Genomic DNA, 44,878 nt, shown 5'->3' on the forward strand with positions numbered 1-44,878 from the left:
GCGTCCTCGGCCTGGTAGTCGGTGGCCGCCCGGGCGCCGGCCCCGGTGAGGCCGACGAGCGGCACGGCGAGGGCCAGGGGGAGGCCCCACGCCACGGTTCTGGACGCCACAGTTCTGGTGGGTCGCTTCATGAATGGATTCCCCTCAGCCCGTGTACCGGGTGAAGTCCGCCTTCTGGGAGTCGACCAGCTTCACGCGGATCAGCCGGGTCTCGCCGGGCCGCAGGGTCGCGCTGTAGGAGTCGGCGATCACACCCTTGTGGGAGCCGGACCACAGGTCGGTGACGTCACCGGAGCCGGTGAAGCCGACCTTCGACCAGTCCACGGAGACCGTGGTGTTGCCGGACGTACCGGTGTTGAACAGGGCCACCACGTACTGTCCGTCGCTCTCCTTCTTGCTCCAGACCTGCTTGACCCCGCTGCTCACGATCCGCTTGGCGGCGACGCCGTCCTGGTTGACCCCGATGAGCCGGTCGTTGGTCAGCATCGCCTTGTCGACCGGGTCGAGATCGGTCAGGTCGGTGCCGAGCAGCAGCGGCGAGGCCGCCATCGCCCAGAGGGTGAAGTGGGACCGGCGCTGGTCGGCGGTGAGGCCCACCCGGTCGCCGTTGCCGACCTCCAGGGAGTCGAGGTCGTTCCAGCCGCCCGGACCGGCGTGCGGCTGCCAGGAGGCCGCCGAGTTGAAGCGGGAGGAGATGTGCGACCAGTCGGTGAGCGGGTAGCCGCTGCCGTTGGCGCCGGGACCGCAATAGCACTCCACGTCGCCCTGCGTGCGCCAGCTGTTCGCGTGTTTGCGCCAGGTGGCGGCGTCCGCGATGGCGAGGTTGTTGGACAGCGCGTAGTTGATGGGCCGTCCGGTGGCGCGCAGCGCCTTGTCCCAGGCCTGGACGTCGGGGATGTCGTGGCTGCCCACTCCGTCGATCTTGAGGTAGTCGACTCCCCAGGAGGCGAACTGCCGCGCCCAGGAGTTCACGAACTCCTGCGCGCCCGGCTTCTGGTAGTCGATGTAGTACATGTTCTTGCAGTTGTAGTTCTTCTCCGTCTTCGACGTGTCCGCGATGTCCTTCGCGTGGTACGAGGTCCCCTCGATCGGCGTGTTCCTGGTGACGGCGTTCTTGGCGATGCCGGGCGTCACGTAGAAGCCGAACTTCAGGCCCTTGGAGTGGATGTAGTCGGCCAGCGCCTTGATGCCGCCGGGGAACTTGGCCGTGTCCACGGACCAGCGGCCGTAGGAGTCGACGACGAAGCCGTTGTCGTCGCACTTCTGCCAGAAGTCGTCGAGGTTGACGTAGACGAAGCCGTGGTTCTTGAGGCCGCTGGAGACCAGCGCGTCGGCCTGGGCCTTGATCTTCGCCTCGGTCGGCCAGCGGCGTGTGAAGCTCCAGCTGCTCCAGCCCATGGCGGGCCGGATGGACTGGCCGTTGTCGGAGGCGGCCGCCGGGCGGGCGGTGGCCAGCAGTGGGACCGCCGAGGCGATCAGCGGTCCGACCAGGGCCACGACCAGTGATCTGACGCGGGTGACGCGGGTGATGCCTGTCATGACTGTCCCCTCTTCGCGGGAGTCGCGTACGAGGTGCCGATCCACGCCTCGTCGATCCTCAGCCGCTGGTAGCGGGTCGTGTCGGTGGACGCGGCCCAGGTGGAGTCGACCTGGAGGCGGACGTAGCGGGCGTTCGCGGCGGTCAGGTCGATGCCCTGCATGCCGCGGCGGCTCGGCAGCTGGCCGGTCTTCACCGGGCTGCCCCAGGTCGAGCCGTCGGCGCTCAGATACACCTTGTAGTCCTTGATCCGCGCCGACTGCTCGGTGTCCGAGCGGGCGTAGGCGACGGAGTCCTCGCGCTGGTTGAGCCCGAGGTACTGGACCTTCTTCGAGCTGCCGAGGTCGAAGGTGAGGTTGACCGGGAGGGTCTTGTTGTTGTCCCAGTAGGTGCGGTAGTCGCCGTCACCGGCGGCTGAGCCCGCGTGAGAGGTCGCCGAGGCGCTCGCGCTCACCTTGACTCCGGAGAGGATCCCCTGGCGGCCGGCCGTCGTGACCTTGAACACCGTGTCGTACGGGTCCCAGTTCCCGAGCCCGGTGAGGGTGAGGACGCCGCCCGACTGCGACCACGAAACAGCGGCGCCCGTGCGGAGGTTGGTGACCGAGGCGACGCGGTAGCCGTTGTCGCGGACGCGCAGGGTGCTGGTGCTGGGCGGGGTCAGGACGTGGATGTACTGACGGTCGGGGTTGCTCCTGCTGATCGTGGTCACGCCGTGCGCGCCGTCGTTCCAGAAGCCCGGCTTGAGACCGCCGTACATGTAACCGCCGCCCTCGGTGCCGTGCAGGGACTCCCAGATGGGGTCGAGGTAGGAGTTCGCGAAGTTGTTGAAGTCGGCCTGGTTCGCCGGGAACTTGCCGTTGACCTGGGCGGTCTCGGCCATCAGTGCCTTCACGGACGAGCCGGCGTTGGTGACGAGGCGGCCGAGGGTGAGCATCTTGTCGACGGCCGGGTCGGTGCCGCCGTACCACCAGGAACCCGTGGCGGGCAGCTTGAAGTCGGCCTCGGTGAGGCGGGGCTGGGCCGTGTAGACCGCCTGCGGGTAGTCGTACGCCGGCGTCATTCCGGTCTTCTGCTCATTGCTGATCATGTCCATGATCGGCGTGTCTTCGTTGTTGTTGCTGATCGTGTAGTTCGGGCGCTTCTGGTAGACCTGCGCGTAGAGGTTGTTGCTCTCCCAGTACGCGTTGTCGTTGTCGATCCAGAAGCCGCCGAGGTCGGGGTAGCGGTCCATGACCTCGAAGAAGTTGTCGTAGCTGAACTGCCCGAAGCCGTTCCGGGTGGTCAGGTCGACGTCCTTGCCCTTGTACGAGGAGTACGCCGCCGAGTCGAGCCACTCATGGCCGCCCTCGGCGTGCCACTGCGGGTCGTCGGTCATGTAGAGGATGACCTTCAGCCCCTTGGACTTCGCGGCGGTGACCAGCTCGCCGAGGAAGTCCCGCTCGGTGGAGCAGGAGCCGGGGATCTTCGACGGCCAGGCGCGGGCGTAGCCGAGGCGGCTGTGGAAGGAGGCGAGGACGATGTACTGCGTGTGCAGCTTCTGGGCCTCCTTCACCCAGTAGTCGGCTTTCCAGCCGCCGTTCGTGACGTCGTTCTCCCAGTCGGTGCAACTGGTGTGGGCGGGCGCGGTGCGCAGGCCCCAGTGCAGGAAGAGGCCGCCGACGGAGTCGCGCAGGAACTCCTGGCGGGGGTTCTCCAGGTCGAGCGGCTTCGCCGGCGCGGCGGCGGGAGCGGCGGGAGCGGCGGGTTGGGTGAGCCCGAGGATCACGGCGAAGGCGAGGAGAACGATCGCCGCGACCCGGTGCCCGGGAACGCTGGGGTGTCTCATGGGGCGTCGCTCCTCATCCGAGCTGGTAGCCGCGGAGCTTGGTGAGCAGGAGGTAGGTGTTCTGAAGCGATCCGGAGGTGTCGCCGAGGGAGCGGTAGATGCCCCACTTCGGGCGCACGCGGTCGGCGAGGAAGGTGTCGACGCCGGTCTTCGACGCGTCGATGACGGTCGAGCCGCCGCTCTTGAGGATCCAGCGGACCGAACCCGCCGACCCGTTGCCGACCTTGATCTGGAAGTCGACGTCTGTCCATGTGTCGTGCAGGGGATCCAGGTCGGTGCGGCCGATGAGGATGTCGTCGATGGCGAGCTTCAGCTCGATCGTCTGCTTGCCGTTGACCCGGCGCAGGGACTGCACGACGATCGGCGAGGTGCCGCTGCCCGGCTGCTTCATCTGCATGATGTGCGTGAAGGTGGTGGTCGCCTTCAGTGAGCTCGGGATGTACATGGAGTACGTGACCCGCCAGGTCTGGCCCTGGGTCCACTTGAGGTAGCTGCTGCCGCTGGTGCGCAGTCCGGTGACCTCCTGCCGCTGCCGGTCGGTCGACGTGTCGCGGTCGACCGTGTGCATGGTGAAGCGCCAGTTGTCGCCGGTGGCGTAGATGTGCGGCTGTCCGGCGGTGTGCGAGTCGGCGCGGTCGTCCTCGATCGTCTCGAAGGCGCCCAGGCCGTCCTCGCTCGCGGACGGCGCCCACTTCTGCTGCCAGGAGGCGGCGTGCGCCGTGGTCGCGGCCGGAAGACCGACCGCTGCTCCCGCCGCGCCGCCGAGGGCGGCACCCAGCAGCCTCCTTCTGGATGTGCTCATGACACTAATCACCTCGCAGCTGTTCGTTCATGATCAGGAAGGCGCCCAGCCCGTGGAAGTCGTTGGTGGCCCGGGTGCGGGCGATGTAGTACGCGTAGTCGCCGACGTTCGTGCCCTCGGAGATGTCGGCGAGTCGGGTGCGGCCGTCCGTGCCGACCGAGAGCTTCGCCAGGACGCCCTGGTAGCCGCGGCGGGCGACAGCCGTGTAGTGCGGGTCGAGGTAGCCCCGTCGGGCGCCGCGGTCGAGGGCGTAGGTGAACATGCTGGAGCAGGACGTCTCGGTCCAGTTGCCGCTGCTGCCGCCCTTGTCGATCACCTGGAACCAGCGCCCGGTGGCCGGGTCCTGGTACTTCTCCAGACCCGCCGCCAACTTCCGGAAGATCTTCAGGAGTCGGGCCCGGCGGGGGTGGTCGGCGGGGATCGCGTCGAGCACATTGGTGATCGCCATGGAGTACCAGCCGACCGCCCGGCACCAGTGCTCGGGGGCGAGCCCGGTCCGCGGGTCCGCCCAGCTCACGCTCTTCGACTCGTCGTAGGCGTGCTTCAGCAGGCCGCCGGCGACCTGTAGGTGGCTGCCGTAGAGGGAGAGCTGCTTGGCCGCCTCGTCGTCGGCGTACGCCCGGTCGCCGAACTCCTTGCCGTACTCGACGAGGAACGGGTTCACCATGTAGACGCCGTCCGCCCAGAGTTGGTTGGCTCGGCTGGCGGTGTCGGCGTGCCAGAAGCCGCCGTCGGAGGTGCGCGGAAAGGTGTCCAGGCGGTCACGGATCTTCTTCGCCGCCTTGCGGTAGCGGTCGTCGCCCGTCTCGTGGTGCAGGATCACCAGCAGGCGGCCGGCCTGCATGCTGTCCAGGCTGTTGAAGGGCTGGTCCATGGAGCCGTCGCTCTTCACGAAGCGGTCGACGTACTCCTTGATGTAGGTGAGGTAGCGGGCTTCGTGCGTGCGCCGGTAGGTGAGGTACTGGCCGTAGAGGTAGAGGCCCACCGGGTAGGACCAGTTGCCGATGGTGCTCGGGGTGTAGCGGGTCATGGTGGAGTCGACGAGGGCCACGGACCAGTCGGGGGCGGCGGCCGGGCGGCTCGCCGGCCGCGCGCCCGCGGCGACGGCCGGGGACGGGCCGGCCGCCGGCGGAGCGGCCAGGGTGACGGCGGCCAGGGCGACGGTCGTCAGCGCCGTGGACATGCGTCGGCGTGTCATCTTCCTCCCTTTCGAATGAGGCCTTGCGGTGGGGGCCTGTACGGCAGAAGGCATGGCGTGCCGGACCCTTTCATCCGATGTCTGGCGAACGGGAGCCTCCGTCTACGCGGTTGGCGTCGTGGTCTTGCTCATGGAGGCGACCTGCTTTCCGGGAGGTGGGGGGCATGGAAAGTCCAGGACAGCGCGGCGTTCACATGGGTGTACTGAGTTCAGCGACTCGTTCGACAGCGCCATTCAGAGTTGCGGCACGAGGCCACGGGGTCAATGGTCCGGACCGAAGACATCGGATGCATTTCCGGCCAATCTCCGGCCGATCCCGCACCGATGACCACAGCGCCCGGCCTGTGAACGGAAGTCGCGACCGACCGCCGCCCGAGGGATTGACGCGACCATGCCGAGAGGGCACCTTGGGTGCCGCAAGGTAAGGAAACTTTCCTAACAGAAGGGTCCCACCGTGCGTATGCGACCACTGACCCTCGTCGTGACCTGCTCGGCCGCCCTGCTCACCGCCGGAGTGCTCCCCGCGGCCGCCACCGGCGCCCCCTCACCGACATCCGCACAGGAGGGCACGGTCAGCGCGGCCGACCTGCTCGCCAAGGTGACGGGCTGCTCGCAGCTCTCCAACGGCAAGTACCGGACGGACGAGGAGACTTCGGCCACGATCCCCGTGTGCGGCAAGAACGGCGCGGTGTTCTGGAAGGCCGACATGGACATCGACTGCGACGGCCAACGCACCTCGAAGTGCAACGAGGACACCGACCCCTGGTACCAGGACGACACGGCGTTCCACCAGTCCGACGGCAAGCCGCTGAAGGCCGATTCACTGCCGTACGTCGTGGTGCCCAGTTCCAGCGGCATCTGGAACTACTCCGGCGCCGGTATCAAGGGCGGCGGCGTGGTCGCCGTGATCTACGACAACAAGGTCGAGTACGCCGTGGTCGGCGACACCGGCCCCACGAAGATCATCGGCGAGGCCTCGTACGCCACCGCGAAGGCACTCGGCATCGACCCGGACCCGGAGTCCGGCGGAACCGACTCCGGGGTGACCTACATCCTGTTCAAGAACTCCCAGGTCTCCCCCCTCGAGAACCACAACGCGGCGGTCACCCTCGGCGACCGCCTCGCGCGCCAGTTCCTGCGGGACAACTGACCGCCGGAGCCCGGGAGGACGTGTTGGATGAAGGCACGGCCCACGCGTGCCCGTTCCCGGCGAGCTTCCAGATCTGGCCCAGGGCGCCCCGGGTCACCGGCGTCATGGTCCAGGGGCCGGGGCCGAGCGCATAGACCTCCGCTGTCCGGTCCGCCGTGTCACGCATGAGTCGTCCTCTTCTCGCGGGGCCAGTTCTGAAGCAGTACGTGCAGGGCGTCGATCGCCCGGTCCCAGGACGCCTGTACGTCACGGGGTGCGCCGAAGGCGCCGGTGGACTCCAGGGCGCAGTAGCCGTGGAAGGTGCTGCGCAGCAGTCGTACGGCGTCGGTGAGGTCGGGTTCCTCCAGGCCGTAGGCGCGCAGCATGCCGTAGGTGACGTCGGCCGTGCGGCGCATCGCGGGGGAGTCGGTGACGAGCGCCTGGTCCACGGGGAGCTGGGTCGCCGCGTACCGCCCGGGGTGCTCCAGGGCGTAGGCCCGATAGGCCCCGGCGAAGGCGGCCAGGGTTTCCTTGCCGGCCTCCCGTCCTTCGACGGCCGCCGCGATCCTGTCGATCATCTCGCCGCCCGCGAGGAGGGCCAGGCGGGTGCGCAGGTCCTGGAGGTTCCTGACGTGCGAGTAGAGACTCGCGTCCTTCACCCCGAAGCGGCGTGCCAGGGCGGACAGGGTGACATGCTCAAAACCGGCCTCGTCGGCGAGGTCGGCTGCGGCGGCGACGAGGCGGTCGGGGGAGAGGCCGGCTCTGGGCATGGGGGCTGGGGGTCACCTCTCGGACGGGGTCATGCCGCCTGCGAGGCAGAGGACGGGCCCCCGAGCGGAGGCCCACAGGCGCGCCGTGTGATCGTAGACCGCCCGCCGCCGCTTCCGGCCACCCTGTGAGCAGCTCCGCTTCGAAGCCCTCCTCGACGTCGGGTTCCTCCCGTCGTACGAGCCTCAGCGGATCGGCGCGTACACCACCCCCAGCTTGTCGATCTCGTCGCCGGCGCGGCCCGTGAACCCGGCGATCTGCCGGCCGGCCGGGGCCGTGAAGGTCTTCGCGTCGGAGGTGGCCGTACCGGTGGACAGCGTGCGCCCCTTGTCGGTGGTGAACGTCGCCGAGAACAGCCGGGTGCGGCCGTCCTTCTGGCCCTGTGTCAGCTTGACCGAGGTCAGGTGCTCGCCCGTCGCCAGGGTGAGGGACGCCGCCGTGCCTCCCGTGCCGCCGTGGGTCAGGACCGTGCCGCCGTCGTGGGTCAGGGAGACCGCGTCCAGCCGGGCGCCGCCGCGCAGGGTCAGGGTGCGGGGAGCCGGGGCCGACGGCAGGTCGTCGGCGTCGTTGAAGGCCGTGCCGTGCGGGCCGCCGAAGAAGTCGCTCGCCCGCAGCGAGGAGTCGAGGGTGTAGGAGAAGTCGACCGTGTGCGGGAAGTGGTCGGACAGGTTGCCGCCCGCGGAGTCCAGGAAGGACGCCCAGTCGTCGTGGTACCGCGTCGCGTTCAGCTTCACCAGCGTGCTGCCCCGGTAGAGGATCTTGTCCACGACCTCGCAGTCGTCCGTGGGGGCCGTGGTGGGGCAGACGAGAGGGGCACTGCCCTGGGCCGGGGGCGTTCCGCCCCTCACCCGCTGGACCCACGCGTCGGTGAGGCCGTTCTCGCTCAGCAGCGTGCGGATGTTGTCACCGGTCCGCGTGTACCGCGTGTTCGTGTCGCCCATGACGATGACCGCGTTGCCCGCGGAGTTCGCCTGGATGAAGTCGGAGAGCTGCTCGACGTTGGCCCGGCGGGCGGCGAGCGCGTCGTCGGTGTCGTCGGCGTTCGTGTGCACGTTGTAGAGGTCCACGAAGACGCCCTCGGCCAGCCGTACCCGGGCCAGCGAGAAGCCCTTCGGGGTGAGGCAGTTGGTGCCGGTGCAGGTGTTCCACTTCACCCGCTGGAAGTCCTCGAAGGGATGGTCCGAGAGGGTGTTGAGGCCGTCCCCGAAGGGGACGCCGCCGCTGGTCGCGGTGCGGTGGGCGTGGTCGTCGCCCGCGTACAGGGCGGCGTGGTAGTTGAAGTCCTCCTGCACGTTGACGATGTCGTACGCCCCGAGGCGCGGGGAGATCAGCGGGGTGTTCTTCTCCGGATGGCCGGAGCTCAGGCCCTCGGGCAGGCCCGCGACGTTGTAGGTGAGGACGCTGAGGGAGCCGGAGTCCGCCGTGGCGGCGGGTGCGGCGGCGGTGGCGGTGGCGGCGAGGCCCGTGCAGGCCAGGGCGGTGGCCACGAGGGTGCCGATCAGTCTCTTCATGGGGGGTGTCTTCCGGTCGGGGGGGCGAACGGACGGAAAGTTGAACGGTGCTCAGGTTCGGGCCAACGCCGTTGAGACGCAAGGGGGTTCGGGCGAACAGTGGGAGACGCCCCGGCGTCAGGGGCGTCGGTGGCGATCAGGGCGTGATGGGTGTCAGGGGTGACGCAGCAGGTTCAGGTCCGTGCCCCAGGAGGCGAGGACCTCGTGGTGCCCGGCCGCCCGTGCCGCCTCCTCGATGCCGGCGAAGAGCGCGCGCTGGGTGTGCGGGTCCCCGTCGGCCAGCAGGCGGCGCACGACGGGCAGCAGCCGCTCCGCGTCCCACCGCCTCTCGCCCAGCGGGTTCCGCTCCAGCTCCCACTGGAGGTACTTGTTGTACGGCCGGACGCGGCGGTGCAGCGCGAAGAGCACCTCCAGGGCGTACGGGACGGACTCGGCGGCGTCCAGGTGGCCCATGGCGGGGCGGCCGTCGCGGTAGCTCTTCAGGGAGCGGTAGGTCTGGTTGACGTAGGCGTCGAGCCAGCCGTCGACGGCGGCCCGGGCCTCCTCGGCGCCCAGCGTCCGCTTCTCGTCGAGGATCCGGGCGACGGTCCCGTCGAGGCGGTCGAGCAGCAGCTCGGCGTGGACGTAGGAGTACCGCGCGAAGCTGTCGGGGCGGCCGGGCATGCCGCGGGTGCGGAACTCCGCCAGCGTGATCACCACGAGGTCGAGGTGGGCCGAGCGGAAGCGGTCCAGCTCGGTGAGGGCGGCGGGGGTCTCGTCCCTGAGGATGACGTGCAGGTCGTAGTCGGAGTGGACGGTCGGCATGCCCGCGTGGACACGGGAGCCGCTGAGGACCAGCCCGGCGACGCCGGGGTCCGCGGCCGCCCGAGCGGTGAAGGCGGCCAGGGTGTCCTCGGGGGTGTCGCCCAGGACGATGTGCATGGTGATCTCTCCCTGCGGAAACGTCACGGAAAGCGGGTTCGTTTCGCGTCTGCGGCACGCCCGGGGCGCCGCGGGAGAGATCACCTCACCCGCGTGAAGCTACCGTCTCCGCGCGCCCGCCGGTAGCGCTTTTCCCGCGCACCGCACGGCAGTTGCCGGCCTGCCCCGGCCGACACGTCCGCTCGCCACGGGGAGTCGTAAAGTTGCCGGGAAACCGGGAAGCGGGGGAGGGCGCATGGCGGATCGCCGGACGGCGAGGACGGTATGACGCACGAGGCGGCGCGGCGCGAGGACGGCACCGGCGGCGGCACCCCGGCGGACGCGGCCGACGACGGCTTACGCGGCACCCGACCGCTCTGGCGGCAACGGGACTTCGGGATCTTCTGGGCCGCGCAGACGCTCTCCGTGCTCGGCGACTCCTTCGCGCTGATCGCCCTGCCCCTGCTGGTCCTGGAGGCCACGGGCTCGGTCGCGCGGATGGGGCTGCTGACGGCGGTGGGCGGCGCGGCGTCGGTCGTGGCGGCGGTGTTCGCCGGGGCGGTGGTGGACCGGGTGGACCGGCGCCGGCTGCTCATCGTGTGCGACCTGGTGCGCATGGGCCTGTACGGGGCGATCCCGTTGGTGTGGCTGTTCGGCCCGCAGCTCTGGCTGCTCTACGTGGTGCTGCCGCTGTGCGAGGCCGTGGGCATGCTGTTCGCGGTGGGCTACGTGACCGTCGTGCGCGGCCTGGTCGGCACCGAGCGGCTCACCGAGGCCAACGGGCGGCTCGGCGCCACCGCCGCGGCGGCGGGCGTCCTCGGGCCGCTGTGCGCGGGGCTGGTCGCCGCCTGGTCCGGCCCGGCCGCGGCCGTGGGCGTCGACGCGGCCAGCTTCGGGGTGTCGGCCACGTGCCTGCTCTTCGTACGGCTCCGGACGCGTACGGCGGGCGCCGAGCGGACGGGCGAGCGCCAGGGACTCCGGCAGGACCTGCGCACCGGCGTCGCCTTCCTCCGCGGCCATCCGGTGCTGCGCTCGCTGACCGTCCTGCTGTTCGTGTTCAGCTTCCTCACGCTCGGCCTGAACGACCTGGTCATCTACCACCTCAAGCACGACCTCGGCCACGACGACGGCACGGTCGGCACCGTCATGGCGTTCGGCGCGCTGGGCACCATCACCGGTGCGCTGCTGGTGGCCCGGATCCGCCGCCGGCTCGGCTTCGGGCCGACGTGGACCGGGGCGGTCGCGGTGTGCGGACTGGCCTTCGCCGGTCTCGGCTGGGCCCGTGACGTGCCGGTCGTCGCCGCCCTGAGCGCCGCCTTCCTGGCCTGCGTCGGCGTGGCGGGCACCTGTTCGATGTCACTGCGCCAGGAGGTCACCCCGGAACATCTCCTCGGCCGGGTCACCTCCGCCTTCTGGACCCTGCACTACGCGGCCGCCCCCGTCGGCGCGGCCCTCCTCACCTGGGCCGCCGAGGAACAGGGCACGGCCCCGGTCGCCCTGGCCGCCGGAGCGACCTGTGTCCTGCTCGCCGTGACCGCCCTGTTCACCCCGATCCGCGGGTCCGGCCGCGGCCGGAAACCGGTCTGACCAGGCCACCGCGCACTATCGTGAGGCAGAGGAGGCGCCCACCCGGTGCGTCCGCGGGAACCGGTCGGAGGAGACGATGAGCGGGGAACGGCCCGGGCGGTCCGAGCAGCACCTGCCCAAGCTGCGGCTGGACGAGCTGCTGGACGAACTCCAGGCGCGGATCGACGCGGCGCGGGGCGCCCAGGGCCGGGTGCACAGCCTGCTGGAGGCGGTGCTGTCGGTCGGCCGGGAGCTGGATCTCGCCCAGGTCCTGCGGCGTATCGTCGAGGCGGCCGTGGTGCTCGTGGACGCCGAGTACGGGGCCCTGGGCGTCATCGGCGACGACCGGATGCTCTCCGAGTTCCACACCGTCGGCGTCAGCGAGGAGCAGCGGGCCCGGATCGGGGACCTGCCCAGCGGGCACGGCATCCTGGGCGAGCTGATCCGGCACCCGGAGCCGCTGCGCCTGGCGGAGATCTCCGAGCACTCCGCCTCGTACGGCTTCCCGTCCCACCACCCGCCGATGCACTCGTTCCTGGGCGTGCCCATCCGGGCGCGCGACCGGGTGTTCGGCAACCTCTACCTCACCGAGAAACGCGGCGCGGCGGAGTTCGACGCCGAGGACGAGTCGGTGCTGTCCACCCTCGCGGTGGCGGCGGGCGTGGCGATCGAGAACGCCCGCATGTACGAGGAGACGCGGCTGCGTGAGCGGTGGCTGGAGGCGAGTTCCGAGGTCACGCGCGCCCTGCTGTCGGGTGCTCCGGGTACCGACGTCCTGGAACTGATCGTGGAGCGGGCGCGGCAGATCACCGACGCGGACGCCGGGATGATCGCCGAGCGGGTGCCGGAGGAGAACGCGCTGCGGCCGCTGCTCGCCGTCGGAGAGGGCGCGGAGCGGCGCAGTGGCCTGGTGATGTCCGGGCAGGACGGGTTCGTCAACGCCGTGCTGACGACGGCGGAGCCGGTGGTGAGCACCGACGTCCGCGAGGACCCGCGGACCAGCCGGGACGCCCCGCAGTGGGCCGGGCTCGGGCCTGTCGTGGGAGTGCCGCTGGAGGCCGGCGGCAAGGCCGGCGGGGTGTTGCTGCTGGGGCGCGCGGCGGGCCGTACGCCGTTCACCGACTCCGACACGCGCCCCCTGCTGGGGTTCGCCGGGCAGGCGGCGCTGGCGCTGGAGCTGGCCGAACGGCGCCGGGACGCCGAGCAGATCGCGCTGCTGCGGGACCGTGACCGGATCGCGCGCGACCTGCACGACCTGGCCATCCAGCGACTGTTCGCGGCGGGGATGACGCTGCAGAGCACCCAGCGTTTCGTCGAGCATCCGGAGGGCGTGAAGCGGCTCTCGCGGACCGTGGACGACCTGGACGAGACCATCAAGATCATCCGTTCCACGATCTTCGGACTGCGGATGCAGGGCGGCCGCACGGGGGAGGGCGGCGGCCTGCGCGCCCGGGTGTCGGACACGGTCACGGCGGCCACCTCGTCCCTGGGATTCGCTCCCGCGGTACGGATCGAGGGCCTGGTCGACACGGACGTGCCGGGCGAGGTCGCCGACCACGCGCTCGCGGTGCTCGGCGAGGCGCTGAGCAACACGGCCCGGCACGCCGGGGCGCGCTCCGTCGACGTGTACCTGCGGTACGCGCAGGGCGAGTTGACACTGACCGTGACCGATGACGGACGCGGAATCCCGGCGGGCGCCGCGCGCAGCGGGCTGAAGAACATGGAGGAACGGGCCGTGGCCCTCGGCGGTGACCTCCAGCTCGGTGAGCGCCCGGAGGGCGGCGGCACGCGGGTGGTGTGGCGGGTGCCGGTGCGGTCGGGGAAGGGGTGAGGGTTGCCCTTTCCGGCGGTTGGGACTCAGCGGGCTGGGCGCTGAGGTTGTCCGCGTGTGGGCGGTGGCTTGGACGCGGGGTTGTGTGCTGAGCGGAGGGTGGCGGGACGCGGGTGGTGTGGTGGGTGCCGGTGCGGTCGGGGAAGGGGTGAGGGTTGCCCTTTCCGGCGGTTGGGGCTCAGCGGATCGGGCGTTCGGTCGGGCCGGGGCGCTCCAGCTGGGACGCGAGGACCGCGGCCTGGACGCGGCGCTGCACGCCGAGCTTGGCCAGCAGTCGCGAGATGTGGTTCTTGACCGTCTTCTCGGACAGGAACAGCTTCTTGCCGATCTCGCGGTTGGTCAGGCCGTCCCCGATCAGGGCGAGAATCTCCCGCTCGCGCGGGGACAGGCCCGCCAGCTCCGGGGCGAGGCCCGGCTCCTCGGCCGGGTCGGCGCGCAGCGAGCGCATCAGCCGGGCCGTGGTCTCCGGGTCGAGCATGGACCGCCCGGAGGCGACGGTGCGCACCGCCGAGACCAGGTCGGAGCCCCTGATCTGTTTGAGCACGTACCCCGAGGCCCCGGCCATGATCGCGTCGAGCAGGGCCTCCTCGTCGTCGAAGGAGGTCAGCATCAGACAGGCCAGCTCGGGCATCCGGCTGCGCAGCTCCCGGCAGACGGTGATTCCGTCCCCGTCCGGCAGGCGTACGTCGAGCACGGCGACGTCGGGGCGGAGCGCGGGGCCCCGGGCGAGCGCGTGCTCGACGTTCTCGGCGTCCCCGACCACCGAGATGTCGGGCTCGGCGTCCAGCAGATCGGCCAGACCGCGGCGCACCACCTCGTGGTCGTCGAGCAGGAAGACCCGGATCGGGTGCTCCTCGGTGAAGGCACGCGGTTCGGTCATCTCGATCCCTCGTTCCCCGGAACGCCTGAAGGACGGACGGCGGACCGCCCGTGACCACGATCATCACGCGCGGTGAGCGGATGTACTAGGGCCGATCGGTCCAGTCCTGCCGACGGAGCAACTCCCGCGCCCCGACCCGCATGACCTGAAGACGCGCTCCCCGCGCCGCGCACCGCTTCCGCCCGGCCCCCGGAGGCCGACTTCGACTGGTCCTCGCGACACCGGGCACGGTCACCGTACCGGCTGCGCCCACCCGTGCCGCCCCTAGCCCTAGCGGCACGCATGCCCGCAGCTGGGTACGTGCGTAAGGGGACGTGTCGGGGGGTGTCCGCCCGCAGTGGGCGGCGCGTGTGACGCCAGTTAGTCGGTCACCGACTTGGTCGCGCCGTTCCGAGGACGGATACCCCCCGGCGCGGCCCCGACCCACCCCACGGCGGCCCCGTGTCCGCCTGCCGCCGCGCCGGCCCTGGGGGAGAGCCGAAAAGGGCGGGGACTGGCGAAAGGGGCGGGGACTTCCGCGATCGGCAACCTCGAGCGGATCGAGGCGTGGGCGGCCGGGGGCGGCCAGGGCCGGGCACGAGTCGGCCACCGTGCGACGCGGTCAGACCGGCGCCCCGTCCGCGGTGTTCGCGGTCGGCGCGGTCGGGGTGCCGGCCACCCCCTCCGGCATGCCGGGAAGCACCTCGAAGACCCCGGCCAGACCGGCGTGCCGCAGGACGCGCCGGAGGAAAGTGCTGTCGGTGACCAGCCGCAGCCGACCGCGCCGGGCCAGCACGCGGTTGCGCGCCCGGCACAGGACGCCCAGCCCGGCGCAGTCGATGAAGGACACCGGGCGCAGGTCCAGCACCAGGTCGGGGCGGGGTCCTGCGGTCAGCAGGTCGAGGCGCGCCCGCAGGGCCGGTGCCGTGAGCAGGTCGATCTCGTCGCGCAGCATCACCACGCGTGCCGTGCGTTCCGTTGGCCGCGAGGCGGATCCGCCGGGGGAGTACATGCCCCCCAGCAAAGCGCGGAGAGCGGGCGGCGCGGTAGGGCCGAACGGCCCCGGTGCGGCGGGCGGCGAGGGTGTGCGAGGTGCGGTGCCCGGCCCGCGAGGCCCTGTCCGGCGTGCGGATGGGGCCGACCGGCCCAAGCGCGGGACACCGGTCCGCGCCAAGCTGGAACCGCAGTGCAAACCGGGCACATCGCCCCCGCGAGGAAGGTGGGAACGCCATGAGGGGCTACGTCTTCCACGGCCCCGGACAGTCCGCCTGGGAGGACGTCCCGGATCCCGGCACCAAGGAGGCGACCGACGCGATCGTGCGGGTCGACGCCGTCACCATCTGCGGAACGGACCTGCACATCCTCAAGGGGGACGTGCCCGAGGTACGCCCGGGCACCGTGCTGGGCCACGAGGCGGTCGGCGAGATCGTCGACGTCGGCGGCGACGTGCACACGGTGCGGCCGGGGGACCGGGTGCTGGTCTCCTGCATCACCGCCTGCGGCCGCTGCCACTACTGCCGCGAGGGCATGTACGGCCAGTGCCGGGGCGGCGGGGGCTGGATCCTCGGCCATCTGATCGACGGCACCCAGGCCGAGTACGTTCGCGTGCCGTACGCCGACCTCTCCGTGCACGTGCTGCCCAGCGTCCTGGACAGCGCGGACGCCGTGCTGCTGGCCGACATCTTCCCTACCTCCTACGAGGTCGGTGTGCTCAACGGGCAGGTACGGCCCGGCGACACCGTCGCCGTCGTCGGCGCCGGGCCCATCGGACTCGCGGCCATCGCCACGGCCCGGCTGTTCGCACCGGAGCGGATCGTCGCCGTGGACCTCGCCGCGCCCCGGCTGGACGCGGCCAGGCAGCTCGGCGCGGACGCGGTGGCGGACGCCCGGGAGGCCCCCGAGCAGCTGATCGCGGACCTCACCGACGGGCTCGGTGCCGACGTGGTCGTCGAGGCGGTCGGCGTCCCGGAGACCTTCGAACTCTGCACGCGCATGGTGCGGCCCGGCGGGCACGTGGCCAACATCGGCGTGCACGGCAAGCCCGCGACCCTGCACCTGGAAGACCTGTGGACCAGGAACGTCACCATCACCACGGGCCTGGTGGACACCTACTCCACCCCCACGCTGCTCCGGATGGCGGCCACGGGCCGCCTGCCCACCGGGCGGCTGGTCACCCACACCTTCCCGCTGACCGACATGGAGGAGGCGTACGACGTCTTCGCCCGCGCCGCCGACACCGGCGCGCTCAAGGTCGTGCTCGGCGGAGAGCGGCACGAGGAGGTCGTCCCCTTCCGGGCGGCCTGACGAAGGAGAAGAGGTGACGTGCCATGACCGAACAGGCTCCGTCGCACGCCGTGGAGGGGCGCCCGGCGGGCGACCTGGGGCGCCGGATCACCCAGCGGCGTACGGAACTCGGCCTGACCAGGAAGGAGACGGCGGCGCGCGCGGGCATGGCGACGGCATACCTCCAGTACCTGGAGGAGCAGCCGACCGCGGCCCCGGGCACCGGCTCCCTCCTCAAGCTGGCCGGGGCGCTGAGGACCACGGTGTGGCATCTCACCGGCGGTGACACCGAGCTGCCCGCCGGCCTCGGACGGGCCGCCCGCACCCCCCGGTTCACGGAGCTGACCGAAGCGGAGTGCCGCTCCCTGCTCGCGACGCACGGAGTGGGGCGGCTGGCCGTGATCACGGACTCCGGGCCGGTCGTCGTGCCGGTCAACTACACCGTCGTCGAGGGCGCGATCGTCTTCCGTACCGACTCCGGCAGCACCCCCGCGGAGGCGGCCGGCCGCCAGGTGGCCTTCGAGGTCGACCGCATCGACGAGGCGTTCAGCGAGGGCTGGAGCGTGCTGGCGCGCGGTCCGGCGAGGGCTGTGACGGATCCGGAAGAGAGCACCCGGCTCGACATGGAGGCGTACAGCACCCCGTGGGTGGGAGGCCGGCGCGAACTGTGGCTGAGCATCGAGCCCGTGGCCGTCACCGGACGCCGGATCAGGGTCTGACCGCCCGCGGTCCGGGGGTCCGGGGCCGGGGTCTTCGCGCTGCCCGGCGCGAGGGGCACGCTGCGAGAGGCGAGCCGGGGCAGTGGCGGCGCAGACTGGAAGCACGCCCGTGAGGGGTGAAACGCGATGACGGAGACGCGCCGAAGGAACGTGGGCAGGGTGCGGCTGTGGCGGTGGCGGAACAATCCGCTGCGGCGGCGCAGCGACCGCATCGAGGCCTGGATCGTGCTCGTCGCCCGCGTCCTCGCCGTGCTGGGCGGGGTGCTGGTGGGGCTGGCCGCCGCCGGGGCCACGGACGGCGCCCTCGCCGCACAGCGCGCTCACGCGCATGCCGTCCCGGCCGTGCTGACCCAGCAGGCGCCGAAGACCCCGCAGGTGTCGACGGACGGCTCCGACGGCGACACGGTGTGGGCCACGGTGCGCTGGACCGGTCCGGGTGGCGGCACGCACACCGGACGGACCCAGGTCGAACCGGCCGCCGCGGCCGGAACCCGGGTGACGGTGTGGACGGACCGCACCGGCGCGCTGGTCGACGAGCCCCTCACGCCGACGGAGTCGGCGTTCCAGGCGGCTGCCACCGGCTTGCTGGCCGGATCCGGCACCGCGGTCGCGGTCTGGGCCGGCGGACGACTCGCCCGCGCGCGACTGGACCGGCGGCGGCTGGCGGCGTGGGACGCGGAGTGGGAGCGCGTCGGGCCGCAGTGGAGGAAGCGGATGACGGGCTGAACGGAACGCCCCGCCCGTGCCGGCGACCGCACGTCACTCAATGGGACCGGCGGTCGCCGTAACAGGACCGGCGGTTGCCTGAACGGGACCGCCGGTCACCTGAAACGGAACGGCCGGGCGCCTGAACCGGACCGCTGGTCACCTGAATCAGAACCGCCTGGCTCCTGAACCGGACCGACGGTTGCCTGGAACGAGGTCGGCGGTCGCCGGGAACGGACCCGCCGGGCGCCGGGAACGGACCCGCCGGGCGCCGGGAAGGGGGCCGCCGGGCGCCGCGCGGCTAGCGCGGTTCGCTCCGGGCCGGGAGTGCGGTCAGGTGGAAATCGACGTCCACCACGCCCTCTACCGCGCGGACCAGGCGGGCCGCGACGGGTACGAGTGAGGTGTCCCGGACGTGGCCGGTGAGGGTGACGACTCCGTCACGCACCCGCACGCCCACGGGCCCGGCGGGCGCGGGGAACAGGAGGTTCACGACCACGCGGCGGACCTCCTCGGCCAGGTCCTCGTCGGTCCGCAGGAACACCTTGAGCAGGTCCGCCCGGCTGACGACGCCTTCGAGGAGGCCTTCCTCGTCGACGACCGGCAGCCGCTTGACCTTGCGCTGGGCCATGATGCGCGCGGCCTGGGCGAGCGTCGCATGGGTGTGGACGGTGACGGCCGGGGAGCTCATCAGGTCCCGCGCCGTCATCCCGCCCGCCTTGACCAGGTCGGACAGCCTGCTCAGCTGGGTGAACCGGTCCGGATCGCTGTCGCGGAACTCCTCCTTGAGCAGCAGGTCGGCCTCGGAGACGACCCCGATCACCCGGCCCTCGCCCTCCAGGACGGGCAGCGCGCTGACCTTCCACTGCTGCATGACTTCGACGATGTCCTTGAACGCGGCGTCACGTCCGACGGCCACGACGGTGTGCGTCATGACGTCGCTGACGATGTGCGGGCTGCCGTTCATGGCTGTCCTCCTCCGGTGGCCGGGGCGCGTACCGGGGCGGGGGCCGCTCACATCGGGCTCCCGCCGCCGTAAGGGGCGTACAGGTCGAGCAGCCGGGCACGTGACGCGTGCAGCCGGTCGGCGACCACCCGGCCGACCCAGGACGCGATCGCGCGTCCGAACTCCGGGTCCCGGGCGCACAGGGCCCGTACGGCCTCCGCGTCGAACTCGTAGGCGCGCACCGGGCTCATCGCCTCCGCGCCCAGGTGCCAGACACAGGGCGCGAAGTGCCACGACCAGCCGACCAGTTCCCCATGGCCCAGGGACTCGACCACGGCGGCCCGCCGGCCCGGGACACGCAGGTCGAGCACGACCGTCCCGGTCCGCACGATCCAGAACCGGTCGGCACGCCGGCCTTCCTCGAACAGGCGCGTGCCGGCGTCGAAGGACACCTCGCGGGCGACACGCATCAGCCGTTCGCGATGCTCGGCCGTGAGGCCTGCGGACAGGTTGGTGGTGGAGGTCATCACCGGGCTCCCTTCAGCTCCCGCCGCGGCCGGGGGCCGCTGACTTCAGCGTGTGCGCGGCGCCCGCGTCGCACCACGGGCCGCCCGGCCCCGGCCGAGGGCCCTTGGTCCCTGACCGGGGCCCGACCGCCCCCTCGCGCCCGGCGGCCGACGGTGCGACGGTGAGAGTGGCTCTGCAGACTGCCCGAGCACGAGGCGGTGGGGACGATGATGATGGAGCTTCCCCTGGTGGTGGGCGTCGACGGGTCGGACGGCAGCCTGCCGGCGATCGACTGGGCGGTGGACGAGGCCGCCCGGCACGGTCTTCCGCTGCGGCTGGTCCATGGCTCCCTCTGGGAGCGGTACGAAGGCCTCGCCCCGAAGGTCGGTCCGGACCGCCCCGCCGCGCAGGTGATGGCCGACCACATCGTCGCCTCCGCGGCGGAGCGCGCCGGACGGCGCAACCCGGACGTGAAGGTGTCCACCGACGTCCACCTCGCCGACGCGGCGGACGCCCTGCTGCACGAGGGCAACAACGCCACCGCCCTGATCACGGGAGTGCGGGGACGCGGCCCACTGAAGGGACTGCTGCTCGGCTCCGTCGGACTGGCCGTCGCGGCCCGCGCGCACTGCCCGGTGATCGTGGTGCGCGGCGACCGGGCCGGCCTGGCCGGCACCCACGAGCGGATCCTGCTCGGCGCCGGAGAACCCGACACGAGTGAGGAGGCGGCGCGGTTCGCCTTCCGTGAGGCCGAGGCCCGCGGGTGCGTCCTGGACGTCGTCCGGACCTGGCGCCGCCCGGCGTACCGGACCGCCGGCCCGGACACGCCGGCCGACGCCCCCGGCCAGGACCACGGCAAGGAGGCCGGCACCGGGCTCGACGAACTCGTCCGTGACGCCGTGGCCGACCACCCCGGCGTACGGGTCCGCCGCGCGACGGTCGAGGGCCCCGCCCGCGAGGTGCTGGTGCACCGCTCGGCCGCGGCCGACCTGGTGATCGTCGGAGCCCGGCGCCGGCAGGGCCACTTCGGGCTCCAGCTCGGCAGAGTGGCCCACACGCTGCTGCACCACGCCCAGTGCCCCGTGGCCGTCGTGCCGCAGCGCGTCTAGCGGCCCCGAGGGAGGCGACCGCCCTGTGACGGACCGGATCTGGGAGTACGAGGGGTACCGCCCCGAGCAGGAGCGGCTGCGGGAGTCGCTGTGCACCCTGGGCAACGGCTGCTTCGCCACCCGCGGGGCGCTGCCCGAGTGCGCGGCGGACGACGTGCACTACCCGGGCACCTACGCGGCCGGCTGCTACGACCGGCTCACCTCACAGGTCGCGGGACGCGCCGTCGAGAACGAGGACCTGGTCAACCTCCCCAACTGGCTGCCGCTGCGCTTCCGCCTCCCGGGCGGCCCGTGGCTCACGCCGGACACGGCGACCGTCCTGGACCACCGTCAGACCCTGCACCTGGACTCGGGACTGCTGGAGCGCCGTACCCGCTACGCCCTGGGCCCGGGGCAGGCGCTGGCCGTACGGCAGTGGCGACTGGTGCACATGGCCGACCCGCATCTGGTGGCACTGCGCACCGAGTTCACCGCCGAGGGCTACGCCGGTGAGCTGGAGGTCGAGGCGGCGATCGACGGCGGAGTCACCAACAGCGGGGTGCCGCGCTACCGCGCCCTCGACGGCCGCCACCTGACCCATACGCACATCGGTACGGCCACGCCCGGCACGGTGTGGCTGCGCTGCCGCACCCGCACCTCCGACATCCGGATCGGCATGGCCGCCCGGCTGACCGCCCCGGCACCGATCGCGGACGCGCACGAACCCGCGCGCGCCGTGCAGCGGCTCACGCTGTTCCTGACCCCCGGCCGCACCGCCACCGTCGACAAGACGGTCGCCCTCCACACCTCGCGCGACTCGGCGATCAGCGACCCGCTGCGGGCGGCCGTGGAGCGGGTGAGCGCGGCACCGGGCTTCGACGGACTGCCGGCCTCGCACCGCACCGCCTGGAACCAGCTGTGGCGCCGGGCCGAACTCGACGTCCCGGGGGAGGCGGGAGCCATTCTGCGCCTGCACCTGTTCCACGTGCTGCAGACGCTCTCCCCGCACACCGCTGACCTGGACGTGGGCGTGCCGGCCCGCGGACTGCACGGCGAGGCCTACCGCGGGCACGTCTTCTGGGACGAGCTCTTCGTCCTGCCGTATCTGAACCTGCACTTCCCCGAGGTGTCCCGCGCCCTGCTCCACTACCGCCACCGGCGCCTGGACCGGGCCCGCGCCGCGGCCCGGGCCACCGGCAGGCGCGGGGCGCTGTACCCGTGGCAGAGCGGCAGCGACGGCCGCGAGGAGACCCAGCAGCTGCACCTCAATCCCCGCTCGGGCCGCTGGCTGCCCGACCACACCCACCTCCAGCACCACGTCGGTTCCGCCGTCGCCTACAACGTGTGGCAGTACTGCGAGGCCGGCGGCGACGCCGAGTTCCTCCACACCAAGGGCGCCGAGATGCTGTTGCAGATCGCGCGCTTCTGGGCCGACTCGGCCACCTGGGACGCGTCCCTGGGGCGGCACCGCATCCGAGGTGTGGTCGGCCCCGACGAGTACCACGAGGCCTACCCGGGCGCCGACGGGCCCGGCCTCGACGACAACGCGTATACGAACGTCATGGCCGCCTGGGTGCTCGCCCGGACGCTCGGTGTGCTGCGGGACCTGCCGGAGCCGCGCCGCCGCGAACTCGTCGAGCGCACCGCCCTGGACGACGATGAGCCCGACCGCTGGGAGGACGTCTCCCGCACCCTCCACGTCCCCTTCCACGACGGCATCATCAGCCAGTTCGAGGGCTACGACGACCTCGCCGAACTCGACTGGGACGCCTACCGCGAACGCTACGGCGACATCCGGCGCCTGGACCGGATCCTGGAGGCCGAGGGCGACAGCGTCAACCACTACAAGGCCTCCAAACAGGCCGACGTGCTGATGCTCGGCTACCTCTTCTCACCGGCCGAACTGCAAGAGCTCTTCCAGCGGCTGGGCCACCCGCTGGACGAGGCGGCCTGGCGGCGCACCGTCGACTACTACCTCGCCCGCACCAGCCACGGCTCCACCCTCAGCGGCCTGGTGCACGGCTGGGTCCTGGCCCGGTGCCGCCGCGCCGAGGCCTGGAAGTTCTGCCAGGAGGCCCTGCGCGGCGACATCGCCGACCTCCAGGGCGGCACCACCGGCGAGGGCATCCACCTGGGCGCCATGGCCGGCACCCTCGATCTGGTCCAGCGGGGACTGACCGGCCTGGAGACCCGTTCCGGGGCGCTGTGGCTGGACCCCGTGCCGCTGCCGGAGCTGTCGGCGTACGGATTCTCCATCGCCTACCAGGGCCACTGGGGGATACGGCTGCGCCTGACGAGCGGCGAGCTGGAGATCGCCGTGCCGCCGTCCGACCTCCCCCCGATCGACGTCGAACTGCCCGACCGCGCGGTCGGCGTCGAGCCGGGGGAGACCGCCACGCTCGTGGTGCCCGACTGATGTCGGGCACCGTCACCCGTTGATCCCGCTGTAGTGCCGCAGACTCCACCGCCACACCAGTCGCGCCCCCAGATACGCCAGCAGCCCCAGCAGCGGTGAGGCCGCCGCCAGCCAGTAGGGCACGCCGGTGCTGTGGCCGTGGCCGGTCAGGACCGCCGCCGGGAAGTACGCGACGAAGGCCAGCGGCAGACCGAAGGTGAGGAATCCGCCCACCGCCCTCGGGAGGACGTTCAGCGGGTAGCTGCCGAAGGTGCCGAGGAGTTCCTCCAGCCAGCGGCCCCACATGTCGGCGGCCGGGAAGCGCAGGGACGCACTGGCCACGACCGTGAACAGGGCCGCCTCCAGCAGCATGCCGCCGAGGACGGCCGCGATCAGGTACGTGACGCGGCCCGTCGTCCAGTCCATGTCGCTGCGGGCGAGCGCGCCGGCCATCAGGCCCGTGGCCACCGTCAGGTCTCCGATGGCGTTGGTCGGGAAGAACGCCAGCTGGATCTGGCGGTGGACCGGCATGGGACGCATCAGGTAGATGTCGACGCGGCCTTCCTGGACCTGCCGTCCGGCCCAGTGCATCCGCCCCAGGAACAGCACGAACAGCCCGTGCGCCAGCATCCGCGTCGCCGGGATGAGCAGCACGTCGGAGCTGTCCCAGCCGCCCATCCCGGTGAACCGGGACAGCAGCACCGTGGCGAACACGATCACCGACACCTGCCAGATCGCGCCGATCGCGATCATCAGCAGGAACTCGGTGCGGTACTCCAGTTGCGCGCGGAAGTTGAGCGCGGTGATGCGCCACACGATCCGCAGAGCCTTGAGCGACATGTCAGCCTCCCTGCGAGATCACGCGCCGGGCGGCCCGCCGCCACAGCAGCCGGGTGAACAACGCCAGCACCACGACCCACGCGGCCTGGACCGAGAGCTGGAAGGCCGCGTCGGACAGGGGGATCCGCCCCACGTACAGCGACAGCGGCACGCTCAGCGTGGCCTGGAACGGCAGGAAGGCGCTCATCGTCACGAACCAGTCCGGGAAGAACCACAGCGGCGCGTACACCCCGGACAGCAGGTTCTGCGCGAACAGCAGGATGAGCATCGCCGCGGTGTTGCGGATCGTCCAGAAGCACAACTGGTCGAGCACGAGCATGACGTAGTACAGGACCCACTGGCCGAGCAGCATGCTGAGGACGAACACCCCGGCCACCGCGGCCGACGGGGGCGGCTCGACGATCCCCGCGGCCAGACAGATCAGGTACCCGGTCAGCGCCCACGCCAGCCCGTACAGCTGCTCGCCCGCGGCCCGCAGGGCGTAGTAGCGCTGCGGGGGCAACGGCCGCAGGTACCAGTAGACGATGGTGCCGAAGTGCATGTGCTGGAGGACGGTGTCCCGGCCGGCGTACTGGTCCAGCTCCCGCAGCCGGGAGGCCAGCACGGCCAGTACGGCGTACGTGACCGCCTGGTCGCGGCTCAGCCCCGCGGTCGTACCCGTGTGCGCGTACAGACCGCGCCACAGCGACCAGACCAGCACCACCTGGACGGCCAGCCGCAGGGCGACGGCGGTCATCCGGGGCGGGGCGTTCAGCTCGCCGAGCGGGGTGACGCGGGCGGCGCGCCAGGCGTGCGGCGTGGCCACCTCAGACCTCCTCGACGTGCACGTACGCGGCCCGCATCACGTCCTCCAGGTCCGCCTCGTCCAGGGCGATGTCCGTCACCTCGTACCGCTCGATGACCGCCTTGAGCGCCTGGTGGACGGTGGGTGCCCCGGACCCGTCCGGGCCGAAGACGACCCGCGCGCCCTCGTGCCGCAGCAGCGTGGTCCCGGGCGGCGGTACGACCTCGGCCTGCGGGTCGGCGAGGGTGGCCCGCACCTGCCAGGTCGAGCCGAACTTGCGGCGGATCTCGTCGAGGGTGCCGTCCAGCACCAGCCGGCCGTGGTTGACCAGCACGACCCGCTCGGCGAGCCGCTCGACCTCGGTCATGTCGTGCGTGGTCAGCAGGACCGTACGGCCGCGCTGCTCCACCTGGTGGCGCAGGAACTCCCGCACCTGCTCCTTGACCACCACGTCCATGCCGATGGTCGGCTCGTCGAGGAACACCACCGGCGGGTCGTGCAGCAGCGCGGCGGCCAGGTCGCTGCGCACCCGCTGTCCGAGGGAGAGGTGGCGGACCCGGGTGTCCCAGAACGACGACAGGTCCAGGATGTCGTCGAACTCCTTGAGCCGGGCGGCGTGTTCGGCCTTCGGCACCTCGTAGATGTCCCGCAGGATGGCGAACGACTCGCGCACCGGCAGGTCCCACCACAGCTGGGTCCGCTGCCCGAACACCGCGCCGACGTTACGGGCGTTGCGCTCCCGCTCGCGGTACGGCACCACGCCCGCGACCCGCGCCTCGCCCGAGGTGGGCGTGAGGATGCCGGTCAGGATCTTGATGGTGGTGGACTTGCCGGCCCCGTTCGGGCCGAGCAGGGCGAGGAGCTCGCCCGGGGCCACGTCGAAGGTGATGTCGGAGACGGCGTGCTTGGCCACCCGTTCGGGGTTGACCAGTGATCTGACAGCGCCCAGCAAGCCGGGGCGGCGGACCGTGGTGTGGAAGGTCCGGGACAGTCCCCGGACCTCGATGGCGACATTCAACCGACCCACCGACTTCCGTGTGGTGAAAGCAGTCGCGGCCGGTCGGCTTCGAGGGCCGACCGGCCGCGGATGACGTCCCGACACTGTCGGAATGTCGATCAATTGGTCAATCGATTAATCGGTTTCTTACCTGGCGGTCGAGAACACGAACGAGAACTCCGCCGGCTCCGCCTTCAGGAAGTACTGCGGCAGCGGACCCGGGCCGCACGACTGCGAGCCGATGCCGTGCTGCCCGTGGTCGAGGTTGACCCACACCGTGTCGCCGGGCGTGAGGTCGGTGCGGTGCCGCGCCGCCTCCAGCTGCTCGGTCGTCCAGCGCCGCGCGGTGAACCAGAACTCCGGGTCGCCCTCGATCCGCAGCCCGCCGAGCTCCACCCAGCGGACGTCGGCACGGGCGCCGTTCTCCTGCGGGCGGACGTACGGCGTCTGCAACCCGTCCACCGTCGACCGCCAGCGTCCGATCATGGACGCCGTCCGGGTGTCCGGGTACGCCTCGCCGGGGCCACCGCCGAACCACTCCACCGAGTCGGCCTCCGGCAGCCCGAACCGCACACCCAGCCGGGGCAGCGGCACGTTCCAGTCGCCCTCCGGCGTCACGGAGACCGTCAGCCGCAGCCGCTCGCCGTCGGACGTCCAGCGGTACGCCGTGTCCAGGCCGACCTCGCGGGCCGCGGGCGCCACCCGGGTCCGTACCGTCAGCGCGTCCTCGCCCACCTCGACCGAGGCCAGGCGGTGCCGCATCCGGTGCAGGCCGAGGGTGCGCCAGAGCATCCCGTAGCGGGTGTCGGTCTGCCACTCGGCGCCGTCGTCGTTGTCGGTCGGCGCCCGCCACACGTCCAGCCGTGGCGAACCCACCTCCACGCCGCCGATCGACCGCAGCGCACCGGTGCGCGCGTCGAACTCGCCCGGGCCGAGGGTGATCCGGCCGTCACCGCGCACCGGCCGGTCGGTCGCGGGGACGACCGGCAGCGGCCGGGCCGCGACGGCGAACTGCCCCCACGCCACGACATGGTCCTTCGCGGCCCAGGACGTGTCGTCCGCGAGCAGCGCCCTCACGGTCCACTGCCGCTCGCCGCCCCGGCCGTCCGCGGGCGGTTCCGGCAGCTTCACCTCGGCGCTCTCGCCCGGCACGAGGACCGGCACCGCGAGCGAACCCGACTCGACGGTCTCGCCGTCCACCTGGCAGGACCACTCGAAGGCCAGCGCGGACAGGTCCGCGAAGTCCTGCTTGTTGGTGATCCGCACGGTGCCGCTGGCGCCGTCGCCCTCGATCCGGACCGGTTCGATGACCTTCTTGTACTCGATCAGGCCCGGCGACGGCGCGCGGTCCGGGAAGACCAGCCCGTCGCAGACGAAGTTGCCGTCGTGCAGCTCCTCGCCGAAGTCACCGCCATAGGCGTAGCCCAGCTCGGCGTGCTTCACGCCGTGGTCGATCCACTCCCAGATGAACCCGCCCTGGAGCCGCTCGTGCTTCTCGAACAGCTCCTGGTAGTCGGCGAGGCCGCCCGGGCCGTTGCCCATCGCGTGCCCGTACTCGCACTGGATGAACGGCAGTTCCCGGCGCTTGTGGGTGCCGCCGTCGAGCCGCTGCCCGATCTTCTCGACCTCGTCGTGGAAGGCGTACATCCGCGAGTACACGTCGGTGTCCCGGCAGTTCCAGTCGCCCTCGTAGTGCACCAGCCGCTCGGGGTCCCGCTCGTGGATCCACTCGGCCATGGCGGTGAGGCCGCGCCCGGTGCCGGCCTCGTTGCCCAGCGACCAGAAGACCACCGACGGATGGTTCTTGTCCCGCTCGACCATGCGCGCGGCCCGGTCCAGCAGCGCCGGCGTCCAGCGGTCGTCGTCGACCGGGTTGTCCCGCCAGTCCTGCTCGGTGAACCCGTGGGTCTCCAGGTCGCACTCGTCGATGACCCACAGGCCGTACTCGTCGCACAGGTCCAGGAAGGCCGGGTGCGGCGGGTAGTGCGAGGTGCGCACGGCGTTGAGGTTGTGCCGCTTCATCAGCAGCACGTCCTCGCGCATGGTCTCCAGGTCGAGGGCACGGCCCTTCTCGGGGTGCCACTCGTGCCGGTTGACGCCCTTGAAGAGGACGGCCCTGCCGTTGACCTTGATGAGCCCGTCCTCGAGGACGACGGTACGGAAGCCGATCCGCAGCGGCACTCGCTCGCCGTCCGTCACCAGCACACCGTCGTACAGCTTCGGCGTCTCGGCGGTCCACGGCTCCACCGCGACGGTCACCGGCTCGCCGGTGGCGACGTCGATGTCCAGGGCGGGGACGGTCACCCGCCCGTCGACGTCGGAGTCGACGCGCAGGGTGCCCTCACCGGTGGTGTGGTCGTAGGAGGCGTGCACGAAGAAGTCGCCGACGCTGCCCGCCGGGCGGTGCAGCAGGGTCACGTCACGGAAGATGCCCGGCAGCCACCACTGGTCCTGGTCCTCCAGGTAGGACCCCGCCGACCACTGGTGCACGCGCACCGCCAGGACGTTGCCGCCCGGCTTCAGCAGGTTCCCCACCTCGAACTCGTGCGGCAGCCGGGAGCCCTTGAACTCGCCGAGCTCCGTACCGTTCAGCCAGACCCGGGCGCAGGACTCGACCCCGTCGAACCGCAGCACCGCGCCACCGTCCGCCGGCCAGTCGGACGGCAGGTCGAAGACGCGCAGGTGGTCGCCGGTCGGGTTCTCCGTCGGCACGTGCGGCGGGTCCACCGGGAAGGGGTACAGGTGGTTGGTGTAGATCGGGGACCCGAACGCCCCGTCGCCCTGGAGGACCCAGTGCCCGGGGACCGTGACCTCGGCCCAGTCCCCGGCGTCGAAGCCCTCCCCGGCGAACGAGTCGTCCTCGGCGTCGGCCGTCGCCGACAGCCGGAACCGCCAGCTGCCGTTCAGCGACAGGGACGTGGCGTCCGAGGCCGCGTACCAGGCACGGGGCGGCAGGGCCCCGCTGCCCGGGGAGACGTCCTCGACGTAGTCGACGGATGGGGTCGTGCGGAAAGACATCGGTCTCCTAGCTCAGCCCTTGATGCCGGTCTGCGCGATCCCCTGCACCAGCCAGCGCTGGAGGAAGAGGAAGACGAACACCAGGGGCAGGATGGAAATGGCCGTGGCCATGAAGATCAGGTGGTAGTTGACGGTCTGGTTCGTCATGTACGACGACAGCGCGACCTGGACCGTCCAGGCGCTCGGGTCCTGGCCGATGACCAGGGGCCACAGGAAGGCGTTCCAGCCGTTGATGAAGGTGATCGTGGCGATGGCCGCGAAGAAGTTCAGCGAGTTCGGCACGACGATCCGCCAGTACGCGCCCCAGTAGCCGAGCCCGTCCACGCGCGCCGCCTCCTCGAGCTCCTTCGGGAACCCCAGGAAGTACTGCCGGAACAGGAAGCAGGTGAAACCACTGAAGAGGCCCGGGATGATGAGACCCCGGTAACTGTCCACCCAGCCGAGTGACGAGACCAGAACGAAGCTGGGCACGAAGGTGACGGCCGTGGGAACCATCAGGGTCGCCAGGACGGCGTAGAACACCTTGTTGGCGTGCTTGTAGGGGATCCGCGCGAGGCCGTACCCGGCCATCGAGCAGATCAGCAGGATGCCCGAGGTGTGCAGGACGGCCACGACCACGGAGTTCCACAGGGCCCGGGCGAAGTCGACGGTGATGTCGTCGAACGGCTCGCTGAAGTTCCCCCACTGGATGGTGGTGGGGAACCACTTCCACTCCTCGCCCGTGATCTCCGGGTCCGTCATCAGCGAGTTGCGGACGATCAGATAGAACGGGATGAGGAAGAGCAGGCCCGCGACGCCGGTCGCGATGTACAGGCCGGTGTTTCCGATGACGCCGCCGCGCTTGGCCTTGACCGGCTCGGCGGTCTTCCTGACGTCGGGTGCTGTGGTGGTCACTTGGACTCCTCACCCCTTCCGAAGCCCATGATCTTGCCCTGGAAGAGGGTCACGACGCAGATGAGCAGGGTCAGGACGACCGCGCCCGCGCTGCCCGCGCCGTAGTTCTGGTTCTGGCCGAGGGCCATCTTGTAGAGCTCGACCAGCGGCGGCTGGCCCCAGGTGGCCTTGCCGAGCAGGTTGAAGAACTCGTCGAAGGCCTGGTAGGCGGCGACCAGCAGCAGCAGGATCACCGCGGTGGAGGTGGCGCGCAGCTGCGGCAGCGTGATGTGCCGGAAGGTCTGCCAGCCCGGCTTGGCGCCGTCGATGGAGGCGGCCTCGTACAGCTCCCGCGGGATGTTCTGCAACGCCGCGATGAAGAGGATCATGTAGAAGCCCGACTGGAGCCAGAGGCGGACGGTCACGATGACCAGCCAGTACCAGGGTGGGTCGGGGTTGGCGAGCCAGGCGATGTTGTCGATGCCGAACCAGCCGAGGAAGGTGTTGGCCAGGCCGAAGCGGACGCCGTTGAAGATGGACATCTTCCAGATCAGCGCGGCGGCGACATAGCTGACCGCGGTCGGCAGGAAGAACACCGACCGGAAGAACGCCCGCATGAACCGCAGCCGGTTGACCAGCAGGGCGAGTCCCAGCGACATGGCCCAGGTGGCGGGCACGATGAACGCGGCGAACACGGTGAACGTGACGAGCGAGTTCCGGAAGTTCGTGTCCGTCAGGACCTGCTTGTAGTTGTCGAGGCCGACGAACTCGCTCGGCGTGACCGTGAAGCGTGCCTCGAAGAAGCTGAGCCAGATGCTCCAGCCGATGGGTACGAAGACGAAGATCACCAGGCCGATCAGGAACGGGCCGGTGAAGAGCCAGAAGTTGAAGGTGCTGCTCGCCCCGAGGCCCCGCCGCGGCCGGGCCTTGGAGACCTTGGCCGGGGCGGGCTGGGCGACCCCGCGTGTGGTGGTGGTCGACATGTCGAGATCCGTCCGGCGGCCTAACCGAAGAGCTTCTTGAGTTCGGCGTTGACCTTCTTCTCACAGGCGTCGAGCGCGGCCTTCGGGTCGCCGTTCTTGCGGACGGTGTTGGCGATCACGTCCCAGAACGCGGCGATCATGGCCTGCGTCCAGCCGATGTTGTCGAAGTGACCGAACTCGTTGAAGAGCTTCACGCCCTCGGCCGGCAGGCCGGACTTCAGCTTGGTCGCGGACGCGGCGAGCGAGGTGCGCGGCGGGATGTGGAAGCCGTAGGAGGTGGCGAAGTCCTCCTGGTACTTCTTCTGGTCGATCCACAGCCACTTGACGTATTCCTTGGCCGCCTCGACGTTCTTGCCCTTGGCGTTGACGAACATCGACCAGCCGCCGTTGTAGACCGACGGCTTGCCGGCCGAGCCGACCTTCGGGAACGGGAAGATGCCGATGTCGTCGCCGAGCGCCTTCTGCATGGCCGGCATGGCCCACATACCGCACCACTGGATCGCGGTGAGGCCCTGGATGAAGGCCGACGGGTCCCACGAGTCGGCGGGGGCGTCGAGGAGCAGGTTGCCGCTGGTGAAGAGAGCGCGCAGCTGCTTGAGACCGTCTGCGACGGCGTCGGTGTTGAAGGCGGGCTTGTTGTCCGCGGTGAGCGTGTCGGCACCGGCCGACCAGATCAGCGGGCGGTCGATCGACGTCAGGTCGTTGCCGAGGAAGAGACCCTTGACCTTGCTCGTGGTCAGCTTGTCGGCGGCCTCGATCAGCTCTTCCAGCGTGGTCGGAACCTGGACTCCCGCCTTCTTGAACAGCGAGGGCCGGTAGAAGAGGAACTGGGGGTCGTCGATCATCCGGACGCCGTATATCTTGCCGTCCACCGTGTGCGACTTGATGTCGGCCGGGTTGAAGTCGTCCTTGACCGGGTCGATGATGTCGCTCAGGTCGGCCACCTGACCGCTCTTGACCATCTGGATCTGCGGGTGGAACTCGAAGACGTCGGGCGCGTTCTTGGTGAGCAGGGCGGCGAAGAGCTTCTGCTCGTAGTTGTTGCCGGTGATCCACTGGGTGGTCACGTTGGCGTCTTTGTAGGCCTTCGCGTAACCCTTCACGGCCTGCTCGACGCCCGCCTCGCCGTACGCGTGGAAGTACTGGACGAGGGCGTCGCCCGAACCTCCGCTGCTGCGCCCGGTGTTGCTGCCGCACGCGGCCAGTCCGCCGGCGGCGGCCAGTCCCATAGCGGCTCGCAGTACGTTTCGGCGGTCCCAGTTCATGTTGCTCGATGCCGACATGCTGACGTCCTTGTCTCGAGTGCGGCTGCGGCTCTGCGGCTCACTGCCTGATGGCTCACGGCCCGGGGGCTCGCGCCAGATGGCTCAAAGAGAGGGTGCGGTGCGGGACGCTAGAGCTTCGGCTAAGGCTTCGGCAAGGGGTTGGACGAAGTCTGTTCGAAGCGTTGTGTCCGGTTCGTGATTTCGAACGAGTGGGGGTGGTGGAGGAGGTGCTTCCGCCGCTACGAGGGAGGTGTGGCGGTGGTTCGGGTTCGGCTCCTCACGGGGGTGGTGCGTTTGCCGTTCTTCTGCCCGACGGCCTGCAGTGCGCCTTCGAGCGCGAACGTCGCCGCGCCCAGGCACACGGGGTCGGTCGGGATCGGGGAGAGGACGATCTCGGTGGCGGCCAGGGGCCGTGGCAGCGCGTGCCGGGCCACGGCCTCGCGCACCTCGCGCAACAGCGGTTCGCCCAGGGCGATGCCGACCCAGCTGCTCAGCACGACGATCTCGGGGTTGAACAGATTGACCAGGTCGGCGACGCCGGCGCCCAGGTAGCGGGCGGTCTCGTGGACGACCTGGCGCGCCACCGGGTCGCCCGCCGCGACTCCGCGTGCCAGCGCGTCGATGGTCGCCGTCTGGTCCTCGGGGTGCAGCAGCGCGCTGTCGGGGCTGAGTTCGCGCAGGTTCATCATGATGCCGCGCGCGCCGACGTAGGCCTCCACGCAGCCGTGGTTGCCGCACCGGCACAGCCGCCCGTCCAGCACCATCGTGGTGTGGCCCCACTCGCCGGCGCTGTTGCTCACACCGCGGTGCAGTCCGCCGCCCAGGACGAGCCCGGCGCCGACCCCGGTCCCGAGGTTGACCACCACGGCGTTGCCCCGGCCGCGCGCGGCCCCGAACCACAGCTCGGCGACGGCGCCGGCGCGCAGCGGGTTGTCCAGGTACAGGGGGTAGGCGATGTGCTCGGTGAGCAGGTCCAGCAGCGGTACGGCGTGCCAGTCCCAGTTGGGCGCGTACTCCGAGATGCCGGTGGCGCGGTCCACCTGTCCCGGCACGCTCACGCCGACCCCGAGCACCCGGGCGCCCTCGATGCCCGCCTGGGTGACCACCGAGCCGACGGCGGTGGCCACATGGCCGACCACCTGCTCGGGCAGGCTCTCACTGGCGCGGACGTCCTCGTCGGCGCGGGCCAGCACGTTCAGCCCCAGGTCGAACAGCTCGACGTGCACGTAGGTCTCGGCGATGTCGACGCCGATCAGTGCGCCTCCCGAGGCGTTCACCGCCACCAGGCCCCGGGGGCGTCCGCCGGCCGAGTCCTCGAAACCGACCTCCGTGATCATGCCCAGGTCCAGCAGCTCACCGACGAGTGTGGCCACGGTGGCGAGGCTGAGGCCGGTGGCGGCCGCCAGCTCCTGCCGGGAGGTGGGCGACTCGGCGATGATCTGGCGCAGCACCTCGTAGCGGTTGGCGGTGCGGATGTCACGTGATGTGCGCTTCACCGGGTGCCCCATTCCTTCCCAGACCGGCCCTGGCCGGGTCGACGTCGGCACCGGCGCGGCGCAAGGCTATGGGCTGCCGGGACTTTCGACAAGGGGTTTGGAAAGGGGCTTTATAAAGTGCGATCCGGGTGAGGGCGGAGGGTGGCCGACCGTGGCCGGACCATGATGCCTCAGGCTGCGTGACGGCAGGGTATGTCAGTCCCCGTCCCGGGCGGGCCCGCCGGACGGGCCCGCCGCGGCGTCGTCCGGCGTGTTCGCGCCCGCGTCGGCGACAGCCGCCGCGAGTTGCTGCTGCACCCGCTCCGGCAGGGTGCTGCCGCGCACGGTGCCCACCAGGTCGCGGGCCAGGTGGTGCAGCTTGAGGTTGGTGTACTGGGATGTCCTGACCAGCACGCTCCAGGCCGCTTCGGGGCTCAGGCCGAAGGAGGCCATCAGGATGCCGCGGGCCAGGTCGATGGTCGGCCGGGTCTGCATCGCCCGACGCAGCTGCGCCACCTCGGTACGCAGCTCCCGGTCGCCGTCGGCCTGCGCGGGGAAGGCCGGGAGCGCCCGCGGACCGGAATCCGTGAACAGCTCCTTCGTGCCGGTCAGTTCGAGAACCCGCCCGACCGGGCGGCCGGTGGAGCGGACGGTCAGGGACTTGCCCTGGTCCAGGGCGCGCATGCGCAGGTCGAGCAGTGTGTTGACCCCGGAGCAGTCGCAGAACCCGACCGCGTCCAGGCGCAGGTCGATGCCGCTGCCCGACAGCGTGAGGATGTCGTACAGGTCAGGCAGGAGCCTTCGGCTTCCCAGGTCCAGTTCGCCCCAGAGGGTCACGGTCATCCGGTCGCCGTCCGGGATGACGTCCATGGTCGCCATGCACGGCGGGAGCGCCTCCGGCGTGCTGTCGCCCGCCGCGGGCACGGCATCCCCCCGCGTGTGAGACCGCGCAGAATACGCAGGCTCCGGCATGGCCCTGTTCTCCCTCGTCCGCTCGCCCCGCCTCGACTTTCCAGCGTTGCCTCTCTACCCCATACACGTCAACCGATACATGAAACGTAGTACGTGTTTTTGAATGCGTGTACCCGAGGTCGGTAGAGTTGGGGTATGGATGGAGTGCCCGAGCCACACACCGGATGGACGTTCGTCACCAACCATGCACGGGTGTTGGCGGCCATCGCCGACAACCACAGCGCCCGCATCCGGGACATCGCGGCCCACTGCCGGCTCACCGAACGCGCCGTGCAGAAGATCATCGCCGACCTGGAGCAGGACGGCTATCTCTCCCACACCCGGGAGGGCCGCACCAACACGTACCGGATCGACCCCGGCAAGGTGCTGCGTCACCCCGCCGAGGCAGGGCTGACCGTGGCGGCGCTGCTCTCCCTGCTCGTCAAGGACGAGGTCGACCGCGTCACGACGACGGGCACCCGAGACCTGCCGCGCGCCGCGACCTGACGCGCGGGCCGCCCGCCGTGGCCTGCCGCGCGGGACCCTCCCCCGTCCGGGTAGCCCGCCGTGGCCTGCCGCGTGAGATCCCCCGTCCTGGCGGCCCGCCGTCGCCTGCCGCGCGGGCGCCCGCCTACGCCTCCGCGAGCACCTGCCGCACGAAGGCGTTGGCGAACTTGCCGTGCGGGTCCAACTCCCCGGCGAGGGCCCGGAAGTCGCCCAGCCGCGGATACAGTCCGCGCAGGGCGGACGCGGACAGGGTGAACACCTTGCCCCAGTGCGGCCGCGCCCCGTAGGGGGTCAGCGCCTCCTCGACCCGCCGCACCACCGGCAGCACCGCCGCCGTGTCCTCGACCCAGGTGAAGTGTGCCGCCACGGTGTCCCGGCCGTAGGAGGGGCTCAGCCACTGGTCGTCGCCGGCGACCGTGCGCACCTCGCAGGTCTGCAGGACGGGGGCGATCGTCCCGCGGATCGCGTCCAGCGCGTGCAGCATCTCCACGGCGTGCCCGCGCGGCAGCAGGTACTCCGACTGCAACTCCGCCCCGCTGCTCGGGACGAACTCCGCCCGGAAGTGCGGCAGCCGCTCGTGCCAGGGCCCCGGCACGCCGAACTGCTCGGTGCAGTTGACCGCGGGCATGCCCGGCACGGGGTGCATCTTCTCGGTGGCGGGAGGCGCCCAGGGGAAGGCGGGCAGCGGCTGGTCGGTGCGCCGCTTGAGCCACACCTGCCGGAAGCCCGGCTCCCGCCAGTCGGTGAACAGGCTGACGCTGTAGCCCGTCGCCATCACCGTCTCGAACGTCCCGGAGTCCAGGCCCTCCAGCGGCAGTTCGGTGAACACGTGCTGCTCGGCCTCGTAGGCCGGCTCCAGGTCCAGGGTGAGCGCGGTGACGACGCCGAGCGCGCCGAGTGACGTGACGGCCCCGCCGAACCGCTCCTCGTCCCGGCCTATGGTCACGGTCGAGCCGTCGGCCGTGACCAGCTCCACCTCGCGCACGGACGCCGAGAGCGGGCCGTTGAGCACCCCGGAGCCGTGGGTGCCGGTCGCGACCGACCCGGCCACCGAGATGTGCGGCAGGGACGCCATGTTGTGCAGCGCGAGCCCCTGCCCGTGCACCCGTCGGGCCAGCTCCGCGTAGCGCACGCCACCGCCGACCCGGACCGTACGGGCCACCGTGTCGACGTCCACCTCCGGCGGCAGGCCGGCCAGCGACAGCAGCACCCCCTCGGCGCCCGGCTCGGCGATCTCGTTGAACGAGTGCCCGCTGCCCAGGACCCGCACCCGGTCGCTGTCCGCCACGAGCGCGCGCAGTGCGACGAGCGAGCCCGGCCGGTGCAGTTCCTTGGCGGTGTAGGTGATGTTCCCCGCCCAGTTGGTCACGGTCCCGTTCATCGCGTCGTCCTTCCCCGAGGCAGCGGGGACCGGGAGAGCCCCCGCCGGAACCTACCTCGGCAGGTCTTCCGTTGCCCCCGCCGCCCGGCTCGGCCTACCGTGGAGATGTTGTAGAGAGCGGTTTCTGTCCGCTCCGTCTCCCCAAGTGCCGCCGAGCCGGAAGGTCACCCCCTTGAGCCAGCGCCCCCAGGCACTGTTCGCCATGGCCGCCGAGAACGTGCCGCAGGTCTTCCCGCCCGAGGTGCTGGCCCGGCTGCGCGAGTCCGTGGACATCGACCCCGCCCTCGTCGTGCGGGACTTCACCGACCCGGGCGTGCGCGACGCGCTGGCCCGGACCGAGATCCTGATCACCGGCTGGGGCTGCCCCCGGATCGACGAGGCCGTCCTCGACGCGGCTCCCCGGCTGCGCGCCGTGCTGCACTCGGCCGGGTCGGTGAAGTCCTTCGCCCACCCCGAGATCTGGCGGCGCGGCATCGCCGTCTCCACGGCGGCCGCGGCCAACGCGCTGCCGGTCGCCGAGTACACCCTCGCCATGATCCTGCTCGCCGGGAAGGACGTCCTCGCCGCCCGCGAGCGGATGCGCGCCGACCGCACCTCCTCCGGCTGGAGCGTCGTCCCGGGCATCGGCAACTACGGCCGCCGGGTCGGCGTCATCGGCGCCTCCCGCATCGGCCGCCGCGTCCTCGACCTGCTGCGCCCCTTCGACCTGCGGCCCGCCCTCACCGACCCGTACGTCGACGAGCAGGAGGCCGCCGCGCTCGGCGTCCCCCTGCTGCCGCTGGACGACCTGCTGCGCACGAGCGACATCGTCACCGTCCACGCCCCCGAGACACCCGAGACCCACCACCTGATCGGCCGTCGCGAGCTGGCCCTGATGCCCGACGGGGCGGTGCTCGTCAACACCGCCCGCGGCGCGCTGGTCGACCACGACGCCCTCGTCGCGGAACTGCGCACCGGGCGCCTGACCGCGATCCTCGACGTCACCGACCCCGAGCCGCTCCCCGCCGACTCGCCCCTCTACGAGCTGCCCGGAGCCTTCGTCACCCCGCACCTCGCGGGCTCCCAGGGCAACGAACTGGCCCGGCTCGGGCTGACGGTCGCCGAAGAGGCCGCGCGTCTGCACGCGGGAGCACCGCCGGCCCACGCGATCGACCTGGCATCCCTGGAACGCGTGGCCTGAGGCCGACACCGGAAGGCTTTGTGGACCGTCCCCTCCGACGGCACCGGCAGGCCCCGGCGGCTGATGAGCTCCGCGGTCGCACCCGCCTGCCTGGGGTGACAAAGGGGGCACATCGGGGACCCCGGTGCGACTCCCGCGCTCGCGGCGGCATACCGTGAGGAGTCGTACGTCCGAACCGGGAGGAGACACGGGATGGGCAGCGGCAGCCGTACCGCGCTGGTCGAGGATCTGATGGAGCGATTCCCGCACGTTCCGCGGGAAGCCGTCTTCAAGGAGGACCTGCTCCGGGGCGGTGTGGCCTTCGAACCCTCGGCGCTCAGCGACAACGAGGGCGGCGAGGTCAAGCCGAAGTCGTACTTCATCTTCTCCTTCGACCACGGCACCCTGCCCGAGCTCGGCGAGGCCGCGCTGCGCCGGCCGCCCGAGGAGATCGTCCTCACCGGCGGCCCCTACGACCTGCGCCGCACCGTCGTCTCGGTCCGTGTGAACCCCTCCTCGCCGTACCGCGTGGCGGCGGGCGAGGACGGGATGCTCGGCCTCTACCTCGACGGCAGGCGCATCGCCGACGTGGGCGTGCCTCCCATGCCGGAGTACTACCGCCACAAGCTCTCCAACGGAAAGTCGGTCATGGAGGTGGCCCCGACCATCCAGTGGGGCTACCTGATCTACCTGACCGCGTTCCGCGTCTGCCAGTACTTCGGCGCCAAGGAGGAGTGCCAGTACTGCGACATCAACCACAACTGGCGCCAGCACAAGGCGGCGGGCCGCCCGTACACGGGTGTGAAGGACGTCGACGAAGTCCTCGAGGCGCTCGAGATCATCGACAAGTACGACACCGCGAAGGCGTCCACCGCGTACACGCTCACCGGCGGCGCGATCACGACGAAGGTCCAGGGTCTGGACGAGGCGGACTTCTACGGGCGGTACGCCAAGGCCATCGAGGAGCACTTCCCGGGCCGCTGGATCGGCAAGGTCGTCGCCCAGGCGCTGCCCAAGGACGACGTGCAGCGCTTCAAGGACTACGGCGTGCAGATCTACCACCCCAACTACGAGGTGTGGGACGAGTACCTGTTCAAGATGTACTGCCCCGGCAAGGAGCGCTACGTCGGCCGCGACGAGTGGCACAAGCGCATCCTCGACTCGACCGAGGTCTTCGGCGCGCGCAACGTCATCCCCAATTTCGTCGCGGGTGTGGAGATGGCCGAGCCGTTCGGCTTCACCTCGGTCGACGAGGCCATCGACTCGACCACCGAGGGCCTGCGCTTCTTCATGTCGCACGGCATCACGCCCCGCTTCACCACCTGGTGCCCGGAGCCCACGACCCCGCTCGGCAAGGCCAACCCGCAGGGCGCGCCCCTGGAGTACCACATCCGTCTGCTCCAGGCCTACCGGCAGACCATGGAGGACTTCGGCCTCTCCTCGCCCCCCGGCTACGGTCCGCCCGGCGCCGGCAACGCGGTCTTCTCGGTCAGCTCCTTCATGGACAGCCTGCCGGCGGACGCGAACATCCCCGTCTGATAACGCTTTGATGACGTCCTCCCGCATTTCGTCACGGCGTCGAGTCGCAGGGCGGTTGCATCCGTACGACACACCGAGGCCGGAGTCGTGGGGGCGCACCGCCCTGTCCTGACATCTGAACAGGGCGCTTGTCAGTTGTGTGGGAGGCGTGAAAAGCTCTTGCCCTGCCGCGAGGTTCCCCCCAACTCCATTGCCGCTGTGGTGAGTTGATCTCGCTTTGGATGCAGGAGACTCATGCCCGACCTGCCGACCCCTCAGGACGCCGCCGAGGCCGCGCTGTTCTCCGAGTGCTGGGACGCGGTCCTCGCCTACGCCGATCTGTGCACGTCCGGCTCCACCGCCGCCGCACAGCTCGGCCGCGAGGCGTTCGCACACGGCACACGCGAGGCCCGTGCGGCCGAAGCCGGCCCGGCCCGCGGCGCCGGCCGCCGTCCCGCCCGGCTGCCCCGCATACCCCTGCTGCTGACCGCCGTACGCACCACGGCCGCGACCTGGGAGGAGGACGGCCAGGGGCACAAGCTCGATCCCGACCTGCGCCTGTGGCTCAACTCCGACAAGGCCGCCCGCTACACCGGACCGCCCCTGCAACGCCCGCTCGCGCTGCGCGGCCTGCGCGACCTCCAGCAGGCCGACGCGGAACTGCTGTGGCTGGCCGAGGTGGAGGCCCTGCCGCTGCCCGTGGTCGCCCGCCGCCTCGGACTCGACCCGGACACCGTCGCCGAGGAACTCCAGCAGGTGCGCACCCTGTTCCGGGACCGCTGCCACCGCAACCACCTCGACACCCCGATGGACGCGCGGTGCCGCAGCTACGCCCGGCTGCTGGACGCCGTCACCCGCTCCGCCGCCGCCGACGCCCCGGGCGACCTCTCCCGGCACCTCGCCACCTGCGTGCAGTGCGCCGAGGCCGCCGCCTGTCTGCGCCTGCACGGCGGCGGGCTCCCCGGGGCGCTGGCCGGCGGGGTGATCGGCTGGGGCGGGCTCGCCTATCTGGAGCGCCGCCGCCGCGCCGTCGAGGTGCGGCTCGGCGCCGGCCGTCCCGGCCCGGCGGGCAAGGCGGCCGGCGAAGAGGAGGACGGGACGCAGAAGGCGCGCGTCGCCCGCAACGGCCTCCTCGTGGCCGCCGTCCTGGTCTCCGTGCTCGCCCTCGGCGTCTCGATGATGCCGTTCGGCGGCTCCGGGGACGACCTCGGCGCCCGTGGCGACGTCGACCGTCAGCCGGTGGCCGATCCCCGTCCCAACCCGTCCCTGCCGTCCGCCCCCTCGCTGCCTCCCGCGACCTCGAAGCCGGCCGCCACGGCCACCGCCACCGAGGGCGAGAAGCACACCGAGAAGCCGGACCGGCCGGAGGACGGCAACGACGACCGCCGGACCGAACCGCAGGGCACCTCCTCTCCCACCGGCCGGACCGAACCCGGTGAGAGCGAGGAACCCGCCTGCCGGGTCGAGTACGACCTCGTCAACCAGTGGCCCGACGGCTTCCAGGCCACCGTCACCGTCACCAGCAGCGCGGCCCTCGACTCCTGGCGCGTGTCCTGGTCCTTCCGGGACGGCCAGCGGGTCGGCCAGATGTGGGACGCGTCCGTCTCCCAGGACGGCTCCCGCGTCACCGCCACCGCCGCCGACTACAACAAGTCCGTCGCCGCGGGCTCCGACCTGGCCTTCGGCTTCATCGCCTCCTGGCGCGGCAAGAACTCCCCGCCGTACGGCTTCACACTGAACGGCCACGACTGCGCGAAAAGCGGTTGACGCAACTCCGCCGTGACGGGATAGCGTTACGGCGGTTCCACGAGGTTCCGAGGCGAGTCGCGAGAAGAAGAGGAGGTGTCGACCGATGGCTGTCATTGCGATGGGCGCTGCCCGCATCCAGTTCATCCACTCCACCTCCTTGGCCGCCGGCTGATCCGACCGACGTCGGGCCGGGGGTCGACCTTGGGAAGGGTCACTCTTGACTGCCAGCTCCGCTGCATCCGTTTTCACCGCGCTCGCTCCCTACGGCTGGGACGAGGCCTGGTCCGAGGCGTTCACCCCGTACGAGGCCGAAGGGCTGCTGCCCGGCCGTGTCGTCCGGGTCGACCGCGGGCAGTGCGACGTCGTCACCGCCGACGGTGTACTGCGGGCCGACACCGCATTCGTCACCCCGCACGATCCGATGCGGGTCGTCTGCACCGGTGACTGGGTCGCCGTCGAACCCGGCGGGAACCCCCGCTACGTCCGCGCGTATCTGCCGCGCCGCACCGCGTTCGTCCGCTCCACCTCGTCCAAGCGGTCCGAGGGGCAGATCCTCGCGGCCAACGTCGACCACGCCATCGTGGCCGTGTCCCTCGCCGTCGAGCTCGACCTCGGCCGCGTCGAGCGGTTCCTCGCGCTCGCCTGGGAGTCCGGGGCACAGCCCGTCGTCGTCCTCACCAAGGCCGACCTCGTCCCGGACGCCGTCACCCGCGCCCACCTCGTCCAGGACGTGGAGACGAGCGCGCCCGGCGTGCCGGTCGTGCTCGTCAGCTCCGTGGAGGGGGACGGGCTCGACGTGCTGGCGGCGATCGCCGGCGGGGGGACGTCCGTGCTGCTCGGGCAGTCCGGCGCGGGCAAGTCGACCCTCGCCAACGCCCTGCTCGGCGAGGACGTCATGGCCGTCCGGGCCACCCGGGACGTCGACGGCAAGGGCCGCCACACCACGACCACCCGCAATCTCCTCGCCCTGCCCGGCGGGGGCGTCCTGATCGACACCCCCGGGCTGCGGGGCGTCGGCCTCTGGGACGCCGAGACCGGCGTCGGGCAGGTCTTCGCCGAGATCGAAGACCTGGCCGAGCGGTGCCGTTTCCACGACTGCGCCCACGAGGCCGAGCCGGGGTGCGCCGTGCTGGCCGCCATCGAGACCGGGGAACTGCCGGAGCGGCGGCTGGACAGCTACCGCAAGCTCCTCCGGGAGAACCAGCGCATCGTCGCCAAGACCGACGCCCGTCTGCGGGCGGAGATCCGCAAGGACTGGAAGCGGAAGGGAGCGATCGGGCGGGCCGCGATGGAAGCAAAGCGCGGACCGCACTGGCGTTCGTAGTCGCGTCGCCCCGCCCGAGCGCGGTGTCCGATTTCCGCCAGCGGCATCCCCGCCGGGGGCGGAGACTGGACACCGTGATGGACGAAGAGACGAGGGAAGACCCCAGGTACGAGGCCGTACGCAGCCGTGACGGGCGTTTCGACGGCGCCTTCTTCTTCGCCGTCGAGACGACCGGCATCTACTGCCGTCCGAGCTGCCCGGCGGTCACCCCGAAGCGGGCCAACGTACGGTTCTTCGCCACGGCAGCCGCCGCGCAGAGCTCGGGCTTCCGGGCCTGCCGGCGGTGCCGCCCGGACGCCGTGCCCGGCTCCGCCGAGTGGAACGTCCGCGCGGACGTGGTGGGCCGGGCCATGCGGCTGATCGCCGACGGTGTGGTCGACCGGGAGGGCGTCACCGGTCTCGCGGGACGGCTCGGCTACAGCGCACGGCAGGTGCAGCGGCAGCTCACCGCCGAGCTCGGCGCCGGGCCGGTCGCCCTCGCCCGGGCCCAGCGGGCCCACACCGCGCGCGTCCTGGTGCAGACGACCGAGCTGCCCATCACCGAGATCGCGTTCGCGTCGGGCTTCGCCAGCGTGCGGCAGTTCAACGACACCGTCCGCGCCGTGTACGCGTCGACACCGAGCGAGCTGCGCGCCTCCGCCGCGCCGAGAAACGGCCGGGCCCGCCGCACGGCCACCCCGAACGCCGGCATCCCGCTCCGGCTGGCCCACCGCGGCCCGTACCAGGCCGGACCCGTCTTCGACCTGCTGCAACGCGAGGCCGTACCCGGCATCGAGGACCTGAGCGGCCCGCCCGGCGCCCGCACCTACCGGCGGACGCTCCGCCTCCCGTACGGCACCGGCATCGTCGCCGTCGACGAGCGGCCCGGCACCGCGCGGACCGGGCTCGGCGCCCACCCGGGCGGCTGGCTCGACGCCCGGCTGCACCTCACCGATCCACGCGACCTCACCACCGTCGTACAGCGGCTGCGGCGGCTGTTCGACCTCGACGCCGACCCCTACGCCATCGACGAGCGCCTCGGCTGCGACCCCCGGCTCGCGCCCCTGGTCGCCGCCCGGCCGGGACTGCGCTCGCCGGGCACCGCCGACCCGGAGGAGCTCGCGCTCCGCGCCCTGGCCGACCCGGCGGAGGCGGAGCGGCTCGTACGGCGGTACGGCAAGGCCCTCGACGCGCCCTGCGGCAGTCTCACCCATCTCTTCCCCGAGCCGGCCGTCCTCGCCGGGGCCGAGCCCGGCGGCACCCTCGGGGCGCTCGCCGCCGCCCTCGCCGACCACGCCGTACGCCTGGACCCGGGCGCCGACCGGGACGACGCACAGGACGCCCTGCGCGCCGTGCCCGGCCTGGACGCCCGCACCGTCGCCGAGATCCGCACCCGCGCCCTCGGCGACCCCGACGTGGCCCCACCCGGGGCCGACACCCCCGACAGCTGGCGCCCCTGGCGCTCGTACGCCCTGAACCACCTGCGCGCAGCAGGGGAGTGGGAGTTCTGATGACACCGACCTACTGGACGAACGTGGCCTCGCCCCTCGGGCCGCTCCTCCTCACCGCCGGCCCGGACGGCGCGCTGACCTCGCTGTCCGTGCCCGGGCAGAAGGGCGGACGCGTGGTGCGGGACGACTGGCGGCGCGACGAGGGTCCCTTCCGCGGGGCGGGGGAGCAGCTCGCCGCCTACTTCGCCGGGGAACTGAAGGAGTTCAGGCTGGCGTGGCGTACCGAGGGAACCGCGTTCCGGGAGAAGGTGTGGGCCGCGCTGGACGGCATCCCGTACGGCTCGACCGTGACGTACGGGGAGATCGCGGCGCGGATCGGAGCGCCCAGGGCGGCCGTACGGGCCGTCGGCGGGGCGATCGGGGCCAATCCGCTGCTGGTCGTGCGGCCGTGCCATCGGGTGATCGGGGCGGACGGCACGCTGACGGGGTACGCGGGCGGACTGGACCGGAAGGTTCGGCTGCTGACGCACGAGGGCGTCCTGGGAGAGCCTGTGCCGTAGGCGCGAGGGAGGGCTTACAGGGGCTCAGGGCTCAGGGCTCAGGGGCTCACAGGAGGCTCATCCCCAGATGACCGCGCCCAGCCAGGCCGCCGTGATCAGCTGGCAGGTGAACAGTTCGGTCAGGATGCTGGAGCCGCCCGAGCGCATCACCGTGCGCAGGGCGGTGACCGCCTCGGCGCGGCGGCCGAGACGGAGGCGTTCGAAGAAGTAGACCCCGGCCAGGAAGCCGGGGATCGCGCCGAGGACGGGGAGCAGCACGAAGCCGAGGGTGGAGCCGGCTCCGGCGTAGGCCAGCATGCGGCGGTTGGTGCCGCTCGCCCGCAGCCGCCGGGGCGGCAGGGCCCAGCGGACGCCCTGGGAGACGAACATCAGGACCGTGGCTCCCACCAGGGTCCACCAGGCGACGGGCTGCGGGTCCTTCAGCGCCCACCACATGACCGCGGCCCACACCAGCAGCGACCCGGGCACCGCGGGCAGCAGCACTCCGCACAGACCGAGCAGGATGACCAGCCCGACCAGCAGGAGGTCCCACACTCCCATCTGACCAGACTGCCGGACTCGGGGAGAAGGCGCAGGTCAGGAGCGTGGCAGTGGTCAGGACCGCAGGTCAGCCGGTCGCGGCCCCCGGGGGCGCCCGATATCGCATGATCGTTCTACGGCTCACTCGTCGGCGCCGTTCCCGTCGCCGTGACGGGCCGCTTTTTCCGCAAGCCCCGTTTTCATCCGGCTCGTGCGGTGGACAATCAGGGCATGAGTCAGCAGGGGGGAAAGCCCACCGGTCACGAGGACGACTGGTGGAGGCAGTTGTACGACGACTCCACCGACGACACGGGGCCCGCACCCGCACCCGACTCCCTGGACGACCGCTTCGCCTCGGCGGCGGGGGCGGTGGGGGACGAGGCGGACCCGGACCCGGGGGCGGACGGGGAGAGGCGGGACGAACGGCGCGGCTTCCGCCCGTGGAAGCGGGGCGGGCGGTCCGGCTCCGCCGGAGCCGAGCCGGTGGTGCCGGCGCCCCGCACCGGGTCCGCCGGTGCGCCGGACGGGCCCCGCCCCACCGACAGCTCCGCGCACCGCGCGCCGTGGGAGCCACCGCCCGCGCGGCCCCCGGGGCCGGTGACCTTCCCAGGGCAGCCCGGGCCGCACTCCGAGCGGGAGCCCACGGGCGGTGCACTCCCGCCGCCCGACCCCCGCACTTCTCCCGCGCCCCCGCAGGTCCCCCCACCACCGAGCACCCCTCCCTCCTGGCCGGGTGGTGCGGACGGCGGATCGGTGGGGGCGGCGGACGGGCCACCGGTGCCGCCGCGCTCCGCCGAGCCGCCACCGCCACCGGCGCCCCCGCGTTCCGCCGAGCCGCCACCGCCATCAGCGCCGCCGCGTTCCGCCGAGCCGCCACCGCCATCGGCGCCGCCGCGTTCCGCCGAGCCGCCACCGCCATCGGCGCCGCCGCGTTCCGCCGAGCCGCCACCGCCATCGGCGCCGCCGCGTTCCGCCG

At 71.7% G+C, this 44,878-nt stretch carries 38 protein-coding genes and 2 pseudogenes (1 of these 40 only partly in view); 15 read left to right on the plus strand and 25 right to left on the minus strand.

Going from position 1 to position 44,878, the window contains the following annotated elements:
* The 5 genes in view from ABEA82_RS24985 to ABEA82_RS25005 are tightly spaced (at most 13 nt apart) and all read right to left on the minus strand, a layout consistent with a single transcriptional unit that may run on beyond the window.
* Positions 1-131, minus strand: partial view of a PQQ-dependent sugar dehydrogenase gene (locus ABEA82_RS24985; RefSeq protein WP_345663858.1) — the 5' end (the start) only. It extends 1,582 nt beyond the left edge of the window; the window shows 131 of its 1,713 coding nt (coding positions 1-131); the start codon lies at positions 129-131; its stop codon lies beyond the left edge, outside the window.
* Between the two features lie 13 nt (positions 132-144).
* A complete protein-coding gene (locus tag ABEA82_RS24990) occupies positions 145-1,539 on the minus strand; it encodes a glycoside hydrolase family 27 protein (RefSeq protein ID WP_345663859.1) in 1,395 nt (464 codons plus the stop codon).
* Positions 1,536-3,362, minus strand: coding sequence for a discoidin domain-containing protein (locus ABEA82_RS24995; RefSeq protein ID WP_345663860.1), 1,827 nt, complete (start codon positions 3,360-3,362; stop codon positions 1,536-1,538). Before ABEA82_RS24995 ends, ABEA82_RS24990 begins: the two co-directional genes overlap by 4 nt.
* Positions 3,363-3,375: 13 nt before the next feature.
* The gene (locus ABEA82_RS25000) at positions 3,376-4,164 is read right to left on the minus strand and encodes a polysaccharide lyase family protein (protein WP_345663861.1); all 789 of its coding nucleotides are present in this window, start codon (positions 4,162-4,164) and stop codon (positions 3,376-3,378) included.
* A gap of 4 nt (positions 4,165-4,168) precedes the next feature.
* Positions 4,169-5,362, minus strand: a complete 1,194-nt coding sequence (locus tag ABEA82_RS25005) for a glycoside hydrolase family 88/105 protein (RefSeq protein ID WP_345663862.1) — start codon at positions 5,360-5,362, stop codon at positions 4,169-4,171.
* 454 nt (positions 5,363-5,816) lie between these two features.
* On the opposite strand from ABEA82_RS25005, the gene ABEA82_RS25010 reads away from it, so the two are divergent.
* Positions 5,817-6,512 (plus strand): glycoside hydrolase family 75 protein, encoded by a 696-nt coding sequence (locus ABEA82_RS25010; protein ID WP_425588550.1) that lies wholly within the window; start codon positions 5,817-5,819, stop codon positions 6,510-6,512.
* A gap of 34 nt (positions 6,513-6,546) precedes the next feature.
* Here ABEA82_RS25010 and ABEA82_RS25015 read toward each other — a convergent pair.
* The 4 genes and pseudogenes from ABEA82_RS25015 to ABEA82_RS25030 all read right to left on the minus strand — a co-directional run.
* Positions 6,547-6,678 (minus strand): annotated as a pseudogene (locus ABEA82_RS25015) (aminoglycoside phosphotransferase family protein); the annotation flags it as partial.
* The gene (locus tag ABEA82_RS25020) at positions 6,671-7,261 is read right to left on the minus strand and encodes a TetR/AcrR family transcriptional regulator (RefSeq protein ID WP_345663863.1); all 591 of its coding nucleotides are present in this window, start codon (positions 7,259-7,261) and stop codon (positions 6,671-6,673) included. The gene ABEA82_RS25020 and the pseudogene ABEA82_RS25015, both read right to left, overlap by 8 nt.
* Positions 7,262-7,444: 183 nt before the next feature.
* Positions 7,445-8,770 carry a jacalin-like lectin gene (locus tag ABEA82_RS25025; protein ID WP_345663864.1) on the minus strand — a complete coding sequence of 442 codons (1,326 nt, stop codon included), beginning with the start codon at positions 8,768-8,770 and terminating at the stop codon, positions 7,445-7,447.
* Positions 8,771-8,923: 153 nt separating this feature from the next.
* Positions 8,924-9,691 (minus strand): hypothetical protein, encoded by a 768-nt coding sequence (locus tag ABEA82_RS25030; protein ID WP_345663865.1) that lies wholly within the window; start codon positions 9,689-9,691, stop codon positions 8,924-8,926.
* A 264-nt stretch (positions 9,692-9,955) separates the two neighbouring features.
* On the opposite strand from ABEA82_RS25030, the gene ABEA82_RS25035 reads away from it, so the two are divergent.
* Both ABEA82_RS25035 and ABEA82_RS25040 read left to right on the plus strand, forming a co-directional pair.
* Positions 9,956-11,257: an MFS transporter gene (locus ABEA82_RS25035; RefSeq protein ID WP_345663866.1), complete on the plus strand. Its 1,302-nt coding sequence runs from the start codon at positions 9,956-9,958 to the stop codon at positions 11,255-11,257.
* Positions 11,258-11,333: 76 nt separating this feature from the next.
* The gene (locus tag ABEA82_RS25040; protein ID WP_345663867.1) at positions 11,334-13,067 is read left to right on the plus strand and encodes a sensor histidine kinase; all 1,734 of its coding nucleotides are present in this window, start codon (positions 11,334-11,336) and stop codon (positions 13,065-13,067) included.
* 178 nt (positions 13,068-13,245) lie between these two features.
* Here ABEA82_RS25040 and ABEA82_RS25045 read toward each other — a convergent pair whose 3' ends face one another.
* Positions 13,246-13,947 (minus strand): response regulator, encoded by a 702-nt coding sequence (locus ABEA82_RS25045; RefSeq protein ID WP_345663868.1) that lies wholly within the window; start codon positions 13,945-13,947, stop codon positions 13,246-13,248.
* 601 nt (positions 13,948-14,548) lie between these two features.
* A complete protein-coding gene (locus ABEA82_RS25050; RefSeq protein WP_345663869.1) occupies positions 14,549-14,938 on the minus strand; it encodes an STAS domain-containing protein in 390 nt (129 codons plus the stop codon).
* Positions 14,939-15,156: 218 nt separating this feature from the next.
* On the opposite strand from ABEA82_RS25050, the gene ABEA82_RS25055 reads away from it, so the two are divergent.
* From ABEA82_RS25055 to ABEA82_RS25065, 3 genes are all read left to right on the plus strand, one after another.
* Entirely contained in the window at positions 15,157-16,230 is a 1,074-nt protein-coding gene (locus ABEA82_RS25055; RefSeq protein ID WP_345663870.1) for a zinc-dependent alcohol dehydrogenase family protein, read from the plus strand.
* Positions 16,231-16,253: 23 nt separating this feature from the next.
* A complete protein-coding gene (locus ABEA82_RS25060; RefSeq protein ID WP_345663871.1) occupies positions 16,254-16,928 on the plus strand; it encodes a helix-turn-helix domain-containing protein in 675 nt (224 codons plus the stop codon).
* A gap of 126 nt (positions 16,929-17,054) precedes the next feature.
* A complete protein-coding gene (locus ABEA82_RS25065) occupies positions 17,055-17,654 on the plus strand; it encodes an Rv1733c family protein (RefSeq protein WP_345663872.1) in 600 nt (199 codons plus the stop codon).
* Between the two features lie 280 nt (positions 17,655-17,934).
* Here ABEA82_RS25065 and ABEA82_RS25070 read toward each other — a convergent pair whose 3' ends face one another.
* Together ABEA82_RS25070 and ABEA82_RS25075 are read right to left on the minus strand one after the other, a co-directional pair.
* A complete protein-coding gene (locus tag ABEA82_RS25070; protein WP_345663873.1) occupies positions 17,935-18,600 on the minus strand; it encodes a CBS domain-containing protein in 666 nt (221 codons plus the stop codon).
* Positions 18,601-18,647: 47 nt separating this feature from the next.
* Positions 18,648-19,106, minus strand: a complete 459-nt coding sequence (locus ABEA82_RS25075) for a Crp/Fnr family transcriptional regulator (protein WP_345663874.1) — start codon at positions 19,104-19,106, stop codon at positions 18,648-18,650.
* Between the two features lie 213 nt (positions 19,107-19,319).
* Between ABEA82_RS25075 and ABEA82_RS25080 the strand changes: the two genes are divergently transcribed.
* Together ABEA82_RS25080 and ABEA82_RS25085 are read left to right on the plus strand one after the other, a co-directional pair.
* On the plus strand, positions 19,320-20,195 hold the full coding sequence (locus tag ABEA82_RS25080) for a universal stress protein (protein ID WP_345663915.1): 876 nt from the start codon (positions 19,320-19,322) through the stop codon (positions 20,193-20,195).
* Positions 20,196-20,220: 25 nt separating this feature from the next.
* The gene (locus ABEA82_RS25085) at positions 20,221-22,590 is read left to right on the plus strand and encodes a glycoside hydrolase family 65 protein (protein ID WP_345663875.1); all 2,370 of its coding nucleotides are present in this window, start codon (positions 20,221-20,223) and stop codon (positions 22,588-22,590) included.
* Positions 22,591-22,602: 12 nt separating this feature from the next.
* Here the strand turns inward: ABEA82_RS25085 and ABEA82_RS25090 are convergent, their stop codons facing one another.
* The 9 genes from ABEA82_RS25090 to ABEA82_RS25130 form a co-directional block, all read right to left on the minus strand.
* On the minus strand, positions 22,603-23,409 hold the full coding sequence (locus tag ABEA82_RS25090; RefSeq protein ID WP_345663876.1) for an ABC transporter permease: 807 nt from the start codon (positions 23,407-23,409) through the stop codon (positions 22,603-22,605).
* 1 nt (position 23,410) lies between these two features.
* Positions 23,411-24,214, minus strand: a complete 804-nt coding sequence (locus ABEA82_RS25095) for an ABC-2 family transporter protein (protein ID WP_345663877.1) — start codon at positions 24,212-24,214, stop codon at positions 23,411-23,413.
* Between the two features lies 1 nt (position 24,215).
* Positions 24,216-25,211 carry an ABC transporter ATP-binding protein gene (locus ABEA82_RS25100; RefSeq protein WP_345663916.1) on the minus strand — a complete coding sequence of 332 codons (996 nt, stop codon included), beginning with the start codon at positions 25,209-25,211 and terminating at the stop codon, positions 24,216-24,218.
* Between the two features lie 126 nt (positions 25,212-25,337).
* Complete coding sequence (locus ABEA82_RS25105) at positions 25,338-28,208, minus strand: glycoside hydrolase family 2 TIM barrel-domain containing protein (RefSeq protein WP_345663878.1); 2,871 nt, start codon at positions 28,206-28,208, stop codon at positions 25,338-25,340.
* Between the two features lie 12 nt (positions 28,209-28,220).
* Positions 28,221-29,102, minus strand: a complete 882-nt coding sequence (locus tag ABEA82_RS25110) for a carbohydrate ABC transporter permease (RefSeq protein ID WP_345663879.1) — start codon at positions 29,100-29,102, stop codon at positions 28,221-28,223.
* Positions 29,099-30,064: a carbohydrate ABC transporter permease gene (locus tag ABEA82_RS25115; RefSeq protein ID WP_003993908.1), complete on the minus strand. Its 966-nt coding sequence runs from the start codon at positions 30,062-30,064 to the stop codon at positions 29,099-29,101. The genes ABEA82_RS25110 and ABEA82_RS25115 overlap by 4 nt, the downstream gene beginning before the upstream one ends.
* A gap of 20 nt (positions 30,065-30,084) precedes the next feature.
* Complete coding sequence (locus tag ABEA82_RS25120; protein ID WP_345663880.1) at positions 30,085-31,347, minus strand: ABC transporter substrate-binding protein; 1,263 nt, start codon at positions 31,345-31,347, stop codon at positions 30,085-30,087.
* A 221-nt stretch (positions 31,348-31,568) separates the two neighbouring features.
* Positions 31,569-32,825, minus strand: coding sequence for an ROK family transcriptional regulator (locus tag ABEA82_RS25125; RefSeq protein WP_345663881.1), 1,257 nt, complete (start codon positions 32,823-32,825; stop codon positions 31,569-31,571).
* Positions 32,826-33,020: 195 nt separating this feature from the next.
* Positions 33,021-33,728 carry an ANTAR domain-containing protein gene (locus tag ABEA82_RS25130; RefSeq protein ID WP_345663882.1) on the minus strand — a complete coding sequence of 236 codons (708 nt, stop codon included), beginning with the start codon at positions 33,726-33,728 and terminating at the stop codon, positions 33,021-33,023.
* A 183-nt stretch (positions 33,729-33,911) separates the two neighbouring features.
* Between ABEA82_RS25130 and ABEA82_RS25135 the strand changes: the two genes are divergently transcribed.
* Positions 33,912-34,262, plus strand: a complete 351-nt coding sequence (locus ABEA82_RS25135; protein WP_345663883.1) for a helix-turn-helix transcriptional regulator — start codon at positions 33,912-33,914, stop codon at positions 34,260-34,262.
* Between the two features lie 124 nt (positions 34,263-34,386).
* On the opposite strand, the gene ABEA82_RS25140 is transcribed toward ABEA82_RS25135, so the two are convergent.
* A complete protein-coding gene (locus ABEA82_RS25140; RefSeq protein ID WP_345663884.1) occupies positions 34,387-35,643 on the minus strand; it encodes a D-arabinono-1,4-lactone oxidase in 1,257 nt (418 codons plus the stop codon).
* A gap of 172 nt (positions 35,644-35,815) precedes the next feature.
* On the opposite strand from ABEA82_RS25140, the gene ABEA82_RS25145 reads away from it, so the two are divergent.
* From ABEA82_RS25145 to ABEA82_RS25170, 6 genes are all read left to right on the plus strand, one after another.
* The gene (locus tag ABEA82_RS25145) at positions 35,816-36,823 is read left to right on the plus strand and encodes a hydroxyacid dehydrogenase (RefSeq protein WP_345663885.1); all 1,008 of its coding nucleotides are present in this window, start codon (positions 35,816-35,818) and stop codon (positions 36,821-36,823) included.
* Positions 36,824-37,015: 192 nt separating this feature from the next.
* Positions 37,016-38,341, plus strand: a complete 1,326-nt coding sequence (locus ABEA82_RS25150; protein WP_345663886.1) for a radical SAM protein — start codon at positions 37,016-37,018, stop codon at positions 38,339-38,341.
* 234 nt (positions 38,342-38,575) lie between these two features.
* A complete protein-coding gene (locus ABEA82_RS25155; RefSeq protein ID WP_345663887.1) occupies positions 38,576-40,087 on the plus strand; it encodes a cellulose binding domain-containing protein in 1,512 nt (503 codons plus the stop codon).
* 199 nt (positions 40,088-40,286) lie between these two features.
* Positions 40,287-41,393 (plus strand): ribosome small subunit-dependent GTPase A, encoded by a 1,107-nt coding sequence (gene rsgA / locus ABEA82_RS25160; protein ID WP_345663888.1) that lies wholly within the window; start codon positions 40,287-40,289, stop codon positions 41,391-41,393.
* Between the two features lie 77 nt (positions 41,394-41,470).
* Positions 41,471-42,883 (plus strand): AlkA N-terminal domain-containing protein, encoded by a 1,413-nt coding sequence (locus tag ABEA82_RS25165; protein WP_345663889.1) that lies wholly within the window; start codon positions 41,471-41,473, stop codon positions 42,881-42,883.
* Positions 42,883-43,383 (plus strand): methylated-DNA--[protein]-cysteine S-methyltransferase, encoded by a 501-nt coding sequence (locus tag ABEA82_RS25170; protein ID WP_345663890.1) that lies wholly within the window; start codon positions 42,883-42,885, stop codon positions 43,381-43,383. The genes ABEA82_RS25165 and ABEA82_RS25170 overlap by 1 nt, the downstream gene beginning before the upstream one ends.
* Positions 43,384-43,440: 57 nt before the next feature.
* Here the strand turns inward: ABEA82_RS25170 and ABEA82_RS25175 are convergent, their stop codons facing one another.
* Positions 43,441-43,923, minus strand: coding sequence for a DUF456 domain-containing protein (locus ABEA82_RS25175; protein ID WP_345663891.1), 483 nt, complete (start codon positions 43,921-43,923; stop codon positions 43,441-43,443).
* 239 nt (positions 43,924-44,162) lie between these two features.
* Positions 44,163-44,878, minus strand: a pseudogene (locus ABEA82_RS25180) (hypothetical protein); the annotation flags it as partial.

This window comes from Streptomyces venetus, from assembly GCF_039540295.1.
Classification (GTDB): domain Bacteria; phylum Actinomycetota; class Actinomycetes; order Streptomycetales; family Streptomycetaceae; genus Streptomyces; species Streptomyces venetus.

Coding starts and splice junctions, on each gene's coding strand:
- ABEA82_RS24990 (WP_345663859.1), bottom strand. CDS start 1,539: ATGACAGGCATCACCCGCGTCACCCGCGTCAGATCACTGGTCGTGGCC.
- ABEA82_RS24995 (WP_345663860.1), bottom strand. CDS start 3,362: ATGAGACACCCCAGCGTTCCCGGGCACCGGGTCGCGGCGATCGTTCTC.
- ABEA82_RS25000 (WP_345663861.1), bottom strand. CDS start 4,164: ATGAGCACATCCAGAAGGAGGCTGCTGGGTGCCGCCCTCGGCGGCGCG.
- ABEA82_RS25005 (WP_345663862.1), bottom strand. CDS start 5,362: ATGACACGCCGACGCATGTCCACGGCGCTGACGACCGTCGCCCTGGCC.
- ABEA82_RS25020 (WP_345663863.1), bottom strand. CDS start 7,261: ATGCCCAGAGCCGGCCTCTCCCCCGACCGCCTCGTCGCCGCCGCAGCC.
- ABEA82_RS25025 (WP_345663864.1), bottom strand. CDS start 8,770: ATGAAGAGACTGATCGGCACCCTCGTGGCCACCGCCCTGGCCTGCACG.
- ABEA82_RS25030 (WP_345663865.1), bottom strand. CDS start 9,691: ATGCACATCGTCCTGGGCGACACCCCCGAGGACACCCTGGCCGCCTTC.
- ABEA82_RS25035 (WP_345663866.1), top strand. CDS start 9,956: ATGACGCACGAGGCGGCGCGGCGCGAGGACGGCACCGGCGGCGGCACC.
- ABEA82_RS25040 (WP_345663867.1), top strand. CDS start 11,334: ATGAGCGGGGAACGGCCCGGGCGGTCCGAGCAGCACCTGCCCAAGCTG.
- ABEA82_RS25045 (WP_345663868.1), bottom strand. CDS start 13,947: ATGACCGAACCGCGTGCCTTCACCGAGGAGCACCCGATCCGGGTCTTC.
- ABEA82_RS25050 (WP_345663869.1), bottom strand. CDS start 14,938: ATGTACTCCCCCGGCGGATCCGCCTCGCGGCCAACGGAACGCACGGCA.
- ABEA82_RS25055 (WP_345663870.1), top strand. CDS start 15,157: ATGAGGGGCTACGTCTTCCACGGCCCCGGACAGTCCGCCTGGGAGGAC.
- ABEA82_RS25060 (WP_345663871.1), top strand. CDS start 16,254: ATGACCGAACAGGCTCCGTCGCACGCCGTGGAGGGGCGCCCGGCGGGC.
- ABEA82_RS25065 (WP_345663872.1), top strand. CDS start 17,055: ATGACGGAGACGCGCCGAAGGAACGTGGGCAGGGTGCGGCTGTGGCGG.
- ABEA82_RS25070 (WP_345663873.1), bottom strand. CDS start 18,600: ATGAACGGCAGCCCGCACATCGTCAGCGACGTCATGACGCACACCGTC.
- ABEA82_RS25075 (WP_345663874.1), bottom strand. CDS start 19,106: ATGACCTCCACCACCAACCTGTCCGCAGGCCTCACGGCCGAGCATCGC.
- ABEA82_RS25080 (WP_345663915.1), top strand. CDS start 19,320: ATGGAGCTTCCCCTGGTGGTGGGCGTCGACGGGTCGGACGGCAGCCTG.
- ABEA82_RS25090 (WP_345663876.1), bottom strand. CDS start 23,409: ATGTCGCTCAAGGCTCTGCGGATCGTGTGGCGCATCACCGCGCTCAAC.
- ABEA82_RS25105 (WP_345663878.1), bottom strand. CDS start 28,208: ATGTCTTTCCGCACGACCCCATCCGTCGACTACGTCGAGGACGTCTCC.
- ABEA82_RS25115 (WP_003993908.1), bottom strand. CDS start 30,064: ATGTCGACCACCACCACACGCGGGGTCGCCCAGCCCGCCCCGGCCAAG.
- ABEA82_RS25120 (WP_345663880.1), bottom strand. CDS start 31,347: ATGTCGGCATCGAGCAACATGAACTGGGACCGCCGAAACGTACTGCGA.
- ABEA82_RS25135 (WP_345663883.1), top strand. CDS start 33,912: ATGGATGGAGTGCCCGAGCCACACACCGGATGGACGTTCGTCACCAAC.
- ABEA82_RS25140 (WP_345663884.1), bottom strand. CDS start 35,643: ATGAACGGGACCGTGACCAACTGGGCGGGGAACATCACCTACACCGCC.
- ABEA82_RS25150 (WP_345663886.1), top strand. CDS start 37,016: ATGGGCAGCGGCAGCCGTACCGCGCTGGTCGAGGATCTGATGGAGCGA.
- ABEA82_RS25155 (WP_345663887.1), top strand. CDS start 38,576: ATGCCCGACCTGCCGACCCCTCAGGACGCCGCCGAGGCCGCGCTGTTC.
- ABEA82_RS25165 (WP_345663889.1), top strand. CDS start 41,471: ATGGACGAAGAGACGAGGGAAGACCCCAGGTACGAGGCCGTACGCAGC.
- ABEA82_RS25170 (WP_345663890.1), top strand. CDS start 42,883: ATGACACCGACCTACTGGACGAACGTGGCCTCGCCCCTCGGGCCGCTC.
- ABEA82_RS25175 (WP_345663891.1), bottom strand. CDS start 43,923: ATGGGAGTGTGGGACCTCCTGCTGGTCGGGCTGGTCATCCTGCTCGGT.